This window comes from Pseudothioclava arenosa, from assembly GCF_002358085.1.
GTDB classification, from domain to species: domain Bacteria; phylum Pseudomonadota; class Alphaproteobacteria; order Rhodobacterales; family Rhodobacteraceae; genus Pseudothioclava; species Pseudothioclava arenosa.
On sequence record NZ_NTJD01000003.1, the window covers coordinates 109,370 to 164,511 of the forward strand.

Consider the following 55,142-nt stretch of genomic DNA (forward strand, 5'->3'; position numbering starts at 1 on the left):
GGCACCAAGCTCGTAACCGTCCATCACCCGATCCGCTGAAGGAGCATCCGATGAAGAAACTTGCCCTGTTCGCCGCGTTCCTGCCCTCGGCCGCGCTGGCCCATGCCGACCACAGCCATGAGGCGCTGAGCGCCGAGCACATGATGGCCTCGCCCTTCCACATCGGCCTGACCCTTGCCGCGATTGTCGGCGTTGGCGTCGTGGCGCGGATCCTGTGGCGCGAGGCGCGCGCCGAACGCGAGCGGAGCACCCGCAAATGATCCCGGGCGAGGTGTTTCCCGCCGAGGGGGAGATCGTGCTGAATGCGGGCTCGGAGGCGATCACGCTGATGGTCTCGAACACGGGCGACCGGCCTGTGCAGGTCGGCAGCCACTATCATTTCGCCGAAACCAACCCCGGTCTCAGCTTTGATCGCGAGGCCGCGCGGGGCATGCGCCTCGATATCGCGGCGGGCACGGCGGTGCGCTTCGAGCCCGGCCAGACGCGCGAGGTGCGGCTGGTGCCCTATCTGGGCGCGCGCAGGGTTTTCGTTTTTAATCAAAAGGTTATGGGGGATCTCTGATGCCGGCCACGATTTCTCGGGCGACCTATGCCGACATGTTCGGCCCGACTACGGGCGACAAGCTGCGGCTGGCGGATACCGACCTCATCATTGAGGTTGAACGCGACCTGACCACCTATGGCGAAGAGGTGAAATTCGGCGGCGGCAAGGTGATCCGCGACGGTATGGGCCAGTCGCAACGCTCGCGCGCCGAGGGGGCGGTGGATACGGTCATCACCAATGCGCTGATCGTCGATCACACCGGCATCTACAAGGCCGATGTGGGCTTGCGCGGCGGGCGGATCGCGGCGATCGGTAAGGCGGGTAACCCCGACACCCAGCCGGGCGTCGACATCGTCATCGGGCCGGGCACCGAAGCCATTGCCGGCGAAGGAAAAATCCTGACTGCGGGCGGGATGGACGCGCATATCCATTTCATTTGCCCGCAGCAGATCGAAGATGCGCTGGCCTCCGGCATCACCACGATGCTGGGCGGCGGCACCGGCCCTGCGCATGGCACGCTGGCCACGACCTGCACGCCGGGGCCCTGGCATATCGGGCGGATGCTACAGTCGTTTGAGGCCTTCCCGATGAACCTCGCGCTTTCGGGCAAGGGTAATGCGAGCCTGCCCGGCGCGCTTGAGGAAATGGTCAAGGCGGGCGCCTGCGCGCTGAAGCTGCACGAGGACTGGGGCACCACGCCCGCCGCAATCGACTGCTGCCTGTCGGTGGCCGATGATCTCGACGTGCAGGTGATGATCCACACCGACACGCTGAATGAATCCGGCTTCGTTGAAAACACGCTGGCCGCGATCAAGGGGCGCACGATCCACGCTTTCCACACCGAGGGCGCGGGCGGCGGGCATGCGCCGGACATCCTCAAGGTCGTGGGCGCGCCGAACGTGATCCCGTCCTCGACCAACCCGACGCGGCCCTATACCGCGAACACGGTCGAGGAGCATCTCGACATGCTGATGGTCTGTCACCACCTCGACAACAAGGTGCCCGAGGATGTGGCCTTCGCCGAAAGCCGGATCCGCAAGGAGACCATCGCCGCCGAGGACATCCTGCATGACATCGGTGCGATGTCGATCATCTCGTCCGACAGTCAGGCGATGGGGCGCGTGGGCGAGGTCATCATTCGTTGCTGGCAGACCGCCGACAAGATGCGCAAGGGGCGCGGGCGCCTGCCCGAGGAAGCCGGGGCGAATGACAATTTCCGCGTGCGCCGCTATATCGCGAAATACACGATCAACCCCGCGATCGCGCATGGGATTTCCGAGCATATCGGCTCGGTCGAGGTGGGTAAACGCGCCGATCTCGTGCTGTGGAACCCGGCGTTCTTCGGGGCGAAACCCGAGATGGTGCTGATCGGCGGTTCGATCGTCTCGGCGCAGATGGGCGACCCGAACGGCTCGATCCCGGCGCAGCCCTTCTACACGCGCAACATGTTCGCGGCGTTTGGCAAATCGCTGACGGCTTCGGCGGCGACGTTTGTCTCGGCGGCGGCGCTGTCCGAGGGGGTGGGTGGCAAGCTTGGCCTTGAGAAAGAGCTGATCGCGGTGCGCAACACCCGCGGGATCGGCAAGGCCGATATGGTGCTGAATGCGGCGACGCCCAAGATCGACGTGCATCCCGAGACCTACGAGGTGCGCGCCGATGGCGAGTTGCTGACCTGCGAGCCGGCGAAATCCTTGCCGCTGGCGCAGCGCTATTTCCTGTTCTGAGAGATCAGTGCAGGGCGGGGTTGGTCAGCAGGCGTCTGCGCGGTTTCGGGCGCAGTCCGGCCAAAGGGTCGGGTGCGGGCTCAAGCGGCGGGAAGGCCGCGTTGGCGGCCAGTCGGCTGGGGCGCAACACGCGCATCACCCGCTCGCGCTGATAGGCCGGGTCGTTCCGGATCTCCGGCGGCAGGAGCCGCGGCTCGAAAACGGTGTGGCGCTGGGTGACGAGTTCGATCTTGTGCCAGCGCCCGCGGCGCGGCATGGCGGCGTCGGTCAGATAGGCCATGCGCAGCACGGCCTCGCGGCGCTTCAGGCGGGCGATTTCGGCGCGGATATCGGCCAGCTCGTCGGCGGGGCTGAGGGGATGCAACATCGCGGCGATTCCTTTCTGGATCCGATGCAGGATCGTCGCGCAGTCTTAAGATCGGACTAAGAGGCAAGAGTTATGAGCGATTATCCCAAGGCCGTGTCGGTGGCGCCCAAGGGCGGCTGGATGGCTCCGGTCGACCACGTGGCGCTGGATTACGAGGCGCGTTTCCTGCGGCGCAAGCGGCTGGTGGCGGCCTCGGGGGCAGGGTTTCTGGTGGACCTGCCCGAGGTGACGAACCTTCTGGGGGGCGAGGCTTTCGTGCTCGAAGACGGACGGTTTATCGAAGTGCGCCCGGCGCTTGAGCCGGTGCTGGTCGTCAAGGGCGACCTGGCGCGGCTGGCGTGGCATATCGGCAACCGCCATACGCCTTGTCAGATCGAGGCCGGGCGGCTGGTGATCCGGGCCGATCACGTGCTGGAGGCCATGCTGAAAGGTCTGGGCGCCGAGGTTTCCCCCTCGATCGAGCCGTTCCAGCCCGAAAGCGGCGCCTATGGCATGGGCCGGACGATGGGCCATGACCACGGCCACAGCCATGGGCATGGCCATGATCATACGCATGATCACGGGCACCACCACCATCACGACCATTCCCATGGCTGAGGCGGACGACCTCGCGCTGTTGCGGCTGGTGCAATGGCTCTCGCCCGCGTTTCCGACGGGGGCATTCGCCTATAGCCACGGGCTTGAGCAGGCGATTGCCTCGGGGGATGTGCGCGACGAAGAGGGGTTTGCCGCCTGGCTCGCGGATATTCTTGACTATGGGGCGGGCTGGAATGACGCGGTGCTGCTGGCCTGTGGGTTGCGGGGCGAGCCGCTGGACGCGTTGGCCGATCTGGCACGGGCGCTGGCGGGCTCGGCCGAGCGGCTGCGCGAAACGACCGAGCAAGGCTCGGCCTTTGGTCGGGCTCTGGCGGAGATGACGGGGCGGAAGGCTGCGGCGTCCGAGCCCTTGCCTGTCGCGCTGGCCCGTTCTGGGCGGGAGCTGGGTTTGCCTGTCGAGCGGATAATTGCAGTTTTCCTGCATTCCTTTGCCTCTAATCTTGTCTCTGCCGGGGTCAGATTTATACCTTTGGGACAATCGGCAGGTCAGCGCGTTCTGGCAGAACAGCACCTGCGGATCGCGGGGATCGCTGCGCGCGCCGCTTCGGCCGGGCGCGGGGATCTGGCCTCTTCAGCCTTCCGCGCCGAGATGCAGGCGATGGCGCATGAGACGCTGGACGTGAGGATTTTCAAGACATGAGCCGCGGCGATCAACGGGCCGCATGCGGCGCAGGACGAGTTCGAGGAGAAAGACGATGAGTAACGGACCTTTGCGTGTGGGGATCGGTGGGCCGGTGGGCGTGGGCAAGACTACGCTGACCGAGCAACTGGCGCGGGCGCTGGCCAGCCGCTGCTCGATGGCGGTGGTGACGAATGACATCTACACCCGCGAGGATGCCGAAGCGCTGATGCGCGCGCAGGTGCTGCCGGCCGAGCGGATCCGGGGTGTTGAGACCGGCGGCTGCCCGCATACCGCGATCCGCGAGGATGCCTCGATCAACCTCGCGGCCATCGCGGATCTGAATGCGCAGTTCCCGGATCTGGATCTGGTGCTGATCGAATCCGGCGGCGATAATCTGGCTGCGACCTTCAGCCCCGAACTGGCCGACCTGACGATCTATGTGATCGACACGGCGGCGGGGCAGGATATTCCGCGCAAGAAGGGGCCGGGGGTGACGCGCTCGGACCTGCTGGTGGTCAACAAGACCGACCTCGCGCCCTATGTGGGGGTGGATCGCGATTTGCTGGAATCGGACACCCAGGCGGCGCGGGGCGCGCGCCCCTATGTCATGGCCGAGCTGCGTCACGGGCGCGGAATCAGCGAAATTATCGACTTCCTCGAACGGGACGGCGGCCTTGAGTTGACGCTGCGACAAGAGGGCGCGGCGGTTTTCTGAGCAAATTGCCGCCTCCTTTTGCCGCGATGCTCGCGTTTTAGGCGCAGTTTGTGCAAATTATTTAGGCAGATATCGCCCCCGCCCTTCGCGGCGGGGGCTTTTCGTTGAGTGCCGCGGTGCAGCGCGGTTTCCTCATTTCGGCGCGGGAAGGAGCCGTGCCGGAACCATAACCCGAGGCCGGAGGCGCCCGAAACTCCGACGGCCAAGGCATCCATCAACAGGGAGCCGCCCCGGAACGCCGCTTTTGGCGACCGGCTTCGTGCGGCCCAATGAAACGAGGGACGAAACATGAAATTCACCAAAAGCCTGCTGCTCGGCGCATCGCTTGCCTCGCTGATCGCCTCGGGCGCTCTGGCCGAAGGCGACACGATCAAGGTCGGCGTTCTGCACTCGCTCTCAGGCACGATGGCGATTTCGGAAACCACGCTGAAGGACACCGTTCTGATGCTCATTGACGAGCAGAACAAGAAGGGCGGCGTGATGGGCAAGCAGCTTGAGGCGGTCGTGGTCGACCCGGCCTCGGACTGGCCGCTGTTCGCCGAAAAGGCCCGTGAGCTGATCACCGTGAACGATGTTGACGTGATTTTTGGCTGCTGGACCTCGGTGTCGCGTAAATCGGTTCTGCCGGTGATCGAAGAACTGAACGGCCTGCTGTTCTACCCGGTGCAGTATGAGGGCGAAGAAAGCTCGAAGAACGTGTTCTACACCGGCGCCGCGCCGAACCAGCAGGCGATCCCGGCCGTCGACTATTTCCTCGAAGAGCTCGGCGTCGAGAAATTCGCGCTCTTGGGCACCGACTACGTCTATCCGCGCACTACGAACAACATCCTCGAGGCCTATCTGAAGGGCAAGGGCATCGCTGCCGAGGATATCTTTGTGAACTACACGCCGTTTGGCCATTCGGACTGGTCGAAGATCGTGGCTGACGTCAAGGCGCTGGGCGCTGACGGCAAGAAAGTCGGCGTGATCTCGACGATCAACGGCGACGCCAACATCGGCTTCTACAAAGAACTCGCCGCTGCCGGTATCTCGGCCGACGATATCCCGGTCGTGGCCTTCTCGGTCGGCGAAGAGGAACTCTCGGGTCTCGACACCACCAACCTCGTCGGCCACCTCGCCGCGTGGAACTACTTCCAGTCGGCGGAAAGCCCCGCCAACGAAGAGTTCGTCGCTGCGTGGAAAGCCACGATGGGCGACAACCGCGTGACCAACGACCCGATGGAAGCGACCTATATCGGCTTCAACATGTGGGTGAATGCGGTCGAAGCGGCGGGCAGCACCGAAACCGACGCGGTGGAAGCCGCGATGATCGGCCAGGAATTCCCGAACCTGACCGGCTCGATGGCCACCATGCTGCCGAACCACCACCTGACCAAGCCGGTGCTGATCGGCGAAATTCAGGCCGATGGCCAGTTCGACATCATCTCGCAGACCGACCCGGTGCCGGGCGACGCCTGGACCGACTTCCTGCCGGAATCGGCGGTGCTGGAATCGGATTGGAAAGACCTGAAATGCGGGATGTACAACACCGAGACCAAGACCTGCGTGCAGCTCAAGTCGAACTACTGATTTCCCTCTGAAGCTCGGGGAGGGCGGTGCGCCGCCCTCCCTGCCGAACAAGGAGCCGGTGGCAGGCATGCGACACAGATTTTTGGCGCTGACGGCAGCTTTGTGCCTCGCGCTTCCTGCTTTTGCGCAGGAAACTCCCCCTTCCGCCGAGGTTTCCTCCTCCGAGATTTTCGCCCCCGAAGCTGCTGGCGAAGCCCCCGCCCTGACCGGGCTGGCCGCGGTTCTGGCGACCTATTCGGGCGATATCGCCAAGCCTTCGCGCAAGACGATCGGCCCGGTGATTGCCGAGATCGGCGCTGCGGGCGAAGGCGCCCCCGCCTTTCTGGCTGCCTGGGCCGACAAACGCGTGGGGCAGGCCAAGGATGGCCGCTTTTACCTTATCGAGAAGACCAAGGACGGCTACGCGCTGACCGATCCGGTGACGGGTGCGGCGGCGGGTACGGTGCCGAAATCCGAGCTCTCCGAGCTGAAACCCAACGCGGGCGTGCGCGGGGTGATCGCCTCTGCGCTGGTCGAGTTCCAGCTCTCCGACCCCGATCCCGCCCAGCGGCGTGCGGCGCTTGATGCGCTGGCGCGCAATGGCGCGGCCGAGCATCTGGAGCCGCTGCGCGCCTCGATCGAGACCGAAGCCGACCCGGCGATCCGCGAACAGAAAGAACGGCTTGAACGGTTGCTGACGGTGCGTTTTGGCACGAGTTCCGAAGAGCGCGTCGCCGCGATCGAGCATTTCAACGGGGACCTTGCGCTGGATGTGCGGGGCGCGCTCAATCCGATCGTGGTGATCACGCGCAAGGTGTTTGAAGGTGCGGCCGAGGGCAATGTCGCGCAGGTGCTGCGTGTCGGCAAAGATCTCGGCGAGGAAGAGGCCTATCTCTTGCTGGTCGAGGCCGGGCTTGCCCCCGCGCGCCTGACCGCATCAGAGCGCCGCGCGGTGCTCGAGGCCAATATCGACGCAGGCGCGGTGGCGGGGGTGCCGATTGCGGAACTGGACGATCCGGCCAAGCGCAACGCCGCCTACAAGGCGCTGGTCGCCGAGGGCAAGGCCCGCGCGGCGCTGACCGAACGGGAAATCGGCGCGGCGCTGGCGGGGTTCACCTTTGCCGATGTCTATTCCGAGACCGACGCCACCGTGACCGCGGCCGCCGCGTTGGCGCTGCAGGCGATCGACACCAAGGTCGGGGTGATGCAGGCCGCCGACCTCGGGCTTGATGCGCTCTCGCTCGCGTCGATCTATTTCCTCGCGGCGATCGGGCTTGCGATCACCTTCGGGGTGATGGGCGTGATCAACATGGCGCATGGTGAGTTCATCACCATGGGCGCTTACACCGGTTACGTGGTGCAGCTTTATATCGCGGATTACACGACCTCGATCCTCGTCGCGCTGCCGCTGGCCTTCCTGATTACCGCGGGTGCTGGAGTTGCGATGGAGCGGCTGGTGATCCGCCATCTCTACAAGCGCCCGCTGGAAACGCTTTTGGCGACCTTCGGGATTTCCATCGCGCTGCAGCAGATCTTCAAGAATATCTTTGGCACGCAGGCACGGCCCTTGACCTCGCCGGCCTGGCTCGATGGCGCCTGGATGATCAACGATGTCGTCTCGATCAGCTATATCCGCATCGCGATCTTCGTGCTGGCGCTGATTTTCCTCGCGCTCTTCCTCTGGGTGATGAAGCGCACGCGGCTGGGCCTTGAGGTGCGCGCGGTCACGCAGAACCCCTCGATGGCGGCTTCGATGGGGATCAACCCCGACCGCATCAACATGCTGACCTTCGGGCTTGGCTCGGGGATCGCGGGGATCGCGGGGGTGGCGATTGGGCTGTTTGCCAAGGTCACCTCGGAGCTTGGCTCGGATTACATCGTGCAAAGCTTCATGACGGTCGTCGTGGGTGGTGTCGGCAATATCTGGGGCACGCTCGCCGGCGCGACGCTGATCGGCTTCCTGCAAAAGACCATCGAGTGGTTCAACCCCTCGAACACGCTGGCGGCGCAGACCTATATGATCCTGTTCATCATCGCCTTCATTCAATTCCGGCCGCGGGGCATCATCGCCCTCAAGGGCCGCGCGGCGGGGGATTAAACCATGGCCATCAAACCCGGTTTCCTGTCCAAGAACCCTTCGGTCCTTGTGTTCCTGCTGGTGCTCGCGGCCTTCACGCTGGGCGTCACGCTGATGTCCGAGGCCTACGGCGCAGGGGTGGTTTCTACCTCCTTCGTCAAGACGCTTGGCAAGACGCTGTGCCTGTGCCTGATCGCCATCGCGATGGACCTGATCTGGGGCTACACCGGCATCCTGAGCCTCGGCCATTTCGCCTTCTTCGGGCTGGGCGGCTACATGATCGGCATGTGGCTGATGTATGCCCGCACCCGCGAGATCGTGCTTGGCTCGCAAGGCGCCCTGCCGCCGACACCGCAGGAATTGCAAGACGCGATCGCCACGCAGATCTTTGGCGTGGTGGGCACTTCGGAGCTGCCCGCGATCTGGAGTTTCGCCGGATCGCTGCCCGCGCAGCTCGCGCTGGTGGTGCTGGTGCCGGGGCTGCTGGCGCTGATCTTCGGCTGGCTCGCCTTCCGCTCGCGCGTGACGGGCGTCTATCTCTCGATCCTGACGCAGGCGATGACGCTGGCGCTCTCGCTCTACCTGTTCCAGAACGAAAGCGGGCTGCGTGGCAACAACGGGCTTTCGGGCCTGCAGAACATCCCGGGCGTCGCGGCGGATCAGGATCACCTCTCGATCTGGTTCCTCTGGGCTTCGGCGGGGATGCTTGCGGCGGGCTACATGCTGGCGGCTTTTGTGACCTCGGGCAAGTTCGGCTCGGTAATGCGCGGCATCCGCGACGACGAGGCGCGCGTGCGCTTTCTCGGCTACTCAGTCGAAAGCTACAAGCTCTTCATCTTCACGCTGACGGCGGTGATCGCAGCGATTGCGGGGGCGCTTTATTACCCGCAGGCAGGCATCATCAACCCCGGTGAGATGGCGCCCATCGCCTCGATCTATCTGGCGGTCTGGGTGGCGATCGGCGGGCGCGGGCGGCTTTACGGCGCGGTCGTGGGCGCGGCCTTCGTCAGCCTCGTGTCGACCTGGTTCACCGGCGGGCGCGCGCCCGACCTGAACCTTGGCTTTTACACGGTGAAATGGGTCGACTGGTGGCAGGTGCTCTTGGGCCTCAGCTTCGTGCTGGTCACGCTTCTGGCGCCCAAGGGGCTCGCGGGGCTGGTCGATCTGGTGCAGGGCCTGCGCCATCCGAACCGGGGCGGCGACCCGATGGGGCCGGGCGACGGCTCGCTGCGTGAAGAGGAGGCCGTGGAATGAGCGGAACCGGAACGCTTCTGGAAGTCTCGGGGATCTCGGTCACCTTCGACGGGTTCCGCGCGATCAACAACCTCAGCTTCAGCATCGGCGCCTCCGAGCTGCGCGCGATCATCGGCCCGAATGGCGCCGGCAAGACGACCTTCATGGATATCGTCACAGGCAAGACCTCGCCCGACGAGGGCTCGGTGCTCTGGGGCGAAATGAGCCAGAACCTGTTGCGCATGAACGAGGCACAGATCGCGCGCGTTGGCATCGGCCGCAAGTTCCAGCGCCCGACGGTGTTCGAAGATCAATCCGTCGCCGAAAACCTTCTGATGGCGCTCAAGGCCGCGCGCGCGCCCTGGCGGGTGCTGTTCTGGCGCCCGGGCGCGGGCGATCACGCGCGCGTCGAGGCGCTGGCGGCGCAGGTGGGCCTCGGCGACGCGCTCGAACGCAAGTCGGGCGAGCTTAGCCACGGGCAGAAGCAATGGCTGGAAATCGGCATGCTGCTGGCACAGGAGCCCAAGCTCCTGCTGGTCGACGAGCCCGCCGCCGGCATGACGCTGGCCGAACGTGAACAGACCACGGCCCTCCTGGTCGATCTGTCCAAGACCCGCGCGGTGGTGGTGGTCGAGCATGACATGGAATTCGTGCGCCGCCTGAACTGCAAGGTCACGGTGCTGCACGAAGGCTCGGTCCTCGCCGAAGGTTCGCTCGACCACGTGACGGCGAATCCGAAAGTCATCGAAGTTTATCTGGGGCGCTGACATGCTGAAAACTCAAGGATTGACGCTCCATTACGGCGGCTCGCAGATCCTCTACGGGATCGACATGGAGGCCCGCGCGGGCGAGGTGACCTGCATCATGGGCACCAATGGCGTGGGCAAGACCTCGCTGCTGAAGGCGATCGCGGGCACCAAGATCCGCTCGGGCGGCGAGATCACGCTCGATGGCGCGCCCGTGGGCAAGGTGGCGCCGCAGGAAATGGCGAAACGCGGCCTAGGCTACGTGCCGCAAGGCCGGATGATCTTTCCGCTGCTGACCGTGCAGGAAAACATGGAAACCGCCTTTGCCTGCCTGCCGCGCTCCGAGCATTTCATCCCCGACGAAATCTACGAGCTCTTCCCGATCCTCAAGGAATTCCTGCATCGTCGCGGCGGCGACCTCTCGGGCGGGCAGCAACAACAGCTGGCCATCGCGCGTGCGATGCTGATGAAGCCCAAGGTGCTCCTGCTCGACGAGCCGACCGAGGGCATCCAGCCCAACATCATCCAGCAGATCGGCCGCGTGATCAGCTACCTGCGCGAAAAGGGCGACATGGCGATCATCCTCGTCGAGCAGTATTTCGACTTCGCGCACGACCTCGGCGATCGTTTCTACGTGCTCAAACGCGGGGCGGTCGCGATGGAAGGCACCAAGCAATCTCTGACGCGGGAAAGCCTGCGCGAAGTGGTCAGCGTCTGAGCCTGCGGCCTCTGTGGAATGCGTATTTGGGCCAAGAAGAAACCCTAGGGGCTTTCTCCGGCCCCTTCACTGAGCCGAAAATACTCCGGGGGTGAATTTTCCGTAGGAAAAGAGGGGGCAGCGCCCCCTCAGGGCCTCAGCGCACGCCAAGCCCCGCCTTCATCAGGGTCTTGCGCACCGGCCCCAGCGAATAGAGCGCCCCCAGAACGCCCGCGCGCAGGTCGCGTAGCGGGCGCGCCTCGACCATCGAGGCGCGGTTCAGCAGGTCGATCCCGATCTCGCGGGCCTTCACCTCGGGCCAGCGGCGCCGGTTGTAGGCCGCGAGCATCGCAGGCTCGCCGATATGGGCGGGGTCCTTCTGACACAGCTCGAGCAGGCAGGTCAGGTCGGCCAGCGACATGTTCAGCCCCTGCGCCCCGATCGGCGGGATGACATGGGCGGCCTCGGCGATCAGCGCCACGCGCTGCGCGGTGAAGCGCTCGGCGATCTGGGTCATCATCGGCCAGACCGAGCGGCGCGTGGCCAGCGTGAGCGGCCCCAGGATGCCGGTCGAGCGTGCGTTCATCTCGGCTTCGAATTCGGGGACGGGCAGGGCGGCGAGGCGGTCGGCCTCGGGGCCGCGCTCCATCCAGACGATGGCCGAGCTGTGCAGTCCGTCGCGATCAGGCAGAGGCACCAGCGTGAAGGGGCCGCCCGAGCGGTGGATCTCGGTCGAGACGTTGTGATGCGGCTCGGGATGGGTCACGGCGAAGGCCAGCGCCTTCTGGCCGTAGCGCGTGGTTTTCACGCGCAGGCCCGCAGCCTCGCGGATGAAGGAGTTGCGCCCGTCGGCGGCCACCACGAGGCGCGCATGAACGCGCGTGCCGTCCGAGAGCGTCACCTCGGCGCCCGCCTCGCGGGTGATCAGCCCCGCGGTCGCGACGCCCGCGCGAAAATCGACGAGCGGCAGTTCCGCCAGCCGCGCCACCATTTCGCGGCGCAACAGCCAGTTCTGCAGGTTCCAGCCGAAGGGCAGGTCCGAGAGCTCAGAAGCGTTGAAATCGCGCGTCAGCCGCGCCTCGGGCTTTTCGCCGCCCGCGTCGATGATCCGCATGATCTGCAAGGGCGCCGCATAGGGTTCAAGCCGCGCCCAGAGCCCTGCGGCTTCCAGAACGCCGCGCGAGGGATGCAGGAAGGCCGTGGTGCGCATGTCGGCGCCAGCTTCGGCCTCGGAGGTCACCGGCGGCGCCGGGTCCACGCAGAGCGTGCGGAAGCCAGAAGCACCAAAGACGGCCGCTGCGGTCAGCCCCGCAACGCCGCCTCCGGAAATGAGGATATCGGTGTCGATCACGTCGCTCATGTGGCTCATCTCCGTCTCCGTTCCGGCGCCATATTAACGCCCGGCAAGCAGAAGGCCAGAGCGTCGGATCAGCTGCCGGCGGTCATCACCACGAGCAGGGCCATCATGACCCAGGTCGCGATTACGCCCCACATGATCAGGCCGCCGAGGCCGAAGACCACGGTCGCGCCAGCGGCGGTCGCGATCAGGAAAAGAGCGATGATCCAGGCGGTGCTGGACTTGACGGGGGCGGTGGCGTGATCAGCGGCCATTTAGAATCTCCCTATGGATGATCGTTCCAAGAACTTCGGGCTCTCTTAGCGGTCAGGCGCCTAAAAAGCATGGATTATACGTGAGCCAAATTGTCGCAGTTGCTGCGCTGCGGCGAAAAGGCAACAGCCGACTCAGAGGCGCAGGCGCGCGAGGAATGCCGCAAGGTCATCCGTGTGGTGATGGATATGCGCCGGCGGCTCGGCCAGCGGCTCGGGTGCGACATGGACACAGCGCATTCCCAGCGCATGCGGATGGGCAAGGTTGCGCGGGTCGTCCTCGAACATCGCGGCCTGACCGGGCGTGACCCCCGCGCGGGCAAAGACCGTGTCGAAGGCCTGCGCGTGGGGCTTGGGGTGGAACTCGGCATGTTCGACGCCATAAACCCCGTCGAAAATCCCCGACAGCCCGCGCGCCGCCAGAACCCGCTCGGCATAGGGCGCGCAGCCGTTGGTATAAACGATCTTGCGCCCGGGCAGGGCCTCAATCTCGGCGCGCAGGGCCGGATCGGGGCGCAGATGCGCCAGCGAGATATCATGCACATCGCTCAGATAGGGGCCCGGGTCGACGCCATGCTCATGCATCAGCCCCGCCAGCGTCGTGCCGTAAAGCCGCCAGTAATGGTCGCGCAGGTGGTCGGCCTCGTCGTGCCCGACCTTGAGCGCGCGCATCACGAAATCGGTCATCCGGATCTCGATCTGGTCGAACAGCCGCGCCGAGGGCGGATAGAGCGTGTTGTCGAGGTCGAAAACCCAGTCTCGTACGATCGAAAAATCGAGCGGCGGGCGATGCGTCGGGGCGGCAGAGTGGTCCATCGCGCGAGCCTAGCGCTGCCTCTGCGGCGGGGCAATGGGGCGCAGGGGCGCTTGTCTCTCGGGCGGGCCGGTCCTAATGTGCTCCATCGGACTGGCAAGCGCGACGGAGGAGCGATGCAGAAGGACGCCTATACCCTGATCCTCGAGGCGATCGACAGCGGGATCTACCGCCCCGGCGATCGGCTGGTGGAATCGGAGCTGGCGGAACGCTTCGGCGTCTCGCGAACGCCGGTGCGCGAAGCCCTGCAACGGCTCGAAACACAATCGATGCTGGCCCGCGATGGTCGCTCGCTGATCGTGGCCTCGCTCGATCACAACCAACTCGCCGAGCTGTACGTCGTGCGTGCCGAGCTCGAAGCCCTCGCCGCGCGGCTGGCGGCGAAACACGCCGCCCCCGAAGAGATCGCGGTGCTGCAGGAAATGATCGACGAAGACCACGGCAAGCTTGGCGATCCGGCGGCGCTCAGCCGCGCCAACCGCCGCTTCCACCATCAGATCCATCTCGCCTCGCACAACCGTTATCTCGTGCAACAGCTCGACCTCGTGCACCGCTCGATGGCGCTCCTCGCGACGACCTCGCTCGCGGTCGAGGGCCGGGGCACCGCCGCGCTCGACGAGCATCAGGCCATTGTCGATGCGATCCGCGCGGGCGATGGCGAGGCGGCGGCCGGCGCGCTGCGCGCCCATATCTCGAAAGCCTTCGAAACCCGCCTCAAGCACGACGCAGGCTCCGACGCGAAGCCCGGCTGAGCCCCTTCATTTTGCCAGAAATATCCCGGGGTCCGGGGCAGGGCCCCGGTCGCGGGCTTGGCCTTGACGCTCAGTCGATCTGGGGCGCGACCGGCACGCGCGCGGGCGCAGGCGGCGGCGCGCTGGCCGCAAGAATGTCGCCCACCATCCCCGAGCGCGACCGCGGCTGATGCGGCGCCACCGTGTCGAAGACGCCATGCACGGTCTTGTCCCAGTAGAAGGGCTTGGCAATCACCTCATACAGCGCCTTCCAGCCCGCCAATGCCGCGAGCGGAAAATAGAAATGCAGGCTCGGCACCCAGGGTATCAGGTGGCGATGGCCGCGCCCGCGCACCGCCCAGAGCCCGAGCGCGATATTCACCGCCTCGCTCAGCGCGAAAAAGCTCATGTTCGCATACAGGAAAGGCTTCGACATCAGCGCCTCGACCGGGTGCCAGATGCCCAGCGGGATCAGCCACATCGACCAGAACAGCGGCGCAAAGACGAATTGCGTGAGCGCGCCGAGGATCAGAACCTGCACGCCAAAGAACCGCTTCGGCCCCAGCTCGCGCCAGAGCCGCGCGGGGTTGCGCATATGCACCGCCCAGGTCATCGCATAGCCCTTCAGCCAGCGCGAGCGCTGCTTGATCCAGGGCAGGGTGCGGCAGTTGGCCTCTTCGTGGGTGACGGTGTCGACCAGCTCGGTGCGCAGCCCGTGGCGCGCGAGGCGGATGCCGAGGTCCGCATCTTCGGTGACGTTATGCGCGTCCCATCCCCCCAGCGCCTCCAGCGCCGCGCGGCGAAAGAACAGCGTCGTGCCGCCGAGCGGGATCACGAAGCCCAGCCGCGCGATGCCGGGCAGGAACACCCGGAACCAGGCAGCGTATTCGATGGTGAAGCAGCGCGCGAGCCAGTTGGTGCGCGGGTTGTAGTAATCGAGCCGCCCCTGCAGGCAGGCGACCTCTGGGGCGGCATGGGCGAAGTGGCGCGCGACTTTGTGGAGTTGCTCGGGCTCGGGCGCGTCTTCGGCGTCATAGACCCCGATGATCGTGCCGCGGCAGAAGCTCAGCGCATAGTTCAGCGCGCGCGGCTTGGTCTGGATCGGGCCGGTCGGCACCGTCACCACCCGCATCCAGCGTGGCAGCCGGCTTTGCGCCAGCGCGTTGCGCGTCATCAGGTCGTCTTCTTCGACCACCAGCAGGATATCCAGCAGCTCGCGCGGATAGTCGAGCCGCCCGAGCCGCTCAATCAACCGCCCGGCGATGTCGCGTTCATGGAACAGCGGCACCATCACCGAGATGATCGGCAGGCGGGGCAGGGGCCGCGCAGGCGCTTGCTGCCGGCTCAGGTGGCGGGCGCGAAACTCGGCCAGGAAGGCCGCGGTCTTGAGCCCCTGCGACAGCACCAGCGTCAGCATCAGCCAGCCGAAGAGCAGCGCAAACACCTCGATCGGCGCCAGCATCAGCCCGATCAGCGCGAGGCTCAGCACCGCCAGCGCCAGCCGCGAGGCGCGCGCTTCGTTGCGCGTACGGCAGGACTTCTCTGGATCGACCTTGGTCTCGGCACGGCGGATCAGCGCGGTCTGGCGCCGCGCCAGCAGGCTGTCGTGGATGTCGCGCTCGGGGGCGAGCACCATGCGATAGGGCGCGAACCGTGCGGGCAGGCGGGCGCGCAGCGCGGCGAAGTCTTCGGGGCGCGCGGTGGCGATCAGCGTCGTGCCGCCGATCTGGCGCCACGGAACCATGCTCTCGGTCAGGCAGGTTTCGGGGCCGATCGCGTCGATCAGGCGCGGATCGGGGGCCTCGGCGTAAAGGTCGACTACCGCGGCCTTCCATTGCCGCGCGAGCCCCGCCATCAGCGCGGTTTCCGTCACCCAGCCATGGGCCAGCAGGATGTCGCCCAGCCGCACGTCCTGCCGGTTGCGGATCGCCAGCGCCTTGAGCAGGTCGCCGGGGCTGATCGCCTCCATCTCAAGCAGGATCTGACCCAGCGGCGTGCGCCCGGGCTGGGGGCGGGGCGTCGTGGTCTCGGTGGAGGTCAGGCCGGGGCGGTTGAGAAAGACCGAAAGCGAAATCGGCGCGGCCTCGGCGTTGAGGCTCGGAACGATTCTGTGCTGCGCGTCGGCCATGGCTCGCCCCCGATTAACCTTGGCAGAGTGACGATGCGAAGGTTAATGGCGCGTTAACGAAACCGGGCAAATCCACGACCATCGCGCGGCTTTCGCCGCGGCGACGGAACGTGTCACGAACGTTTGGTTAATGGGGCGCGATCAGCCGGCCTTGCGCGCGCGCATCGCCTGGGCAAAGCGCTCGAACAGGTAGAAGCTGTCTTGCGGGCCGGGGCTCGCTTCGGGGTGGTGCTGCACCGAGAAGACCGGGCGGTCGTTCATCTTGATACCGCAGTTCGAGCCATCGAACAGCGAGACATGGGTCTCGGCCACGCCCTCGGGCAAGGTCTGCGCATCGACCGCGAACCCGTGGTTCATCGAGGTGATCTCGACCTTGCCGGTCTCGGTGTCTTTCACCGGGTGGTTCGCGCCGTGGTGGCCGTGGTTCATCTTGATCGTGGTCGCCCCCAGCGCCAGCGCCAGCATCTGGTGGCCAAGGCAGATGCCGAAGACCGGCAGGTCGGTCTTCAGGACTTCCTGGATCATCGGCACGGCATAGGTGCCGGTCGCCGCGGGGTCGCCCGGGCCGTTCGAGAGGAACACGCCATCGGGATTATGCGCGAGCACCTCTTCGGCGGTCGCGGTCGCGGGCAGCACCGTCACGTCGCAGCCCGCCGAGGCGAGGCAGCGCAGGATATTGCGTTTCGCGCCGTAGTCGATCGCCACGACCTTGAGGTCGGGGTTTTCGACGGGCTGGTAGCCTTCGGGCCAGGCCCAGCGTTTCTCGTTCCAGTGATAGCTTTGCGCGCAGGTCACGTCCTTGGCAAGGTCAAGCCCGACGAGGCCCGACCAGTCGCGTGCTTTCTTGACCAGCGCCTCGATGTCGAAATTGCCGTTCGGATCATGGGCGATGGCCACGTTCGGCGCGCCCTGCTGGCGGATGGCGCGGGTCAGCCGGCGGGTGTCAACGCCGCCAATGCCGATGCGGCCGGTCTTTTCCAGCCATTGCACCAGATCGCTCGTCGCGCGCCAGTTCGAAGGCTCGGTCGGGTCCCATTTCACCACGAGGCCCGCCGCCACCGGATCGCCGGTCTCGTCGTCTTCGGGGTTCACGCCCACGTTGCCGATATGCGGGAAGGTGAAGGTCACCACCTGGCCCGCGTAGGACGGGTCGGTCATGATTTCCTGATAGCCGGTCATCGCGGTATTGAAGACCAGCTCGGCCACCGTCTCGCCGGTGGCGCCGAACCCATGTCCGTAGAACAACTGCCCATCTGCAAGCGCGATCAGCGCTGTGGGTTTCTCGGATGCTTTCTGGCTTGCAGGCATGGCGCGACTCCCCGGGGCAAAATCCGTGGGAAACTAGGCGCCTGGGGCGGACTGGTCAAGGGGGGTCAGGATAATATTGAAATCGTTTAATATCAATAACTTAGAAATATTGTGCCGCGACGCGCTTTTGGCTATTGTGGCCACTCGTGTTCACAAAGGGGCCGAATGCACATGGAAATCAAGGAACGGATCGCGGCGAAGCTGAAAGACGCGATGCGGGCGAAAGAGGCCGACCGGCTCTCGACGCTGCGCCTGATCAACGCCGCCATCAAGGACCGCGAGATCGCGCTGCGTGGCGAGGGCGACGGGGGCGAGCTGTCGGATGCCGATGTGCTGGCGATTCTCGGCAAGATGGTCAAGCAACGTCAGGAATCGGCGCGCGCCTATGAAGAGGGCGGACGGCTGGAACTGGCGGAAAAGGAACTCGCCGAGGTCACCGTGATCGAGGAATTCCTGCCGCGCCAGCTTGATCCCTCGGAAGTCGAGGCCGCGATCAAGGCCGCGATCGAAAAGGTCGGGGCCAGCTCGATCCGCGACATGGGCCGGGTGATGGGCGAGCTCAAGGGCAAATATACCGGTCAGATGGATTTCGGCGCGGTTGGCCCGAAGGTCAAAGACCTGCTGGGCTGAGCGGATCGCAATCGCGACTTTTTTGGGGGGGGCTTCGGCCCCCCTTTTGCGTATTTGGGCCAAGAAGAAACGGATGCTCTTTCACTGAGCCGAAAATACTCCGGGGGTGAATTTGCCGGCAGGCAAAGAGGGGGCAGAGCCCCCTTGTCGCTCAGGGGTTCGGTGTGCGCGCGACCGAGAGGCGCTCTTGCAGTTCGCCATGCAGGCGGCGGCGCTCCTCGGGGGTGAGGAAGGCGCCGATCTCGACGGGGCGGGGGCCGCCGGTTAGGGTCAGGTAATCGGGGACGGGGCCGCCGCTGTGGTGGATCTCGACGCGGACCCAATGCGGATTGCCCTGCCAGTCGCGGCGCGGCCGTTTCGGGTCGTGGCGGCTGAGTGTGACCTGTTCGGAGGTGATCTCAAGGCGTTCGAGCACCTCGCCGCTGCGATAGCTGTGCGAGAGCGCCCACCAGATCCCGGCAACGGTCAGCGCGAGAAACGGCAGCAGCGCCCAGAGCACCACCGAGCCGGTCACCGCCAGCGCGGGCAGGGCGAGGAACAGGGCGGTGGCGCCGATGAACAGCACGAAGCCTTTCTTCGGCAGGGAGCGGAACGGCCAGAGTTCGAGCCGCTGTGTCGCTGGGGCATCGGTCCATTGATAGGGCATGGGTCCGGGTCGGCGAAAATGGGGGGCGCAAATGAAAACCCCGGGCCGAGGCCCGGGGTTTCTTGTGTCAGGCCTCAGTGGGCGTGCGAGTGATCCCACTCTTCCTGCTTCGGCAGCTGCTCGAACGTGTGCTCGGGCGGCGGCGAGGGCAGGGTCCATTCCAGCGTGTCGGCATATTCGTTCCAGTAGTTGTTCTCGGTCACGCGGCGACCGGCGAACAGCGTGTAGAACACGATGCCGATGAAGAACACGAAGGAGGCGAAGGCAAGGAAGGCACCGTAGGACGAGATCTTGTTCCAGTAGGCGAAGGCCTCCGGGTAGTCGATGTAGCGGCGCGGCATGCCCTGACGACCCAGGAAGTGCTGCGGGAAGAAGATCAGGTTCGAGCCGATGAACATCATCCAGAAGTGCAGCTTGCCCGCCCATTCCGGATACTGACGGCCCGACATCTTGCCGATCCAGTAATAGACCCCGGCAAAGATCGCGAACACCGCACCCAGCGACATCACGTAGTGGAAGTGCGCCACGACGTAATAGGTGTCGTGGTAGACCCGGTCGAGCGGCGCCTGCGAGAGCACCACGCCGGTCACGCCGCCGACGGTGAACAGGAACAGGAAGCCGAAGGCCCAGAGCATCGGCGTCTTGAACTCGATTGAGCCGCCCCACATCGTCGCGATCCAGCTGAACACCTTCACGCCGGTGGGCACCGCGATCACCATTGTCGCCAGCATGAAGTAGGACTGCTGAGTCAGCGACATGCCGACGGTGTACATGTGGTGCGCCCAGACGACGAAGCCCAGCACCCCGATCGCCACCATCGCGTAGACCATCGGCAGGTAGCCGAAGACCGGCTTGCGCGCGAAGGTCGCGATCACGTGCGAGATGATGCCGAAGCCCGGCAGGATGATGATGTAGACTTCCGGGTGGCCGAAGAACCACAGGATGTGCTGATACAGGATCGGGTCACCGCCACCGGCCGGATCGAAGAAGGTGGTGCCGAAGTTGCGGTCCATCAGCAGCATGGTGATCGCGCCGGCCAGAACGGGCAGCGACAGCAGGATCAGCCAGGCGGTGACAAAGACCGACCAGGCGAACAGCGGCACCTTGTGCAGGGTCATCCCCGGCGCACGCATGTTCAGGAAGGTGGTGATGATGTTGATCGCGCCGAGAATCGAGCTGGCGCCCGAAACGTGCACGGCGAAGATCGCCAGATCCATCGAATAGCCTTGCTCGTTGGTCGAGAGCGGCGGGTAAAGCACCCAGCCCACGCCGGACCCGAGCTGCCCGTTGCCGCCCGGCGCCAGCAGCGAGGCCACGCCAAGCGCGACACCGGCGACATAGAGCCAGTAGCTGAGGTTGTTCAGCCGCGGGAAGGCCATGTCCGGCGCACCGATGTGCAGCGGCATGAAATAGTTGCCGAAACCGCCGAACAGCGCCGGAATCACCACGAAGAACATCATCAGGACGCCGTGATAGGTGATCATCACGTTCCACAGATGGCCGTTCGGGGTGCATTCGGCATCCGAGGCGATGAAGCGCGCGCCCTCGGCGCACATGTATTGCACGCCCGGGTCCATCAGCTCGAGGCGCATGTAAACGGTGAAGGCCACCGAGATCAGGCCGACAAGGCCTGCAGTGAAGAGATAGAGAATCCCGATGTCTTTGTGGTTGGTGGACATGAACCAGCGGGTGAAGAAACCCCGCTCGTCATGCGCACCGCCGTGAACGGCTGCGTCCGCCATGATGATCTCCCTGTATGCTGCGGGCCCGGGCTCTCCCTTCCCGGGCCTCGCTAAAGGCATTTCTAAGGCGCATTTTTTCACCGGGCAAGGATGACGTGCGAAAAAATGTCACACCTCGGTCGGTCGTGGCCGCTGCGCATGCAAAAAGGGCGCCCGAAGGCGCCCTTTGACCGATCCGAAAGGGATCAGATGGGTTATTGAGCCGCGGCTTCCGGCGCCGGGGCGACCGAGGCCAGGTAGGCTGCGATGTCTTCCTGGTGATCTTTCTGCTTGTGGGTCATGCCCGACTTGGCCTTGGCGTCGCCGGTCTTTTCGATCAGCCAGGCTTTCGGGTCGGCCATGTAAGCGGCCAGTTCGGCCTCGTCCCAGACCATGCCGGTGGCGCCGACGGCCACGATCGAGTCCTTGTATTTGAAGCCTTCGACCGAAGCGACCTGACGGCCGACGACGCCGTAGAGGTTCGGGCCGGTTTTGCCGCCTTTGTAGATCTCGGTGCCATCGGGGGCCACGATCATGTGGCAGGCCTTGCACTTCTTGAAGTTTTCTTCGCCTTCCGCGGCGTCACCGGCAAAAACCGGGGCGGCAAGCGCGAGAGTGGCGAGGGCGGCAATCAGGCTGGTCTTCATCGCTGTATCCTTATTTAGGAACTCGACCCCCTCCCAAGGGGCCATCGATTGCGCAGATAGTCTGCGTCGAATGCTTCTAACACGGGGCAAAAGGTCGCGTCACGGGAGAATCGGGCCAATTTTCCCCGATCAGGCGAAGAACTGCCCGAACTTTAGTCGTAGGGCGGTGTCGAGGTCGTCCATCGTCACCGGCAGACCCAGATCGACCAGCGAGGTTACACCGTGCTCGCGGATGCCGCAGGGCACGATGCCCTGGAAATGGCTCAGGTCCGGTTCGACATTGATCGAGATGCCGTGGAAGCTGACCCATTTGCGCAGCTTCACCCCGATCGCGGCGATCTTGTCTTCGCGCGGGCTGCCGTCAAGGTTCGGCGCCTTGTCGGGGCGGGTGACCCAGACCCCGACGCGACCCTCGCGGATCTCGCCCTTGATGTTGAACTCGGCCAGCGCGGCGATCACCCAGCCCTCGAGCGCGGCGACGAAGGCGCGCACGTCGCGCCCGCGCTTGTTCAGGTCGAGCATGACATAGATGATGCGCTGGCCCGGCCCGTGATAGGTATACTGCCCGCCGCGCCCGGCCTCGTAGACGGGGAAACGGTCGGGATCGACCAGATCGGCGGGCTTCGCCGAGGTGCCGGCGGTGTAAAGCGGCGGATGTTCGAGCAGCCAGATCGCCTCTTCGGCCTCGCCGCGCGCAATCGCGCCCGCGCGTGCCTCCATGAAGGCAAGCGCCTCTTCATAGGGCACCAGCCCGTCGGAATGGATCCATTCGACCATCTGCGCCTCCGCCTGCGAAAACCCGTTCGGGTTAGAACAACAAAGCCCTTGCCTCAAGCGCCTTTTGGGAGAAGACTTTCGGCAATCAATTTGAGGCAGCCCAGTTCACGGGCCAATATTTAAAAACCTGACCTCGGGCAGCCGTGTTATTTCGACGGGAGGTCGTGATGTTGAAGAAATCCGTTGTGGGCGGCGTGGTGTCGCTCGGAGTCATTTTTGGGCCCGTGCAGCCGGTTCTGGCAGGTGGGGGCGATGTCGTCGGCGGCATCATCGGGGGGATCATCGGCGGCGCGATCGTCAATGAAGCCTCCAAGAATCGCGCCAAGCCGCGCACCGTCGCGCGCCCGAGCACCAGCTCCTACCAGCGCGAACAGAACCGGGAGGCGCAGACCGCGCTGAACTATTTCGGCTATCCGGCGGGCACGCCGGACGGGGTGATGGGCGCGAAGTCGCGTGCGGCGGTGTCGCAATACCAGATGCTTTTGGGCTATCCGGCGACCGGCCAGCTGACCGAGGCGGAGCGGATGATCCTCGTCACAGCCTATCAGCGCGCGATGATCGGCGGGCCGCAGGTGCAGCAGGTGATGGCCGGGCCGCAGGGGCCGCGCGGGATGCTTCTGAAGCAGCGCGACGAGATGGCGGGTGGCACGGGCGCGACCTATGCCGGGTCCTACGGTGGCTTGCCGCCCGAGGTCTCGCAGGCGGTCGACGAGATCGCACGCAACTCGAATGTCGAGCCGATGCAGCTGATCCAGCGCGCGGGCTTCATCCAGCTGGCCGACCTGAACATGGACGGGCGCACCGATTATCTTGTCGATACCTCGGTGACGGGCTCGGGCTTCTGGTGCAACGGTCCGGCCTGCACGGTGCGGGTCTTTGCCTCGACGCCGCAGGGCTATCAGCGCAATGACTTCCAGATCGCGGGGGCGACGCCCGCGAGCTTCTCGTGCCAGCATGGCCTGTGCCAGATCGCGGCGCCGGGCGCGGGCGCGCCGGTGACGGCGGCTCCGGCCGTGCCGCCCGCGCCGAGCCTGCCGCCCGCGACGATGGCGACCGCACCGCAACCTGCGATGCCGGGCTTCGGCGCGCAGCTTGCCGCGGCCACGCCCCCCGCCGCGCCGTCGATGCCCTCCTTTGGGGCTGCGATCGCGCCGGTCGAGGTGACGCTGAGCGCGCATTGCGCCGATGTGTCGGCCCGCACCGGGCAGGCCGGTGGGCTGCAGACAGTCGCCGCGATGAGCGATCCGGCGCAGGCGTTGGGCGAGCAATTCTGCCTTGCGCGCGATGCCGCCGTGGCCGAGGGCGAGGGCATCCTCGCGCAGGTCCAGGGCTTCACGCCCGCGCAGATCTCGCAGCAATGCGGTGATTTCGGCGCGCTTCTGGCCGATCAGGTGGCGCTGCTGCCGGGCACCGCGCGCGATGACATGATCGCCTCGGTGCAGGGTTTCGTGGCCGGTTCGGGCATGGACGAGGCGCAGATCGCGGGCACGGCCAAGGTCTGCCTCGGGGTCGGGCTGCGCGACGACCAGATGCCGGTGGCGCTGGGCTCGGCGCTGGTGCTCGCCGGAACGGGCAACATGGTCTATGCGGAGCTGGTTGCCCACCACCTGAGCGCCGGGATCGGCACCGAGAAGAGCGCCGATCTGGCGCTGGAATGGTACGATCTGGCAGCGAATGCGCATGAGGCGGGCCAGATGCCCGAATTCTCCGGCGACGAGGCCGGGCGCATGCAGCTGATCCATCAGGCGGCGATGGCGATGGCTGGCCGGGCCGAGGCGCCGGTGGCCAAGCCGGTGCCGGTCGCGGCGACGGCTTCGGCGCTGATGAACGGGATCTCGGGGATCGGCAAGGCGGCAACTTCGCTGGGGTCGCAATAATCGCGGCCAATGGATGATATGGGGCGGGGGCTTCGGCCCCCGTTTCCTGTTTGAGGGCGCACAAAATTTTTCCCGCCATCCCCAAATACCCCCTTTTCTTCCCCGCGGCCTTTGGCTAATACCCCGCCACCAAGCCAAGGCAGTGCGGTCGTGGCGGAATTGGTAGACGCGCAGCGTTGAGGTCGCTGTGGGGTAACTCCCGTGGAAGTTCGAGTCTTCTCGACCGCACCAATGGCTTAAAGCCGCGAAAGCCCGGGCCCTCGTGCCCGGGCTTCGTCGTTTCCGGGGCGCGCGTCCGGGACGACCGCCTTTTCCGAAAATTGAATCGATTTTTCGCGGCGAAGGCCTCGCCCGCATTAACCCGAATTTTCGGCCTGTCTTGCCATGCTCGCCGTGATCCCGATGGCCGGGCGGAGGCGGCAGGGCGCGATGGCAAGTTTCTTGACCTATGGCTATGCCGGGTCCGATTTCCTGATCGACGGAGGCGGGACGCAGCTTTTGCCTGGCGCGACCTTCCATGTCGACCCGACCTGGGACGCGTCGGTCGACCGGCTGACCTTTACCTTTTCGGATGACGATTCCTGGCTCGGGGGCGATCTGCGGGCGGATGAGCTTGGGGTCGATCAGAACCAATACCTGACGATCACCGATGCCACGGGGGCTACGGTAAACGCCGGGGTGGCCTATTCCGAGGAATACGCGACGCTGACAGCTCCAGACGGCTCGATCGTCTTCATCGACCGGGTCGAGATCAATGGCGAGCTGGTCGGTTATGTCACCAGCGCCGAGCTGCAGCCGGGTGTGACCTATCAGGTCAGCTCGATCTACAATGTCGATAGCGTCAACGAGGCGAGCTATTACGATTTCGACTGGCTCGATTATGACCCCGACACTGCCAGCTATATCCGCGGTGGGAACTTTTCCGACACGCTGCTCGCGGGCGCTGGCGATGACCGGATCGAGGCGGGCGGCGGCGCCGACATCATCGACGGGGGTAGTGGAAACGACACCATCTACTATGGCACGGGCGGGTCGACGCCGGACCAGGGCGATCTGGTCGAGGGGGGCGAGGGCGACGACCTGATCGACGATGTGTCGGGCAGTTTCTATGAGTATGCCGATACGCTTTCGGGTGGCGCGGGCGCCGATACGATCTGGGCGGGGGGCGGTGCGGATCTTGTCGACGGCGGCGCGGATGCTGACGTGCTCTATGGCGAATCCGGGGATGACACAATCACCGGCGGGGCCGGCGATGACCTGATCTGGACGGGCACGGGTGCCGATGTCCTGATCTACACCGATGGCTCCGGCGCCGACACCATCGGCGATTTCAACATTGCCGATAACGGCTCCGGGTTCGCCATCGACCGGCTTGATGTGAGCGATCTGACCGACGCCGATGGCAATCCGGTCAATGTCTGGGATGTCGTTGTTTCGCAGGATCCGGCGGGCAATGCGGTGCTGACCTTCCCGGGCGGCGAGACGATCACGCTCTCGGGCATCGCGCCATCGCAGGTCTCGACGGTGCAGCAGCTCAATGCGATCGGCATTCCGTGTTTTCTGGTTGGCACGCGGATCGCCACGCCGCGGGGCTGGCGCGCGGTCGAGGATCTGTGCCCCGGCGATCTGGTGGTGACACGCGACGGCCCCCCTGCGCCGGTGCTCTGGATCGGGAGGCGGCAGGTCGATGCGGCACAGCTGGCAGAAAATCCGGCCCTGCGACCGATCCGCCTGCGCGCCGGGGCGTTCGGCAATGACTGTGATCTGGTGCTGTCCGGGCAGCACGCGATCTGGGTGCAGGAGGGCGCGGGCGAGGGGGCGCTGGTGCGCGTCTGTCATCTTGCCCGCACGGGCTGGGGCGGAGCGCGGGTCATGGCCGGGATACGCCAGGCCGCCTACCTGCACCTGCTTTTGCCGCGCCACGCGCTGATTCTGGCCGAAGGCGCCTGGGTCGAGACCTTCTGGCCGGGCCGGTTTGCGCTGGAATCGCTCGACCTGCGCCAGCGCTGTGCCCTGGTTCGCTCCATGCCGCGACTCGCACGCGTGGTTTTCGAAGGCCAGCCGGTCGAGGCGAGTTATGGCCCAAGGGTCCGCGCGCTTCTGCCGGGAAAGGCGGTGACCCGAAGCGCATGTGTGAAATGGTCGCGGAGTGTGCAGGATGTGCCGCGAACGGACGGTTTTTGGGACGTCTTGCTCTCAGGCTATGGCTGAAAAGGGGTGTCCGAAAAAACGGGTTGAACTCAGGGAGCCCAGTTGCTCTAGTCACCCCTACGGGAATAACCAACGATAAATGACAGGGAGCCCGAAGTGACAACTGCAACAAACGGCGAAGGATTCGTCGTATTTGACCACGTGCAGAAAAGCTACGATGGCGAAACGCTGGTCGTGAAGGATCTTAATCTTTCGATCGGCAAAGGTGAATTTCTGACCATGCTCGGCCCGTCTGGCTCCGGCAAGACGACCTGCCTGATGATGCTGGCGGGGTTCGAGACCGCGACGAATGGCAAGATCTTGCTGGATGGCAACAACATCAACGACATGCCGCCGCACAAGCGCGGGATCGGGATGGTGTTCCAGAACTACGCGCTGTTCCCGCATATGACGGTGGGCGAGAACCTCGCCTTCCCGCTCGAAGTGCGCGGCATGGGCAAGTCGGAGCGCGAAGAAAAGGTCAAGCGCGCGCTGGACATGGTGCAGATGGGGGCTTTCGCCAACCGTCGCCCGGCGCAGCTTTCGGGCGGCCAGCAGCAGCGGATCGCCCTGGCGCGCGCGCTGGTCTTCGACCCGAAGCTGGTCCTGATGGACGAGCCTCTGGGCGCGCTCGACAAGCAGCTGCGCGAGCATATGCAGTTCGAGATCAAGGCGCTGCACGAAAGCCTCGGCATCACCGTGGTCTATGTGACCCACGATCAGGGCGAGGCGCTTACGATGTCGGACCGCGTGGCGGTGTTCAACGACGGGCGCATCCAGCAGCTGGCACCGCCGGACGAGCTTTATGAACGGCCGAAGAACTCCTTCGTGGCGCAGTTCATCGGCGAGAACAACAAGCTGCCGGGCAAGGTCGAGACGCTGGATGGCGAGACCTGCACGGTGCGGCTGCAAACCGGCGAGCTGATCGACGCGACCCCGGTCAACGTGCGCGAGGTCGGACAGGAGACGCTGGTCTCGATCCGCCCCGAGCGCGTGGAGTTCAAGCCCGAGATGATGCCTCCGGGCGCGCATATGATCGACGCCGAGGTGCTGGAGGTCGTCTATATGGGCGACATTTTCCGGACCCGGATGCGGGTCGCGGGCACCGAGGATTTCGTGATGAAATCGCGCAACACGCTGGGGCAGACCAAGCTCCACCCCGGCGAAAAGATCCGGATCGGCTGGCATCCGCAGGATGCCCGCGCCCTCGACCCGATGTGAGAAAGCTGGCCGGCGGGTTCGCCGGTCGCCTGCCGCGAAACGCGGCCAACCGGCGACAGCCGGATATGACAAAGTCGAAAACGACGAACTTACCAACTGGGAGTTAATGATGAAGAAAACCATGATCCTGACCACGGCTCTCGTGGCCACCGGCTTCGCTGCCTCGGCCAATGAGATCAACGTGGTGTCCTGGGGCGGGGCCTATACCGTCAGCCAGGTTGAGGCTTACCACAAGCCCTTCGAACAACTGACGGGCATCAAGGTCGTCTCGATCGATGCCGACAACCCCGCGACCCCGCTGAAGGCGCAGGTCGAAGCCGGCAACGTCTCGATCGACCTCGCCGACGTCGAACTGTCGGACGCGATCCGTCTGTGCGACGAGGGCCTGCTGGAGCCGATCGACCCGGCGATCCTGCCGCCCGCGCCCGATGGCACGCCCGCGACCGAGGACTTCGTCGATGGCGCGCTGCAGGATTGCGCTGTGGCGAACATCGTCTGGGGCACCGTGATTGCCTATGACACCACCAAGTTCCCGGAAAACCCGCCCTCGACCCTGGCCGATTTCTTCGACCTCGAGAAATACCCGGGCAAGCGCGGCCTGCTGAAAGCGGCCAAGCGTTCGATGGAGATGGCGCTGGTCGCCGATGGCGTGGCACCGGGCGAAGTCTATGACGTGCTCGGCACCCCCGAGGGCGTCGACCGTGCGCTTGCCAAGCTCGACACGATCAAGGACTCGGTCGTGTGGTGGGATGCCGGCGCACAGCCGCCGCAGCTCCTGGCGGATGGCGAAGTCGTGATGACCAACGGCTATAACGGCCGCTTCTTCAACGCGATGATCGCCGAGGGCAAGCCCTTCGACATCATCTGGGACGGCCAGTATCTCGACTATGACCTCTGGGTCATTCCGAAGGGCGCCCCGAACCTCGAAGGTGCGATGGAGTTCCTGAAGTTCTCGACCGACACCCAGCGTCTGGCCGATCAGGCGAAATACATCTCCTACGGCCCGGCCCGCAAATCCTCGGCCCCGCTGGTTGGCATGTATCAGGATGGCAAGACCGAGATGGGCCCGCACATGCCCACCAACCCGGAAAACATGAAGAACGTGATCGCCACCGATCCGATCTTCTGGGCTGACCACGATGTTGAGCTCTCCGAGCGCTTCAACGCCTGGCTGGCCAGCTAAGACCGAGCCTTTGAGGGCGCCTTCGGGCGCCCTCATCTCCGCACCCGCACGCCTGATCGCGTGCGCCGGGTGCCGCTCATGACCGTTCCGAAGACCCGGGGTGACACGCATGACTGACGCGACTGCACAATTGACCACGGCCGATGGGCGCCCTTTGAAGGCGGCGCTTGCGGCTTCGATGGCGGTTCGCCGCCGCCGCGCCTTCCTGCTGGTTGCGCCGCTTTTCCTGTTCATCCTGATCTCGTTCATCATTCCGATCGGCCAGATGCTGCTGCAATCGGTGCATAACGACACGTTTTCCTCGGCGGTTCCGGCGCTGAGCGCCTGGTTCGACGAGAACCCGCAGGGCTCCGAGATCGACGAGGCGGCCTATGCGGCGCTCGCCGCCGACCTCAAGCTGATGAAAGCCGAGAAGACGGCGGGTTCGGCCGGCACGCGGATCAACTACGATGTGGCGGGCACGCGCTCGCTGTTCACCTCGACGGCGCGCAAGGCCGACAAGCTGGAGGCGCCCTTCAAGGAGGCGATCCTCGCGGCCGAGCCGAAGTGGGACGACCCGAACCTGTGGCGCGCGATGCGCTCGGCGTCGAACCCCTACACGATTGATTTCTACCTCGCGGCGCTCGACATGACGCGCGACGAGACCGGCGCGATCGTCGCGGTCGAGGAAGGCCAGGCGATCTACAAGAAGCTGTTCTGGCGCACGCTGAGCCTGTCGCTCGAGATCACCGCGCTCTGCCTGCTGCTGGGCTTCCCGATCGCGCATCTGCTGGCGACGCTGCCGATGCGCAAGGCGATGCTCCTGATGATCCTGGTGCTCCTGCCGTTCTGGACCTCGCTTCTGGTGCGCACGACCTCGTGGATGGTGCTGTTGCAAAGCCAGGGGGTTCTCAATGACCTCTTGGTCGGCATCGGGCTGATCGACGACGAGGGGCGCATCCAGATGATGTATAACCAGACCGGCACGATCATCGCGATGACGCATATCCTGCTGCCCTTCACGATCCTGCCGCTGTATTCGGTGATGAAGACGATCCCGCCGAGCTATGTGCGCGCCGCGCGCAGCCTGGGCGCGACCAGCTGGACGGCGTTTCGCCGCGTCTACCTGCCGCAGACCCTGCCGGGGATCGGCGCGGGCGGGCTCTTGGTGTTCATCCTCGCGATGGGCTACTACATCACCCCGGCCCTTGTCGGCGGCGCCGACGGGCAGATGATTTCGAACATGATCGCCTTCCACATGCAGAAGTCGCTGAACTGGTCGCTGGCGGCCGCGCTCGCGGCGATGCTGCTGGCGATCGTCCTGATCTTCTTCTGGATCTACGACCGGCTCGTCGGCATCGACAAGATGAAGCTCGGCTGAGGAGAGAGACAATGGCGCTTCCCACCTACGCAAGCCCGCTCGAGAAGACCTGGCATTACACCTATCTGGTGATCTGCGGTCTGATCTTTTTGTTCCTGATCTCGCCGATCCTGATCGTGATCCCGCTCAGCTTCAACGCCGAGCCCTATTTCACCTTCACCTCCAAGATGCTCGCGCTCGACCCCGAAGGCTATAGCCTGCGCTGGTACGACAAGCTCGTCACCTTCGGCATGCAGGCCCCCGAGGGCGAACGCGGCGCCGCCTTCTGGTCGGACTTCTGGCAGAACGCGCAATGGATGCAGGTGACCAAGAACTCGATCATCATCGGCTTCTTCTCGACCATCCTCGCCACCGCGCTCGGCACCATCGCGGCGCTTGGCCTGACCCGCCCCGAGATGCCCTATCGCAAGCAGATCATGGCGGTGCTGATCTCGCCGATGATCGTGCCGATCATCATCTCGGCGACGGGGATGTTCTTCTTCTACTCGTGGATGAAGTTCCCGATCCCGAGCTTCGAGGGCGGCTTCCATTTCGAATGGGTGCGGCTTGCGGGCTCCTATTTCGGGATCATCCTGGCCCATGCCGCGCTCGGCATTCCCTTCGTGATCATCACCGTGACCGCGACGCTCTTCGGCTTCGACCAGTCGCTGGTCCGCGCGTCGGCGAGCCTCGGGGCGAACCCGCGCACGACCTTCTTCAAGGTGCAGATGCCGCTGATCATGCCGGGCGTGATCTCGGGCGGGCTGTTCGCCTTCGTCACCTCCTTCGACGAGGTGGTCGCGGTGCTGTTCATCGCCGATCACGACCAGCAGACGATCCCGCGCCAGATGTGGAACGGTATCCGCGAACAGATCAGCCCCGCGATCCTCGCCGTGGCGACGATCCTCGTGGTGATCTCGATCGCGCTGCTGACCACGGTCGAACTCTTGCGCCGCCGCTCGGAACGCCTGCGCGGGATGAGCCCCCAATAACGGCCGCAATAAAGGGGGCGCCGCCCCCGCGGGCCCAGCGGGCCCGCTCCCCCGGGATACTTGCCGCAAAATGAAGAAGGGCGCCCCCAGACAACCGGGGCGCCCTTTCCCATTCATCGAGCCAAAAATACTCCGGGGATGAATGCGGCCAAAGCCCCCACCACACAGCTCAGGGCAAAAGCGCGAGCCAGAGCCAGATTGTCAGGATCGAGAGGGCCGTGGCGATCAGCACTGCCGAGGCCGCGACGCGGCGCCCTACGCCGTAGAGATTGGCGAAGAGATAGGCGTTGACGCCGGGCGCCATCGAGGCGGTCAGCGTGGCCGAGCGCAGCGCGTCGGTGGGAAGCGCAAAGCCGAAGCGTCCCAGCGCGTAGGTGATGGCCGGGTGCAGGATCAGCGAGAGCATGGTGACCATGGTGATCGCGCGCCCGTCGCCTTCGGGGCGGTAGCGATAGAGTACGCCGCCAAGGCCGAAGAGGGCTGCAGGCAGGGCGGCGCGTGCGATCATGTCGATGGCCGCCCAGAGCGAGGTGGGCAGGTCATGGCCGGTGAGCGCGGTAAACGCCTGGATCACGAAGCCCGCAAGGATGCCCAGCACCAGCGGCGTGCGGAACACACCGATCAGTGCGTTCATCCCGACCCGGCCAAGCCCGGCGCCGGTGCCGTGGCTGCGTACGGCCTCCATCGCGAGGATGCCGATCGTGTAGAGCAGGGGAGAATGGATCGAGATGATCGCGAAGTTCCCGGCCAGCGCGTCCGCGCCATAGGCGCGCTCAGTGATCGGCACGCCGAGCAGCAGCGAGTTCGAGAACAGGCAGGCAAAGCCGATGGCCACCGCGTCGGGGCCGTTGCGCCCCAGTGCCCGCGCGCCTGCGATGCCAATCGCGAAAGAGATCAATGCGCCGGCGTAGAAGCTGACCATCAGCCCGATGTCATAGCTCGCGCCAATGTCCAGCCGTCCGATCGAGCGCGCCAGAAGCACCGGCACCGCGAAATTCTGCGCAAAGCGCATCAGCCCGTCGACCGCGCTTTCCGAGAACAGCTTGCGCCAGGCCACCACGTATCCGAAACCGATCACGAGGAAGACCGGCAGGATGACGTCGATCAGCGCGCTCATTTACAGCGACAGTTCGAGGGCCAGACCGTCGAAGGCCGGGCGGACATGCGCGGGCGTTTCACGCGCGACATCGTCGAAATCGAGGTCGATATGCATGTTAGTGATGACCGCCTCGCGCGGGGCGGCGCGCGCGATCCATTCGAGCGCCAGCGCCAGATGCGCGTGCGTCGGGTGCGGCGTGCGGCGCAGCGCGTCGATCACGAAGATATCGAGATCGGCCAGATGCGGCCACGAAGCCTCGGGGATTTCGTTCACATCGGGGATATAGGCCAGCGCACCGATCCGGAAGCCGAGCGCGTCGATATTGCCGTGCTGCACCTCGATCGGCTGGAACGGGATCGGCCCGCCTGCGCCCTCGATGGCGAAGGGGCCGCGGATCGAGTTCAGGTCGCAGATCGGGGGGTAATTGCTGTCCGGCGGCTGCACGAAGGCATAGCCGAAGCGGTTGAGCAGCGCCTCTTGCGTGTCGCTGTCGGCAAAGACCGGCAGGCGGCGGCGCATGGTGAAGACGATCTGGCGCAGGTCATCGAGCCCGTGCACGTGATCGGCGTGGGAATGGGTGTAGACGACGGCATCCAGTTCGCCGACCTCGGCGCGCAGCAGCTGTTCGCGCAGGTCGGGCGAGGTGTCGATCAGCACGCGGGTCGTGCCCTCGGTGCCGATCCGCTCGACCAGCATCGAGCAGCGCGTGCGGCGGTTCTTCGGGTTGTCCGGGTTGCATTCGCCCCAATGGCCACCGATCCGGGGCACACCGCCCGACGAGCCGCAGCCAAGGATCGTGTAGCGGATCAGGTCGCTCATGCGGCAGCCTCCCAGCGGGTCGTTTTGGCGAACAGGCGGTCGAAATTGGCGGTGGTGGCGCGGGCGAACTCTTCGTAGCTCACGCCGAAGACCTCGGCGCCGATGCGTGCGGTCAGCGCGGTATAGGCGGGCTCGTTGCGCCGGCCGCGATGGGGCGGGGGCGCCAGATAGGGCGCGTCGGTCTCGACGAGGATGCGATCAAGCGGGGCGGCGGCAAAGATGTCGCGCACATCCTGGCTGCGCGGGAAGGTCGCGATGCCCGACATCGACAGGTAGAACCCCAGCTCCAGCGCCACACGCGCCAGTTCCGGCCCCGAGGAATAGCAATGCATGACGCAGCCGAAGGGGCGCGCCTTCATGCCTTCGGTCAGGATCGCGGCCATGTCCTCGTCGGCGGCGCGCGAATGGATGATCAGCGGCAGGCCGGTTTCTTGCGCAGCCTCGATATGGAGGCGCAGCGAGCGGCGCTGCACCTCGGCGCTGTCGGCGGTGTAGTGATAGTCGAGCCCGGTTTCGCCGATGCCGACGAATTTCGGATGCGCGGCCAGCGCGACCAGTTCTTCGACCGTAGCCATCGGCTCTTCGGCGACGGACATCGGGTGGGTGCCCGCGGCATAGAACACCTCGGGGTAGGCATCGGCGATGGCGCGCACGGTGGGTTCGTTGCGCAGCCGCGTGCAGATCGTGACCATGCGGGTGACGCCAGCGGCGCGGGCGCGGGCGATGACATCGGGCAGTTCCCCCTCGAAATCGGGGAAATCGAGGTGGCAGTGGCTGTCCACGATCCGGGGCTGATCGGTCATCGGATCTCCTTTAGGCGGCTCAGGGGGAGGCGGCCGCCGTGATCTCCAGAACCATATCCATGACCAGCGCGGCGGGGTCAAGGTTGACCGCCCGCGCATGGCGCGCGCGCGCGCCCAAGGTCTGGTGCAGCCCTGCCCATTTCATCGCCGCGAACTCGTCGGGGGCGAGGCGCGCGAACAGCTGGCTCTCGCCGGGTGCAGCCTCGGCGGGGGGCGGGCCTGCGACGCCCGCGCGCGCCAGCCGCGCGAGGAACAGCTCGATCAGGTGCAGCTGCAGGTCGAGCCGCGCCTCGTTGCCCTTGCCGGTGGCGCTTTCGGCCAGCGCGATTGCGGCCAGCCGGTCCAGCCGGGGCAGGGTGGAAAACAGCGCGACAAGCCGCGTGTAGCTGTCGAGCCCGCCAAGGTTGATCAGCCGGATCGCCTCGCCCACGGAGCCGCCCGAAAGCGCGGCAAGCGCGGCGGGATCGGCCTCGGGGGGCGCGCCTTCGGCAGCCGCGAGGGCTTCGGCCATCTCTTCGGGCGCCAGCGTGCCCAGCCGCAATTCGCGGCAGCGCGAGCGGATCGTCGGCAAGAGCCGCGCGGGTTGATGCGTGACCAAAAGGAAGGTCACGTTCGCGGGGGGTTCCTCGAGCAGTTTCAGCAGCGCGTTCGCCGCTTGCACGTTCATCTCGTCGGCGGCATCCACGATCACCACGCGCCGTCCGCCTTCGGCTGCCGAGAGGTGCAGGAAGTTCGAGAGCTTGCGCACTTCGCCCACGCGGATGTCTTGCGTCACCGCGTTCTGGCGGTCGTTCAGCCCGCGCTTGAGCACGAAGACCGAGGCCTCGGAGCCCGCGCGCATACGCCGGCAGACGGGGTGCTCGGGGTCGGTGTCGAGGCTTGTCGGGGGGGGCGGTGCGCCGAACAGGCTGTCGCCCTCGTCCTCGCGCGGGCGGGTCAGCAGAAACCGCGCGATGCGCCAGGCGAGCGTCGCCTTGCCGACGCCCTGCGGCCCGGCAAGCATCCAGGCGTGATGCATCCGCCCCGAGGTGAAGGCGTCCAGAAAATCGGCCTCGGCGCGGGCTTGCCCGATCAGATGCGCGGTGTCGCGCGGGTGCGGCGCGCCTTCGACCTGTGTGGGATCGGGGAAATCGGCCGGATCGCTCATGCCAGCGCGGCCCGTGTCTGGGCGAGGATCTCGGCCGCGATTGCCTCGGGTGGGCGGGCGCCGTCAATCACGCGAAAGCGCGGGGCGAATTCGCGGGCCAGCGCGAGGAACCCCGCGCGCATCTTTTGCTGCAGCGCGAGACCGAAATCCTCGAACCGTTCCTCGGGGCCCTGCCGCCCCTTGGCGCGCGCGAGGCCGGTTTCGGCGTCGATATCCACGAGGAAGGTCAGGTCGGGTTCGCGCCCGATCATCATTTTGTGGAGCGCATCCACCTGCGGGCGCAGGTTGCCCCGCGAGAGGCCCTGATACATCCGCGTGGAATCGGCAAAGCGGTCGCAGATCACGATCTTGCCGGCGGCCAGAGCGGGCTCGATCAGGCGCTCGCAATGGTCGCGGCGCGCGGCGGTGAACAGCAAAAGCTCGGTTTCCGCCGACCAGCGGTCGGGGTCGCCTTCGAGGACGAGGCGGCGGATTTCCTCGGCGCCGGGCGAACCGCCGGGTTCGCGTGTCAGCACCACATCGCGCCCCTCGGCGCGCAGCGCTTCGGCCAGCACGCGGGCCTGCGTGGATTTGCCGGACCCGTCTATGCCCTCGAAGCTGATGAACATGCGATCAGGCGCCCGCGGCGTTCAGGGCCTGCTGCAACAGGCGTTGGGCGGCGGTGGTGACGCGGGTCACGAAGCCGCCAGCGGCCACGTCGGTTTCGGCGACGAGCGGAAAGCGGCGCGGCGCATCGAGGCCCGGCACGGTCAGCACCAGCTCGGCGATTTCGCTGCCTGCCGTGATCGGCGCCTGGATGGGCCCTTTGAAGATCACCTCGGCCTTCATCCCGTCCTGCGCGCCCGCGGGCAGGAGTTGGCGGATGTCTTCGGCAGGCACGAGGCCCACGGTTTTCGCATCGCCAAGCCAGACCGGCGCTTCGGCCAGCCGGGTGCCCTTGGCGACGAGGTCCTTGATCACGAACTGACGAAACGCCCAGTTCGCGATGGCCTCGGCCTCTTGCGCGCGCTCGGCCTCGGAGCCCAGCCCCGAGATCACGAAGACGATGCGGCGCTCGCCCATCACCGCCGAGCCGACCAGCCCGTAGCCCGCCTCTTCGGTATGTCCGGTCTTGAGCCCGTCCGCATGCCAGTCGGCCGCCGCGATCTTGAGCAGCGGGTTGCGGTTATTGGCATTCGCCGGGGCGCGGTCTTTGTAATTGTAATGGGTGGTGGCAAAGAGCGGGTAGTAGGTCGGGAATTTCTCGATCAGCCGTGCGGCGAGGATGCCGAGGTCATGCATCGACATCCGCTGACCCGGATGCGGCCAGCCCGAGGCATTGGCGAACATCGAGTTGTTCATGCCAAGCGCGCGGGCGCGTTCGGTCATCATCCGGGCAAACGCATCTTCCGAGCCGGCAAGCCCCTCGGCCACCACCACGCAGGCGTCATTGCCCGAGTTCACGATGATGCCGTGCAGCAGTTCGTCCACGGTCGGCCGGTCGGTGGTGTTGAGGAACATCGTCGAGCCCCCCATCGCCTGCGCCTTGGGCGTGACGGCAAAGGTGGTGTCGGGCGTGACCCGGCCTTCGGCGAGGGCTTCGAACAGCAGGTTCACCGTCATCAGCTTCGACATCGAGGCGGGCGGCAGCGGAATATCGGCGTTCTTCTCCAGCAGCACGGTCTGCGTGGTCAGGTCATAGACCCAGGCCGCCGAGGCGCGCGTGTCGAAGGCACGGGCGGGCAGGGCGGCCAGCAGGGCAAGGGCGAAGGCGGCGATCAGGCGCGTCAGGAACGGCATCGGTCCGGGGTGTCTCTCTTATTTCGATACGGCGTAAGCGTCGGTATAGCCGAGCGACTGAACTTTTTTCAGCAGCGCGGCGCGGTCGGGGCTCGAGGCGGCGGGGCCGGCAAGGACACGCCAGAAGGTCTTGCCCTTGCTTTCCTCTTTCTTGATCGTGGCGATGATGCCTTCCTTGGACATCTGTGCGACCACGCCCTTGGCATTGGCCTCGACAGAGAAAATCCCGAGTTGGACATACATCTTGTCGGAGGTCACCTTGGGCGCGCTCGGCTTGGTGGTCGTCGCGGCGGCAGGAGCGGCCTCGACGGGCGCAGGCTTGGGGGCCTCGGCGGTTTTGCCGGGCTTCGGCAGCGGCCGGGTTTCGATCTCGCTCAGCGCTTTGTCTGCGGCGGCGGTCACGGCGTCGATATTACCGCTTTCGATCGGCTCGGGCTCGGCCAGTACCATGCCCTCGACCAGCGGTTCGGGTTCGGGCGGGGCGATCTCGACGGTCTCGCGGCGCAGCGCTACCACTTCAAGCGTGCTCGGCGCGCCGGCCAGAACGCCAAGCGCCTCGGCGGCATCCGACGAGATCTGCAGTTTCGGGCCGGGGTTGTCGCGTTCGCGCCGGAACAGCGCGCCGATCACCGACTGGCCGTTGGCGGGGTTGCGGATCATCACGCGCTCGGGGTCTTTCACGCTCGGATGCGCGACCCAGACCCCGCCCAGCGAGGGACGCCCGTCCCACAGGCCGTCTTCGTTGACCGAGAACACCTCGGGGGCCTCGACATCGCGTTCGATGACTTCACCGGCGCGTTCGGCGGCGGCACTTTCCTCACCCGCGGGCTTGCCCTTGAGCAGCGAAAACCCTTCGCCGTCCTGACAGGCCGAGAGCGCGGTGACGCTCGTCAGGGCCAGCAAAAGCCCACCTGTGCGGATCAACGACTTGCCGAAACGTTCTGCCATGTTGCCCCTTCCCTGCGCGGGTGCGCCCCGCGTCTGACCTGCCCGGGCGGCCCGCGGCCACCTTTGCGACAAATTATTACCGCGTGACGCCGCGCAAGGAAAGCGCCCGCTGCCCGCGTGGCGGAAATCAGCGCGCCCGAGGCTTTCAGAATCGCGTGAACTGGTCTAGCCCTGCCCGCGTCGGAGGAGTGGCAGAGTGGTTTAATGCACCGGTCTTGAAAACTTGTGCAGGAGTATTGTGGAAGGGTGGCAGAGTGGTCGATTGCAGCGGTCTTGAAAACCGCCGATGCGCAAGCATCCGTGGGTTCGAATCCCACCCCTTCCGCCAATAAAAACAGCCACTTAACAATAGTTCACGCCTCTCGCCGCTACTCCGCTACAAGCTTGCTACATGCTGGCGGTTCAGGGTGGCGGGATTCGGTCAGTGCGGTTAGCATGTAGCGGATTTGTAGCTGGTGCCGGCGGCATCCATTGACGGTCGGGAGTCGATTCATTGAACTTGGAACAAATTAAGGCGTGCCTACAGGCTGCTGGACTCGAGATTATTCAGGAGTCCGACCTAGCCAATGGGACCGGAACCCAACTCAGGTTGCAAAGTGGAGCTATCGTCAACAGCTATCACACCGGCAAGTTCAACGTTCAGGGCAAGAACCAAGATCCAGTCAAGGAATGTTTGGGTGTGCCTGCACCGCAAGCTGTTGCAGTGAATGGCGGTGCCGCAGTGGCGAAACCGGTCTTGAGCAAGGTGTTCGTCGTCTACGGGCATGACAATGCTGCCCGAACTGAGCTGGAAGCCATGCTCCGCCGGTGGAAGCTGGAACCGCTGATTTTGGACCAGCTTCCGTCCGAAGGACAGACCATCATCGAGAAGCTTGAAACAACCATCGCAGGAGTGAATTTTGCTGTGGTGTTGGCTACACCAGACGATGAAGGTCATCGGGCAGGGCACGAGGATGAGAAGGCTTATCGCGCTCGGCAAAACGTTGTCATGGAACTTGGCATGATGCTCACCCTGCTCGGACGAAAAAGGGTGGCGATCTTGATGAAGCAGCAGGACAATATGGAACGCCCCTCCGACATTCAGGGGCTGATCTACATCCCCTATAAGGACAACCTCCAAAAGGAAGCTGGGCTTCTGCTCGCTAAGGAGATGCAGGCGCAGGGCTACCCAATTTCACTCGCCAACGTCTAGTCTGACGGGGAAGCGCCCTGCACCGTCTTCGGCACAGGGCGCCTGCCGGTTCGCACAGCAAGGAGAAGCCGTGTTCGACTGGTTCCGTTTGTTTTACGTCCGACGGTTTCCTATGGGACGCGCGGTTGGCGAGACCGCGTGCCGCTGCTTGTGCCATCTCCTGACGCAGCGGCTAAGGGTTTCGACGTGACCCCTCGGGTGGGGTCTTGCACCCGTTGCACATCCTCACCCTGACCACATCGTCAGAGAAGAATGGCGTCGAGCACTTCATGCACACGCGCCAGCCGACCATGCGGACGATGCGGGGCGGGTTGTGGTCATGGTCGCGCACGGCTTCGCGCCGCACCCCTCCATCCCACTTCCATTGCTGAGGTTCCTCCATACCGAGGTAATTGAGCTTCGGGGCACAGGGGTCGCGTGTGGGTGCTGCCTTGCGCTTGGGGGTGCTATCCCCTTGGCACACCCCGGCCAGCCGCTGTGCGCTCGGCTGTGCCGCGGCTTGGGACGGTGCACGCCCCTCGCGCCATGCCACCAGCCATGTGGGTTCGTCAGTCAGCACAAGCCTTCCTCTTCCCACCGACGCAGGCACCGCAGCACGCCGCCGTCACCGCTCTCACCGAGCATGTCGATCCGGTCCAGCGAACCGGCTTCCGCTTCGGCGCGGATTCCCGATGCGCGGCGTCGCGGCGCTGGATCGGCAAGGCAATGCGTTCCATCTTCATGGCTCACACCTCCCCGTGGCGGCTGTCGAGCCATTGCCGCAGGTCGCGCTCGCGCCAGCCAACGGCGCGCTTGCCAAGCCGCAGGGGCTTCGGGAACGACCCTTCGGCCATCATCGCGTAAAGCGTCGAGCGCGAGAGCCCCACCATCTGTTCCACATCGGGGCGACGGAAAATGCGTTCATTCATCGGGCAAACCTTTCCTGTTCCCGCGCCAAGCCCATTTGAGCGCGGGGTGTTTCTGGCAGTACTGAGAAGGGGAAGGGCCACGCCTGAAGTCCCGCCGCCCGGGGTGCTCACACCCCGTCCGACACGCGCCGCCTACCGCCGATAAGCACCGCGCAAGGCCCACAAAGCACAGGTGATTCCGATGTGTCAAAGGGCCGGGCGGGGAGGCATAAACCGTAGCTTTATCAGAGTATTGGTGGCGGCTGTGTGGGGTCTAGGCTAGGAAAATCAAGAAAATCGAGGGGGGCTTTGAAATCTAAGGGCTGGCGAGGTTGAGAGTATGCCGGATTGCTGTTTAGTATATTGATATTAATAAGGAAAATAAAATTCAGCGTTGGTGTCCTGCGGGAGAATTTTTTGCCAGCTAATTAAGTGAGGCGGTTCGGTGACGCTTAGCCAAGCGATGATCGCGAGAGCAGGAAGGGGGCCTAGCTGAAGCTTGGGTTCGTAGTGCCTATTGCCGAGAGAGCGGAAGTCCGGCTTCGGCCCGAAGCCGACGTTCATGGGCAATGCGGCAAGAGCTGGTGGGCTATGCGAACGCAACATTCCAGACGTAGCGCGGCCCCTGTCGCCTCTGCCGTAAAGCAAACATTTGTCACGCATGACAGAGTGCGCAGATTGCTCGGCTCGCCCCGGCCCGGGGGGCCTGTGAAAAGCGAAACGGCAGGGAATTCCCCCTGCCGCTCCACCTCCCGGTGCGTGGTTCGACGAACACAGATCGGCCCGACGTGGAGCCCTATCGCGCTCAGTCGCCGCACCGGGAATACCCACCGCCGAGGCGGTGAAAGCCACTACTCCTGAATCCCCTGCGGCAGCGCGCGCCGCCGGTCCGGGGATATCTCGGTCACGAGGCTCTGGAAGAATTCGTCCCAGCCGAGGCCCGGATTTTCCTCCCGAGGGGGCGCCTTGTGCGCCCCGTGGGTCTTGCCCGAAGGCATCTTGTCGGCAGGCATGCTTGGCCCTCCGTAACATCCCGGAGAGAACCCCCGGGAATATCGTCTGATGGCAAGTCGCACCGCTCAGCCGCGCGTTTTCGCCTTTGCGGGTGGCGCGGCGGATACCGCTCCAGTCCCTTCGTGCGCGATGCGGGCCGCGCGCAGTTGCGCAGTCAGATCTGCGCGGGTCTCGGCCTCGGTCTCGCGGATCAGCTTGACGGCGGCATCGGTGCGCTCCTGCGCCGTGCACGGCGCCTGAGCAAGTTCGCGGAAGAAACCGCTGGTCTTGTCCTTGCGGGGCATGACGCCTCCTTGATCAAGTGATCCGGCCATTGCGGCCGGATCCCGGATCGATCCGATCAGGCGACTTTCAGATCGCAAGCGGATTCACGGCCGTCGCGGCCGGATTCGACTTCGTAGGTGACGGGTTGGCCGTCATTGAGCTGCGCGATACCCGCGCGCTCGAGGGCCGAGATATGGACAAAAATGTCCCGCCCGCCGTTTTTCGGTTCGATGAAGCCGAAGCCTTTGGTGGTGTTGAACCATTTCACGGTGCCATTGGCCATCGTGAGATCTCCTCAAATAAATACCGCCCGCAAGATGCGGCGGCTTGGCCCAGTCAATTCAAAAAGGCAGACTGAAGCCGAAGAAGGAGACAGATGCAGTTGGGAACAACGTAGCTCGCCCTCCCTATACGGTTTATCGGCCTTTGGCAAAGGAAAAGGCCCGTCACTGGATTTTCGCACCGATGACCGGCCTCGCCCGAGCCTTTTACGCGGCTCAGTCGATCTGATCGGTCCAGACCTCGAAGCCGCTCAGTGTGTTCATACCGAAGGAATGGATCAGCGGCACATCGGCCGCATCGCGCCCCCGGGCGACCAGTACGCGGCCGATGCGCGGCACGTTATTGCGCGGGTCGAATACCCACCAGCGGCCACCTAGCCAGACCTCCATCCAGGCCGCGAAATCGCCCGGCGGATAAGGCGGCGGCATGCCGATGTCGCCCAGATACCCGGTGCAATACCGCGCGGGAATGTTCATGCAGCGGCAAAAGGCGATCGCTAGGTGCGCGTAATCGCGGCACACGCCCTGAGCCTCGGCATAGGCCTGCGCGGCACTGCGTGTCGACCGCGCGGCGAGGTAGTCGAAGCGGATGTGCCCATGCACGAAATCGCAGATCGCCTGCACCCGGTCGTGACCAGGCGGGGTATGCTCGAACAGACGCCACGCGGCGTCGGAAAGCACGTCCGTCTCGCAGTAGCGGCTGCCCAGAAGGAAAGCGAGCGTCTCGTCGGGTAAGGTCTCGACCGGGCTCTGCCCGCCTTTTGGGGGTTGCGCGTCCGGCAGGCCGCTGTCGCCGATCACCCCCTCGGTACCGATGCTGAAGTCACCCGCCGGCGCGACCAGGCGCGTACACCAGTTGCCGAACCCGTCGCGATAGGCGTTCATTGGTACTGGCGGCCAGGTTCGCACATGGTCGGGAAATTCCAGATCGCCCACGCGCGAGAAATGCACGTTCAGCAGGGCGATCATCGGGGTCGGCTGCGGCAGGCTCAGATTGAACCGGCAACCAAGCTTGATCCGGATGTTATTGACCGTCATAGAAGACCTCGCCAATCAGGCAGGCGAAGAAGGCACAGTCGGGGCTGATCGCGGCCAGCCTCATTGCTTCTTGCGATCGAAACGGGACCATGCCTTGCGCAGCTCGGCCCCCTCGGGCGCGTAAGAGGGGTCGAAGATCGACTTGCGCACCGGCGGGTGCGGGGATTCGGGCTTCTGCGAGGTTACGGTGGTGGAACGCGCAGCCTCTGCGGGCGCGCGGTCTTCAGTTTCTGGCGATGTCATCTTGCTGCTTCCTTTTCTGGCAACACGTCCACTCAGGGTCTGATGACGCGTCGCACGGACGGAGGGCGCCGTCGCGATCAGGCCTTCGGCCTGCAGGTCCGCGGGATCGGATGGGCCGGGTGAACTGCCCGGCTCTCAGATCGGCGCCACGGCGCCCGCGGAGGTCGGCTTCCGCCCCGGGATGAACACTGCAGTTCCTCACTATATGGGCAAACCCCGCTCGATTGCGAGCCCTCGCTCCGCAAAGCTGGCGCGCGACGGCGCGAATGGTCCTTCCGCACGTTCCATGCGACTGGATTTTCAGAATAATCTCCTTTGGCAGTAAAGGGTTGCCGGAACCGCGCGGCAGGAACGCTTTATTTTCTCGCAGTTCGAGTAGTGAGCCCTTATTTCAGTCGTGCATGTTTTCTTCTCGGACCCTGTTCCTTCCGGCTCAGCGAGCGCCAAGCCGCACCTCCATCAGGCCGCTCTCCGCCCTTCGTGCCGGCTAGCCAGTCTGAGAACTGGTTCTTGGGACGAAGGTCCGCTTATCGAATTGTGCAACGGTAGCTGTGCAATCGCGGCGAACTTCCGGAATCCGCCCTCTCCCCCTCAGGCCCCCAGGAAAGTCGCCCAGTTTGCCATCATGTCGCGCCGTCGCTCGACCAGGTCGGAACGTCGGTAGGCGCGCTCGACGGTGCTGCCGACGTGGTGGGCGAGGGCGAGTTCGGCGATGATGTGGTCGTAGCCTTGCTCGGCGGCCCAATCCCGAAAGGTCGAGCGCAGCCCGTGCGGCACGGCGGGGCGCCCGGATTGCGGATCAAGAAACCGGGGCGCGCCTGCCTTCAGCGCGGCCTCGTCCATCCGGCGCATCACCGACGACAGGGCCATGTCCGAAAGCGGCCCGCCCTTGGGCGAGAAGAAGACCAGATCATTCTTAAGGAGCCGTGGCAGGGTTTCGAGCAGCCCAAGCGCCGGATCGCTCAGGGTCACGCGATGTTCGCGCCCGGCCTTCATCCGCTCGGCGGGAATGATCCAGAGGCGCTTATCAAGGTCGAGCTCGTCCCAACGCATCCCGCGCACCTCGCCCGAGCGCGCGGCGGTGAGGCACAGGAAGCGCAGCGCCAGCGCGCTCATGCCGTCCATCCCGCACAGGCGCTGCCAGAAGGCCGGGGCGTCCGAGAGGTTGACCGCCGCCTGGTGGTGTTTGGTGGCGACCTTGCTCGGCTTCGGCAGCACCTCGGAGAGGTTGCCCTTCCAGCGCGCCGGGTTCGCCTCGATCCGATAGCCCGCCACCGCCGCCCAGGACAGAACGGCCTCGATGCGCTGGCGCAGGCGGCTTGCGGTTTCGGTCTTGGTGGTCCAGATCGGCTGCAGCACCGCCAGCATGTCGTTCAGCGTCAGGGTCTCGACATCGCGCGCGCCGATGATCGGCGTCGCGTAGCTGTCGAGCGTCGCCCGCCATTGTTTGCGGTGTTTCTCGTTCCTGAATTCGGCCAGCTTGTGGGCGAGGTAACGCTCGATCGCCTCGGCAAAGGTCAGCCCGGGCTTGCGGTTGCGCCGCTCCTCGATCGGGTCCTTGCCCTCGTAGGCCATGCGCTTGTTGAGCAGCGCCTGCTCGCGGGCCATCGCCAGCGTCACGACCGGGGGCGCGCCCAGCCCCGCCTCGCGCAGCTTGCCGTTGATGGTAAATCGCTGGATCCAGTTCTTCCGGCCATCGGGTTTTACCCGTAGCCTGAGCCCGGTCCCGGTCTTGTCGGAATAGCTGCCGGGTTGCTTGATGTTCTTGACGAATGTCGCCGTCAGCTTGCCGTTCAAAAAACTCTCCGCCCAACTCGGGTGTTCCCTCAATTGTTCCCCCATTGAGTGCAGGATTTAGCCGGATCGCGCAAGAATCATTCGGAACGAAGATTTAGATAAGTGGCTTATTTACTTGGGAAAACAGGAAGCTGTCGGAGGCCCTCGGAGGGAAGTTTGTTTTTCTTCGTCTCCGCCAGACCGACCCTCTTGCTCTCCCCCATTCAGCCTTTGAGGCGCGTAGCCGATCGTCGATCCGCTCGGCGCGGTCGCGAAGCGGCTCTCATGCAGCCCGGAGTGGAGGTGGCGAGAGTCTGGCGAATGGCACGCTCGCGCGCTTCCGGGAGGGCGGCTTCGGCAGGGCGCCGGCGATCCTCAGGCGATGCGCAAGGATCAAGCGAAAGGCCATCGCATATTGGCGCTTGCAGTAACGTAAGCTCGCCGCCTAACATCACGCCCAAGACGAAGCCTGCACTCCGCTAATCTGCGCCGCGAGCTGAGCCGAATGTCCTGGCGACGGGCAGCGCGGTCTTTGAGTGGCTAAGGAACAGTGTCATTGTCCTAGCGGAAACGTGTCAGAATTGGTCTGCCAGCATTCCGCGAAGGCTTGCGTCTTTCGCGTGATCTGTATACTAATGCATACCGAAACGGCCACACCCCAGCCGCCATGTCAATCAGCTATTGGGAGCGCAAATGAGTCTCTATGCCCGTTACCTCGAAGAGATCGAAACCCGCAAGGCGCAGGGCCTTAGCCCCAAGCCGATCGACGACGGCGCCCTGACGGCCGAGATCGTCGCGCAGATCCGCGATGCCGCGCATCCGCACCGCGCCGATTCGCTGCAGTATTTCATCTACAACACCCTGCCTGGCACCACGGCCGCCGCGGATGTGAAGGCGGAGTTCCTGAAAGAGATCGTGCTTGGTCAGGTGGTGGTTCCGGAAATCACCCCCGCTTTCGCGCTGGAACTGCTGTCGCACATGAAGGGCGGGCCCTCGGTGCGCGTGCTGCTCGATGTGGCGCTTGGCGACGACAAGGCGATCGCCGAACAGGCCGCCGAGGTCCTCAAGACCCAGGTCTTCCTCTATGATGCCGACACCGACCGTCTGAAGGCCGCGCATGCCGCGGGCAACGCGATCGCGACCGACATCCTGCAAAGCTATGCGAACGCCGAGTTCTTCACCAGCCTGCCCGACGTCGAGGACGAGATCGAAATCGTCACCTTCATCGCGGCCGAGGGCGATATCTCGACCGACCTGCTGTCGCCCGGCAACCAGGCGCACTCGCGCGCCGACCGCGAACTGCACGGTCTGTGCATGTGCGACGAGGCCGCGCAGCAGACGATCCGCGATCTGAAGATCCAGCATCCCGGCAAGCGCATCATGATGATCGCCGAAAAGGGCACCATGGGCGTGGGTTCGAGCCGGATGTCGGGCGTGAACAACGTCGCGCTCTGGACCGGCAAGCAAGCCAGCCCCTATGTGCCCTTCGTCAACATCGCCCCGGTGGTCGCCGGCACCAACGGCATCTCGCCGATCTTCGCGACCACGGTTGACGTGACCGGCGGGATCGGGGTCAACCTCAAGAACTGGGTCAAGAAGACCGATGCGGATGGCAAGGCGATCCTGAACAACGACGGCAACCCGATCCTCGAGCAGAAATTCTCGGTGACCACCGGTACCGTGCTCAAGATCGACACCAAGAAGAAGAAGCTTCTCAGCGAGGACGGCGAAGAACTGGCCGATCTGTCCAGCTCCTTCACGCCGCAGAAGGTCGAGTTCATGAAGGCCGGTGGCTCCTATGCCATCGTCTTCGGCAAGAAGCTGCAGACCGTCGCGGCCGAGATCCTCGGTGTCGAGGCGCCCGTGGTGTTCGCCCCCTCGAAAGAGATCTCGATCCCTGGTCAGGGCCTGACCGCGGTTGAAAAGATCTTTAACGCCAATGCCCGCGGCGTCGCGCCCGGCAAGGTGCTGCATGCCGGTTCGGACGTGCGTGTGCGCGTCAATATCGTCGGCTCGCAGGACACCACCGGTCCGATGACCGCGCAGGAACTCGAGGCGATGGCCGCCACCGTGATCTCGCCGCTGGTTGATGGCGCCTATCAGTCGGGTTGCCACACCGCCTCGGTCTGGGACAAGAAGGCGCAGGACAACATTCCGAAGCTGATGTCCTTCATGAACAGCTTCGGCCTTGTCACCGCGCGCGACCCCAAGGGCGAGTATCACGCGATGACCGACGTGATCCACAAGGTTCTCAACGACATCACCGTGGATGACTGGGCGATCATCATCGGCGGCGACAGCCATACGCGCATGTCCAAGGGCGTGGCCTTTGGTGCGGACTCGGGCACCGTGGCGCTGGCGCTTGCGACCGCCGAGGCCGAGATGCCGATCCCGGAATCGGTCAAGGTCACCTTCAAGGGCAAGATGGCCGATCACATGGACTTCCGCGACGTGGTCCACGCGACCCAGGCGCAGATGCTCAAGCAATGCGGCGATAACGTCTTCCAGGGGCGCGTGATCGAGGTCCATATCGGCACGCTGATGGCCGACCAGGCCTTCACCTTCACCGACTGGAGCGCCGAGATGAAGGCGAAGGCGGCGATCTGCATCTCGGAAGACGAGACGCTGATCAAGTCGCTGGAACTGGCGAAATCGCGCATCCAGATCATGATCGACAAGGGCATGGAGCAGCGCAGCGGCATGCTCGCCAAGCTGATCGCACTTGCGGACAAGCGCATCGCGCAGATCCGCTCGGGCGAGAAACCGGCTCTGGCACCCGATGCCAACGCGAAATATTTCGCCGAGGTGGTGGTCGATCTCGACATCATCGACGAGCCGATGATCGCCGACCCCGACGTGAACAACGCCGATGTCTCGAAGCGCTACACCCACGACACGATCCGCCCGATCTCGTATTACGCGGCGGAGAAGAAAGTGGATCTGGGCTTCGTGGGCTCGTGCATGGTGCACAAGGGCGACATCAAGATCGTCGCGCAGATGCTCAAGAACCTCGAGGAGCAGACCGGGCATGTCGAGTTCAAGGCGCCGCTCGTGGTGGCTGCGCCGACCTACAACATCATCGACGAGCTGAAGGAAGAAGGCGACTGGGAGATCCTCGAGAAATACTCGGGCTTCGAGTTCGACGACATGTTCCCGAAAGCCAAGGCGCGCACCGAGTACGAGAATATCCTCTATCTCGAGCGTCCCGGCTGCAACCTGTGCATGGGTAACCAGGAAAAGGCCGAAAAGGGCGATACGGTGCTGGCCACCTCGACCCGCCTGTTCCAGGGCCGCGTCGTGGCCGACAGCGAGACCAAGAAGGGCGAGTCGCTCCTGGCCTCGACGCCGGTTGTCGTGCTCTCGGCGATCCTCGGGCGCACGCCCACGCTGAGCGAGTACAAGGACGCAGTGAAGGGCATCGACCTGACCAAATTCGCGCCGCCGATGCAGGTGCCGCTCGACAGCAAATCGGTCCACTTCTAAGGCTTCGCGCCGAACAAAAGGAACGGCCCGCGCAATGCGCGGGCCGTTTTGTTTCCTGGCGGCCTGACATGCTTTCGGGAAGGCGCTCGGTCGCGCACCAGAAAAGCCTTGAGGTCGCCCGGATTCCGCGACAGGAAGAGGGCGATTTTCGGCGTTCGGAATTTCGGGAGGGGCGTATGTCCGGGCAAGACCAGGCGAAGCAGGGCAGCCCAGCGGTGGGGTTTAGCATGACCCCGGCGCAGGAATGGCGCGACCGGCTGGCGCGGCCGCTGGCGCAAACCGTTCTGCCGTTCTTTCGCCGCTATCCCTATCGCGGCCCTTGCAGTCTGTTTCACCTGAACCTGCGCGGGGCGTTCTCGCCCACCGATCGGTTTTTCTACAACCGTATCCCGAAGGCCGCGAACACCACGATTTCGAAGCTGCTGGCCAAGCATTCCGACTATCAGCGGCCCTGGGGCAGCCGGGGCGACAAGGGGCGCATGTTGCGCCCGGCGCATATGTCGCGCGCGCAGGTGGAGGCGCTGGCCTCGGGCGAGGTGTTCCGTTTCCTGATCGTGCGCGACCCTTACGCGCGGGTGCTCTCGGCCTATCAGGACAAGTTCCTGCGCAAGAGGCGGCAGGTCGATCGCTATGGCGCGATGATGGAGAGTGCGCCGGGCGAGGTGCCCAGTTTCGCCGCGTTCTGCCGCTTTCTCGATCGCGGCGGCGTCTGGCGTGATGCGCATTGGGCGCCGCAAAGCGCGCTGATGCTGTTGCCGCTGGATGCGTATGACCTGATCGGTCGGGTCGAAACTCTCGATCAGGACATGGCGACGCTGGTGCAGAGGATCTGGGGGATCGCCCCCGAACCGGTCGAGTTTGCCGGCACGCGCACCGGCGCCTCGAAGGCGGTCGAGCAGGCCTATGACGACGAAAGCCGCGCCATCGTGGCGCGGCTTTACCGGGATGATTTCGAGCTCTTCAGCTATCAGGCCTGAGCGGGCTCAGCCCTTCTTGCCCTTGTAGGGCTTGCCGGCTTTAGCCGGGCCTTTCGGGGCGTATTTCGCCTTGGGTTTGGCGCCGTCGCGAGGCTCCCAGCCGCCTTTGCGGGCGGGCTTGGCGAATTTGTCACCAGAAGGCTTGTCGGCGCGGTCGCCCTTGTAGGCGGGTTTCGTGGGGCGTTCCGAAAAATCACCCTCGGGGCGCGGCTTGCGCGGGCCCTTGGGGGCGGGTTTGTCGCCATGGGGCTTGTCGCCGTAGGATTTCTCGCCAAAGGACTTGCCACCGAAGGACTTGCCCGGCTTACCGCCGAATTTCGGCTTGAAGCCCGGTTTGCGCCCGGCGCCGGGGCGGCCGGTTCCGGCATTGCGCACCTCTTCGGGCACGCCTTCCAGCAGCGTCAGCCTCAGGCCCGGCGCGATTTCGCCCGTGGGCCCGAGGGCTTCGAGGAAATGGTCGAGCACATTGGCCGAAACCTCGACAAAGCTCTCGTCGTCGAAGATGCGGATCGCTCCGATCTCGTTGCGGGTGATGCCGCCGGCCTCGCAGACTTTGGGCATCAGCCATTTCGGGCTGGCCTTCGAGATGCGCCCGATCGGGATCGAGAACCAGCGGCTGGGGCCGAAGCCCGCGCCGGGGGCGACGCGCGGTGCGATGGATTCAAGCTCTTCGGGGGCCGAGCGTTGGCCACGCCAGAGCCGCATCATCGCGAGTGCGAGCTGTTCGGGGCTGCGTTGTGCCAAGAGCGCGGCGAGCGTCGCGGTTTCGGTCTCGGCGGCAGGCTCGGCCCAGACCGGATCGGCCAGAAGGCGGGCCTCGTCGCGCGCCAGAACCGCCTCGGCCGAGGGGCCGGGTTCCCATTCAGCGGTGACCTTGGCAGCGCGCAGCATGCGCTCTGCGCGGTTGCGCGCGCGCGGCGGCACGATCAGCGCCGAGATCCCCTTGCGGCCCGCGCGACCGGTGCGGCCCGAGCGGTGCAGGAGTGCTTCTTCGCTTTGCGGCAGTTCCGCGTGGATCACGAGGTCGAGGTTGGGCAGGTCGATGCCGCGCGCGGCGACATCGGTGGCCACGCAGATCCGGGCGCGCCCGTCGCGCATCGCCTGCAGCGCGTGGCTGCGCTCGGATTGCGTCAGTTCACCCGAGAGCGAAACCACCGCAAAGCCGCGGTTGGTCAGGCGGGTGACAAGGCGAGCCACGGCGGCGCGGGTATTGGCGAAGACGATCGCGTTCGGCGGTTCATGGAAGCGCAGAAGGTTGGTGATCGCGTTTTCTTCGTCATGGTCGGCGACCATCACCGCGCGATAGTCGATATCGGTGTGCTGGCTCGTGCCCGATTGCGTCGAGATGCGCTGCGCGTCACGCTGGTAGCGTTTGGCGAGGCGGGCGATCTCGGGCGAAACGGTGGCCGAGAACAGGAGCGTCTGGCGGCTTTCGGGCGAGGCTTCGAGGATGGTTTCGAGGTCGTCGCGGAAGCCGAGGTCGAGCATCTCGTCGGCCTCGTCCAGCACGACGGCGCGCAGTTGCGACAGGTCGATCGCGCCACGACGCAGGTGGTCGCAGAGCCGCCCCGGCGTCGCGACGACGATATGCGCGCCGCGTTCCAGCGCGCGACGCTCGGCGCGGGCATCCATACCGCCCACGCAAGAGGCCAGCACCGCGCCCGTCTCTTTATAGAGCCAGGTCAGTTCGTGGCGGACCTGCAGCGCCAGTTCGCGCGTCGGCGCGATCACCAGTGCCAGCGGTGCGCCGGCGTAGCCGAAGGACTCTGCCTCGCCCAGCAGGGTCGGCGCGATCGCGAGGCCGAAGCTCACCGTCTTGCCCGAGCCGGTCTGGGCCGAGACCAGAAGGTCCGCGCCTTCGAGGCCGGGTTCTGTCACGGCCTCCTGCACGGCGGTCAGGTTGGTATAGCCACGAGCAGAGAGCGCGGCGGAGAGGGTCTGTTTCACGAAAGAAATCCGATCGAGGGGGCGCGGGGGAGGCGCAAGGTTGAGGCGGAAGATCTGGAGCGCGCCGGGATTGGCGCGTGCTCCGCCTCGCCAAGAAAGCCCGCCTCCTATACCTTGCGGGCCTTCAGGTAAAGTAAAGAATGCAAGGCCCGCGCCGCGTCACCACGCGAAACGGCGGCGCGCGAAGAGAGCGGCGGCAAGGGTGACGGTGGCGATGGCGAGCCCATACCAGAACACGAAGAAGGCCGGGTTGTCTTGCGTGCAAAACAGCGAATAGCCCGTCGCCGCGCCCGAGGCCGAGGCCAGCCCGGCCAGCGCCGCCGAAACACCGGGCGCGGGCGAGGCGCCGCGAGCGAAGATCCGCGTGGCCACCAGCGCGGGCGCGATCGACAGAACCAGAATTGAGCCAGCGCATTCGACGATGAAAAACGGCGTGTATTCGGCGATCCAGCCTGCGGGCGGCAGGGTGACGCCCGCCAACACCAGAAGCCCCAGTGCCGCCAGAGCGGGCAGGGCCAGCAGGCGCAGGGGCGCGCGCGCCTCGGCCTCGGGGCGGGTCAGGCGCATCAGGGCGGCCAGCGACAGCCCGAAGGCCAGCGCTGGCAGGAGCGTTTTCAGCGCGACAACAGGGTTTTCCAGCGCCGCCATCAGCCCCGGGCGCGTTCCCGCCAGCAACAGGAACAGCGCCACCGGCACCAGCACGGCGGCCAGGAACTGCGCCGCCATCCGACCGCGGTTCAGCGGCGCGGGGGCAGGGGCGCCCGCCATCCGGGCAATCAGCTCCTCGGTGTTCATCGCAGCTCTCTCCTTCCGAGCCCTTCCAGTTTCTTCATCGCCCGGTGCAGCCGCACCCGCAGCGTGCCCTCGCTGATCGAGAGCTGTTCGGCGACGCCCGCCGGGCTTTCCTCGCGCAGCTTCAGCGCGCGCACGATTTCGGCCGCCTCCGGGTCGAGCTGGCCAAGCATCGCCTCGACCTCTTCGGCGGCCTCACGCGCGGCCAGCGCCGCCTCGTGGCCCGCATCGACGACCATCTCGGCCTCGTCGCCCAGCGTCTGCGCCGCCTCGTGGCCAATCCGGCGGAAGGCGTCGATCACCTTGTGGCGGGTGATCGCGAAGAGCCAGGGCCGGATCGGGCGATCCTCGGACCATGTGTGGCGCTTGGCGTGGATCGCCAGTAGGACCTCTTGCACGATGTCCTCGCGCGCTGCCTCCGAGAGGGCGGCGCCGCGCGCCCGGACAATCCCGCGCAGGACGGGCGTGACGGCATGGAGGAACCGGGCATAGGCCTGCCCGTCCCCGCCGTTCGCCGCCTGCATCCAGCCGGCCCAAAGGCTTTCCGTGTCGCTCATCTTTCCCTGCAATACGTGAATGCGAGGGCATTGTTACACGGGTTCCGCGAAATTTTCTTGAAAACCCGCATGCGCCGCGCGCGTGAGGGCTGCGATCACGTTGCGATCACCGATGCGTGAACGCTGTAACGGCGCGGGGGGCGGGCGCGAATTGGCTTGCGAGGACCCGCTGAGGTCACTCGTAACACCAAACCGACAGAGGAGAATTTCATGTCGATCCTGACCAAGACCCTGCCGCTCACCGCTTCGCTTGCCGCCGCCCTGACGCTTGCCGCTGCCCAGACCGCCCATGCCGATGAGGCGATGGAAAAGTGCTATGGCGTGGCGATGGCCGGCCAGAACGATTGCGCGGCCGGTCCGGGCACCACCTGCGCGGGCACCTCGACCAAGGACTACCAGGGCAATGCCTGGAAATTCGTGCCCGCTGGCACCTGCGAAGGCATCGAGACGCCGATGGGCATGGGCTCGCTCGAGCCGATCAAGATGTGATGCCGGCCGGGGCGCGGGTTGATCTCGCGCCCCGGTTTTTCGCCGTTTGCCGAACAGGAGCCGTCCGATGACCCGCCTTCCCGCCGATGCAGGCCTTGGGTTCAAGCCCGAGCATTTCGCCGATATCCGCGCCAGCCGCCCCGATCTGGGGTTCTTTGAGGTCCATGCCGAGAATTACATGGGCGCGGGGGGCGCGCCGCATGCGATGCTGGCGGCCTTGCGGGCCGATTACGCGCTGTCGCTGCATGGGGTGGGGCTGTCGATCGGGGGCGCGCGCGGGCTTGATCCGGCGCATCTGGCGCGGCTGCGCGCGCTGATCGAGCGCTACCAGCCCGAGAGTTTCTCCGAACATCTGGCCTGGTCGAGTCATGGCGCCGACTACCTGAACGACCTGCTGCCCTTGCCCTACACGCCCGAGACGCTGGCGCTGGTCTGTGACCACGTCGATCAGGTGCAAGAGGCTCTGGGCGTGCGGATGTTGCTCGAGAACCCCTCGACCTATGTGCTCTTTGAGCAAAGCACGATCCCCGAGACCGAGTTTCTGGACGAAGTGGCGCGGCGCACGGGCTGCGGGCTGTTGCTGGATGTGAACAATGTCTTTGTGTCCTGCGTCAATCACCGCACCGACCCGCGCGCCTATCTGGCGGCGTTCCCGCTTGCGCATGTGGCCGAGATCCATCTGGGTGGCCATGCCGAAGAAGAGCTGCCCTCGGGGCCCCTGCTGATCGACAGTCATGGCGCCGAGGTGGCCGATCCGGTCTGGGCGCTTTACGCCGAGGTAATCGCGCGGACCGGGCCTCTGCCGAGCCTGATAGAATGGGATAATGACGTGCCCGCCTTCCCGGTTCTGCTGGCGGAAGCCCGGCGCGCGCAGGCGATCTTGCGGGCGGTGGGGGAAGGGGAGCGGACCAATGCCGTCGCATGAGACCTTCCTGTCCGCGTTTCGCAGCGGCATTTTCGGCGCGGGCCTGCCTGTAGGCGTGACCGCGCGCAATCCCGACGAGGCCGAGCGCCGCTTTGCGGTCTATCGCAACAACGTGCTCCATTCGCTGACCGAGGCGCTGGCGGCACGGTTTCCGGTGGTTGCGCGGCTGGTCGGCGCTGAGTTTTTCGCCGCCATGGCGCGGGTCTTTGCCGAGGCGCACCCGCCGGAAAGCCCGATGCTCTTTGACTGGGGCGGGGCGTTCCCGGGGTTTCTGGAGGAATTTCCGCCGGTTGCGGGGCTGCCTTACCTGCCCGATGTGGCACGGCTCGAACGCGCGCGCGGGCGGGCCTATCACGCGGCGGATGCCGAACCCCTGCCGCCCGCAGCACTGGCCGAAGCGGCCGGGCGCGCCGACCGCATCGCGCTGGGCCTGCACCCGTCGGTCGCCTTGATTACGTCCGGCCATGCGATCCATGCGATCTGGGCGGGCAACCAGCCCGGCGTGACGCCGGGGCCGATCTCTGATCGCCCCGAGACGGTTCTGGTGCTGCGCGACCGAACGCTGGAGGTGCCGGTCTGGCGCCTTGGCCCGGGCGAGGCGGCGTTCTGCGCGGCGCTTCTGGCGCGTCGGCCGCTTTTGGCTGCGGCCGAGGCGGCGCTGACCACCGATCCGCAATTTGCCCCGCAAGAGCTGCTGGCACGGCTTCAGCGCGCGGGCGCCCTGATTTCGATAGAGGAGGACGCGCAATGATGACCCTGATCCGAAAGCTGGATGCGATGCTGGGGCGGCTGCCCTGGGATTTGGCGGCGCTGGCGCTGCGCGTCTTTCCGGCCTGGGTGTTCCACGCCTCGGGGCGCACCAAGATCGAGGGGGGCTCGATCAAGGACAGCACCTATTTCCTGTTCCGCCACGAATATAACCTGCCGGTCATTCCACCCGAGCTGGCGGCGGTGATGGCGACAGCGGCCGAGCTGACGCTGCCGATCTTTCTGGTCGTGGGGCTGTTCACGCGGTTTGCGGCGCTGGCGCTTCTGGCGATGACGACGGTCATTCAGGTTTTCGTCTATCCCGATGCCTGGCCGACGCATGGGCTCTGGGCGGCCTGTTTCCTCGCGCTGATTGCGGCCGGGCCGGGGCAGATTTCGCTGGATTGGCGGCTGGGGCTGGGTCGCTAAAGCTGTCGTGCGTGCGAGTGTCGGCGTGTCCCGCAGCGTTCGGGGCGCGCCTTTTTCATGGCAATCGGCTTGCTCCTGCGGGCGGAAGCCGCCATCAAGGGGCAAGAGACGTCAGACCAAGAGGCCGCCATGAAGAGCTTTCCGATGTTCATCCGCACCACCGGGCGGCGCGTGGTGATTGCGGGCGGCGGCGAGCAGGCGGCGCAGAAATCGCGGCTGATCGCGCGCACCGATGCCCAGATCGTGCTGGCCGCGCCCGCGCTTGACGACGAGCTGGAGGCTTTGGTGGCGGCGGGGCGCGCGCGCCCCCACACCGGCCCGATCACGCCCGCGCTGTTCGAAGGCGCCGCGATGGCCTTTATCGCCAGCGGCTGCCCGGGCGTCGATTCCTGCCTGCAGGTGCTGGCGGCGGCGGCGCGCTGCCCGGTCAATGTGGTCGACCGCCCCGATCTGTGCGACATTACCACGCCTTCGCTGGTCGATCGTGACCCAGTGGTGGTGGCCATCGGCACCGAGGGCGCGGCGCCGGTGCTGGCGCGCCAGATCAAGACCGGGCTGGAAACGGTTCTGGCGCCGGATCTGGGCGGGTTGGCGGCGCTGGCGCGCGATCTGCGCGGGGCGGTGGCGGCGCGGGTCGAAAAAGACGCGCGCCGCGCCTTTTGGGCCTGGGTTTTCGCCGAGGCGCCGCGCAAGGCCTGGGAGCGGGGCGATCAGGCCGGGGGGCGCGCGCTGATCGAGGCGGCGATTGCGGCGGGCGGTGCGCCCGACCGGGCGCAGGCCGGCGCGATCGCCTTTGTCGGCGCGGGGCCGGGGCCGCGCGATCT

Annotated in this window: 56 protein-coding genes and 2 tRNA genes (2 of these 58 running past the window's edge); 30 read left to right on the top strand and 28 right to left on the bottom strand. The window is 65.4% G+C overall.

The annotated features are described in order from the left end of the window. The 4 genes in view from CLN94_RS04775 to ureC are tightly spaced (at most 11 nt apart) and all read left to right on the top strand, a layout consistent with a single transcriptional unit that may run on beyond the window. A protein-coding gene (locus tag CLN94_RS04775; RefSeq protein WP_096431710.1) for an urease subunit gamma crosses the window boundary here: on the top strand, positions 1-39 show its 3' end. 264 nt of this gene lie to the left of the window's left edge; the window shows 39 of its 303 coding nt (coding positions 265-303); its start codon lies off the left edge, out of view; its stop codon occupies positions 37-39. Between the two features lie 11 nt (positions 40-50). Continuing rightward, positions 51-260 (top strand): hypothetical protein, encoded by a 210-nt coding sequence (locus CLN94_RS04780; RefSeq protein ID WP_096431712.1) that lies wholly within the window; start codon positions 51-53, stop codon positions 258-260. Further along, positions 257-562, top strand: coding sequence for an urease subunit beta (locus CLN94_RS04785; protein ID WP_096431714.1), 306 nt, complete (start codon positions 257-259; stop codon positions 560-562). The genes CLN94_RS04780 and CLN94_RS04785 overlap by 4 nt, the downstream gene beginning before the upstream one ends. Beyond that, positions 562-2,268 carry an urease subunit alpha gene (ureC, locus tag CLN94_RS04790; protein WP_096431716.1) on the top strand — a complete coding sequence of 569 codons (1,707 nt, stop codon included), beginning with the start codon at positions 562-564 and terminating at the stop codon, positions 2,266-2,268. The genes CLN94_RS04785 and ureC overlap by 1 nt, the downstream gene beginning before the upstream one ends. A gap of 4 nt (positions 2,269-2,272) precedes the next feature. Here ureC and CLN94_RS04795 read toward each other — a convergent pair whose 3' ends face one another. Beyond that, the gene (locus tag CLN94_RS04795; protein ID WP_096431718.1) at positions 2,273-2,635 is read right to left on the bottom strand and encodes a hypothetical protein; all 363 of its coding nucleotides are present in this window, start codon (positions 2,633-2,635) and stop codon (positions 2,273-2,275) included. 72 nt (positions 2,636-2,707) lie between these two features. On the opposite strand from CLN94_RS04795, the gene CLN94_RS04800 reads away from it, so the two are divergent. The 8 genes from CLN94_RS04800 to urtE all read left to right on the top strand — a co-directional run bounded on the left by CLN94_RS04800 (position 2,708) and on the right by urtE (position 10,891). Further along, a complete protein-coding gene (locus CLN94_RS04800; RefSeq protein WP_096431720.1) occupies positions 2,708-3,232 on the top strand; it encodes an urease accessory protein UreE in 525 nt (174 codons plus the stop codon). Further along, positions 3,225-3,872 (top strand): urease accessory protein UreF, encoded by a 648-nt coding sequence (locus tag CLN94_RS04805; RefSeq protein ID WP_096431722.1) that lies wholly within the window; start codon positions 3,225-3,227, stop codon positions 3,870-3,872. The genes CLN94_RS04800 and CLN94_RS04805 overlap by 8 nt, the downstream gene beginning before the upstream one ends. A 55-nt stretch (positions 3,873-3,927) precedes the next feature. Beyond that, positions 3,928-4,569: an urease accessory protein UreG gene (ureG, locus tag CLN94_RS04810; RefSeq protein ID WP_096431724.1), complete on the top strand. Its 642-nt coding sequence runs from the start codon at positions 3,928-3,930 to the stop codon at positions 4,567-4,569. Positions 4,570-4,857: 288 nt separating this feature from the next. Continuing rightward, positions 4,858-6,138 (top strand): urea ABC transporter substrate-binding protein, encoded by a 1,281-nt coding sequence (gene urtA, locus CLN94_RS04815; protein ID WP_096431726.1) that lies wholly within the window; start codon positions 4,858-4,860, stop codon positions 6,136-6,138. 67 nt (positions 6,139-6,205) lie between these two features. After that, complete coding sequence (gene urtB / locus CLN94_RS04820) at positions 6,206-8,215, top strand: urea ABC transporter permease subunit UrtB (RefSeq protein ID WP_096431728.1); 2,010 nt, start codon at positions 6,206-6,208, stop codon at positions 8,213-8,215. Positions 8,216-8,218: 3 nt separating this feature from the next. After that, positions 8,219-9,448 (top strand): urea ABC transporter permease subunit UrtC, encoded by a 1,230-nt coding sequence (gene urtC / locus CLN94_RS04825; RefSeq protein WP_425439440.1) that lies wholly within the window; start codon positions 8,219-8,221, stop codon positions 9,446-9,448. Continuing rightward, entirely contained in the window at positions 9,445-10,194 is a 750-nt protein-coding gene (gene urtD / locus CLN94_RS04830; protein WP_096431730.1) for an urea ABC transporter ATP-binding protein UrtD, read from the top strand. Before urtC ends, urtD begins: the two co-directional genes overlap by 4 nt. 1 nt (position 10,195) lies before the next feature. Continuing rightward, a complete protein-coding gene (urtE, locus tag CLN94_RS04835) occupies positions 10,196-10,891 on the top strand; it encodes an urea ABC transporter ATP-binding subunit UrtE (protein ID WP_096431732.1) in 696 nt (231 codons plus the stop codon). Positions 10,892-11,027: 136 nt separating this feature from the next. Here urtE and CLN94_RS04840 read toward each other — a convergent pair whose 3' ends face one another. From CLN94_RS04840 to CLN94_RS04850, 3 genes are all read right to left on the bottom strand, one after another. Beyond that, positions 11,028-12,239: a UbiH/UbiF family hydroxylase gene (locus CLN94_RS04840; protein ID WP_425439441.1), complete on the bottom strand. Its 1,212-nt coding sequence runs from the start codon at positions 12,237-12,239 to the stop codon at positions 11,028-11,030. Positions 12,240-12,298: 59 nt separating this feature from the next. Next, a complete protein-coding gene (locus CLN94_RS04845) occupies positions 12,299-12,481 on the bottom strand; it encodes a hypothetical protein (protein WP_096431736.1) in 183 nt (60 codons plus the stop codon). A 132-nt stretch (positions 12,482-12,613) separates the two neighbouring features. Beyond that, positions 12,614-13,294: a pyrimidine 5'-nucleotidase gene (locus tag CLN94_RS04850; RefSeq protein ID WP_096431738.1), complete on the bottom strand. Its 681-nt coding sequence runs from the start codon at positions 13,292-13,294 to the stop codon at positions 12,614-12,616. Between the two features lie 114 nt (positions 13,295-13,408). On the opposite strand from CLN94_RS04850, the gene CLN94_RS04855 reads away from it, so the two are divergent. Further along, positions 13,409-14,044 (top strand): GntR family transcriptional regulator, encoded by a 636-nt coding sequence (locus CLN94_RS04855; protein WP_096431740.1) that lies wholly within the window; start codon positions 13,409-13,411, stop codon positions 14,042-14,044. A gap of 70 nt (positions 14,045-14,114) precedes the next feature. Here CLN94_RS04855 and CLN94_RS04860 read toward each other — a convergent pair whose 3' ends face one another. Together CLN94_RS04860 and carA are read right to left on the bottom strand one after the other, a co-directional pair. Beyond that, positions 14,115-16,151, bottom strand: a complete 2,037-nt coding sequence (locus CLN94_RS04860; protein ID WP_096431742.1) for a glycosyltransferase family 2 protein — start codon at positions 16,149-16,151, stop codon at positions 14,115-14,117. Positions 16,152-16,292: 141 nt separating this feature from the next. Then, positions 16,293-17,459 carry a glutamine-hydrolyzing carbamoyl-phosphate synthase small subunit gene (carA, locus tag CLN94_RS04865; protein WP_096431744.1) on the bottom strand — a complete coding sequence of 389 codons (1,167 nt, stop codon included), beginning with the start codon at positions 17,457-17,459 and terminating at the stop codon, positions 16,293-16,295. Positions 17,460-17,630: 171 nt separating this feature from the next. On the opposite strand from carA, the gene CLN94_RS04870 reads away from it, so the two are divergent. Further along, on the top strand, positions 17,631-18,089 hold the full coding sequence (locus tag CLN94_RS04870) for a GatB/YqeY domain-containing protein (RefSeq protein ID WP_096431746.1): 459 nt from the start codon (positions 17,631-17,633) through the stop codon (positions 18,087-18,089). A 151-nt stretch (positions 18,090-18,240) separates the two neighbouring features. On the opposite strand, the gene CLN94_RS04875 is transcribed toward CLN94_RS04870, so the two are convergent. The 4 genes from CLN94_RS04875 to lipB form a co-directional block, all read right to left on the bottom strand. Next, positions 18,241-18,735: a DUF2244 domain-containing protein gene (locus CLN94_RS04875; RefSeq protein ID WP_096431748.1), complete on the bottom strand. Its 495-nt coding sequence runs from the start codon at positions 18,733-18,735 to the stop codon at positions 18,241-18,243. A 74-nt stretch (positions 18,736-18,809) separates the two neighbouring features. After that, positions 18,810-20,477 (bottom strand): cytochrome c oxidase subunit I, encoded by a 1,668-nt coding sequence (gene ctaD / locus CLN94_RS04880; protein ID WP_096431750.1) that lies wholly within the window; start codon positions 20,475-20,477, stop codon positions 18,810-18,812. A 194-nt stretch (positions 20,478-20,671) separates the two neighbouring features. Further along, on the bottom strand, positions 20,672-21,103 hold the full coding sequence (locus tag CLN94_RS04885) for a c-type cytochrome (RefSeq protein ID WP_096431752.1): 432 nt from the start codon (positions 21,101-21,103) through the stop codon (positions 20,672-20,674). A gap of 129 nt (positions 21,104-21,232) precedes the next feature. After that, positions 21,233-21,937 (bottom strand): lipoyl(octanoyl) transferase LipB, encoded by a 705-nt coding sequence (gene lipB / locus CLN94_RS04890; RefSeq protein WP_281253523.1) that lies wholly within the window; start codon positions 21,935-21,937, stop codon positions 21,233-21,235. A gap of 110 nt (positions 21,938-22,047) precedes the next feature. Between lipB and CLN94_RS04895 the strand changes: the two genes are divergently transcribed. From CLN94_RS04895 to CLN94_RS04925, 7 genes are all read left to right on the top strand, one after another. Continuing rightward, on the top strand, positions 22,048-23,757 hold the full coding sequence (locus tag CLN94_RS04895; protein ID WP_096431756.1) for a peptidoglycan-binding domain-containing protein: 1,710 nt from the start codon (positions 22,048-22,050) through the stop codon (positions 23,755-23,757). Positions 23,758-23,901: 144 nt separating this feature from the next. Further along, positions 23,902-23,988 (top strand) — tRNA-Leu (locus tag CLN94_RS04900). Between the two features lie 198 nt (positions 23,989-24,186). Further along, positions 24,187-25,968 (top strand): Hint domain-containing protein, encoded by a 1,782-nt coding sequence (locus tag CLN94_RS04905; RefSeq protein WP_179300232.1) that lies wholly within the window; start codon positions 24,187-24,189, stop codon positions 25,966-25,968. A 96-nt stretch (positions 25,969-26,064) separates the two neighbouring features. After that, entirely contained in the window at positions 26,065-27,168 is a 1,104-nt protein-coding gene (locus CLN94_RS04910) for an ABC transporter ATP-binding protein (RefSeq protein ID WP_096431760.1), read from the top strand. A gap of 109 nt (positions 27,169-27,277) precedes the next feature. Further along, positions 27,278-28,351, top strand: coding sequence for an ABC transporter substrate-binding protein (locus CLN94_RS04915; RefSeq protein WP_096432205.1), 1,074 nt, complete (start codon positions 27,278-27,280; stop codon positions 28,349-28,351). A gap of 109 nt (positions 28,352-28,460) precedes the next feature. After that, positions 28,461-29,711, top strand: coding sequence for an ABC transporter permease (locus CLN94_RS04920; protein ID WP_096431762.1), 1,251 nt, complete (start codon positions 28,461-28,463; stop codon positions 29,709-29,711). An 11-nt stretch (positions 29,712-29,722) separates the two neighbouring features. Beyond that, positions 29,723-30,682: an ABC transporter permease gene (locus CLN94_RS04925; protein WP_096431764.1), complete on the top strand. Its 960-nt coding sequence runs from the start codon at positions 29,723-29,725 to the stop codon at positions 30,680-30,682. Between the two features lie 169 nt (positions 30,683-30,851). Here CLN94_RS04925 and CLN94_RS04930 read toward each other — a convergent pair whose 3' ends face one another. From CLN94_RS04930 to CLN94_RS04960, 7 genes are read right to left on the bottom strand one after another with little or no spacing between them, the layout of a single operon-like run. Further along, positions 30,852-31,799 carry an AEC family transporter gene (locus tag CLN94_RS04930; RefSeq protein ID WP_096431766.1) on the bottom strand — a complete coding sequence of 316 codons (948 nt, stop codon included), beginning with the start codon at positions 31,797-31,799 and terminating at the stop codon, positions 30,852-30,854. After that, positions 31,800-32,600, bottom strand: a complete 801-nt coding sequence (locus CLN94_RS04935) for an MBL fold metallo-hydrolase (protein WP_096431768.1) — start codon at positions 32,598-32,600, stop codon at positions 31,800-31,802. After that, complete coding sequence (locus CLN94_RS04940) at positions 32,597-33,403, bottom strand: TatD family hydrolase (RefSeq protein WP_096431770.1); 807 nt, start codon at positions 33,401-33,403, stop codon at positions 32,597-32,599. Before CLN94_RS04940 ends, CLN94_RS04935 begins: the two co-directional genes overlap by 4 nt. A gap of 19 nt (positions 33,404-33,422) precedes the next feature. Next, complete coding sequence (locus tag CLN94_RS04945) at positions 33,423-34,550, bottom strand: DNA polymerase III subunit delta' (protein ID WP_096431772.1); 1,128 nt, start codon at positions 34,548-34,550, stop codon at positions 33,423-33,425. Further along, positions 34,547-35,158 carry a dTMP kinase gene (gene tmk, locus CLN94_RS04950; protein WP_096431774.1) on the bottom strand — a complete coding sequence of 204 codons (612 nt, stop codon included), beginning with the start codon at positions 35,156-35,158 and terminating at the stop codon, positions 34,547-34,549. Before tmk ends, CLN94_RS04945 begins: the two co-directional genes overlap by 4 nt. Before the next feature lie 4 nt (positions 35,159-35,162). After that, complete coding sequence (locus CLN94_RS04955) at positions 35,163-36,329, bottom strand: D-alanyl-D-alanine carboxypeptidase family protein (protein WP_096431776.1); 1,167 nt, start codon at positions 36,327-36,329, stop codon at positions 35,163-35,165. Between the two features lie 18 nt (positions 36,330-36,347). Next, complete coding sequence (locus CLN94_RS04960; RefSeq protein ID WP_096431778.1) at positions 36,348-37,277, bottom strand: SPOR domain-containing protein; 930 nt, start codon at positions 37,275-37,277, stop codon at positions 36,348-36,350. 240 nt (positions 37,278-37,517) lie between these two features. Between CLN94_RS04960 and CLN94_RS04965 the strand changes: the two genes are divergently transcribed. Continuing rightward, positions 37,518-37,605: transfer RNA gene (locus CLN94_RS04965), tRNA-Ser, on the top strand. Between the two features lie 165 nt (positions 37,606-37,770). After that, positions 37,771-38,469, top strand: coding sequence for a TIR domain-containing protein (locus CLN94_RS13930; protein WP_179300233.1), 699 nt, complete (start codon positions 37,771-37,773; stop codon positions 38,467-38,469). A 552-nt stretch (positions 38,470-39,021) separates the two neighbouring features. Here the strand turns inward: CLN94_RS13930 and CLN94_RS13935 are convergent. The 8 genes from CLN94_RS13935 to CLN94_RS05005 form a co-directional block, all read right to left on the bottom strand. Continuing rightward, complete coding sequence (locus CLN94_RS13935) at positions 39,022-39,198, bottom strand: hypothetical protein (RefSeq protein ID WP_179300234.1); 177 nt, start codon at positions 39,196-39,198, stop codon at positions 39,022-39,024. After that, positions 39,195-39,377, bottom strand: coding sequence for a helix-turn-helix transcriptional regulator (locus tag CLN94_RS04975; protein WP_096431780.1), 183 nt, complete (start codon positions 39,375-39,377; stop codon positions 39,195-39,197). The genes CLN94_RS13935 and CLN94_RS04975 overlap by 4 nt, the downstream gene beginning before the upstream one ends. Positions 39,378-40,207: 830 nt before the next feature. Next, positions 40,208-40,369, bottom strand: coding sequence for a hypothetical protein (locus CLN94_RS13940; protein ID WP_179300235.1), 162 nt, complete (start codon positions 40,367-40,369; stop codon positions 40,208-40,210). A gap of 66 nt (positions 40,370-40,435) precedes the next feature. Next, the gene (locus CLN94_RS04985; RefSeq protein ID WP_096431784.1) at positions 40,436-40,654 is read right to left on the bottom strand and encodes a hypothetical protein; all 219 of its coding nucleotides are present in this window, start codon (positions 40,652-40,654) and stop codon (positions 40,436-40,438) included. Between the two features lie 56 nt (positions 40,655-40,710). Next, entirely contained in the window at positions 40,711-40,917 is a 207-nt protein-coding gene (locus CLN94_RS04990; protein WP_096431786.1) for a cold-shock protein, read from the bottom strand. A 214-nt stretch (positions 40,918-41,131) separates the two neighbouring features. Further along, on the bottom strand, positions 41,132-41,938 hold the full coding sequence (locus CLN94_RS04995; protein ID WP_425439443.1) for a transglutaminase-like domain-containing protein: 807 nt from the start codon (positions 41,936-41,938) through the stop codon (positions 41,132-41,134). Between the two features lie 75 nt (positions 41,939-42,013). After that, positions 42,014-42,196: a hypothetical protein gene (locus tag CLN94_RS05000; protein WP_096431788.1), complete on the bottom strand. Its 183-nt coding sequence runs from the start codon at positions 42,194-42,196 to the stop codon at positions 42,014-42,016. Between the two features lie 591 nt (positions 42,197-42,787). Beyond that, on the bottom strand, positions 42,788-43,993 hold the full coding sequence (locus tag CLN94_RS05005; protein ID WP_245845101.1) for a tyrosine-type recombinase/integrase: 1,206 nt from the start codon (positions 43,991-43,993) through the stop codon (positions 42,788-42,790). A 672-nt stretch (positions 43,994-44,665) separates the two neighbouring features. Between CLN94_RS05005 and CLN94_RS05010 the strand changes: the two genes are divergently transcribed. Then, entirely contained in the window at positions 44,666-47,455 is a 2,790-nt protein-coding gene (locus tag CLN94_RS05010; protein ID WP_096431792.1) for a bifunctional aconitate hydratase 2/2-methylisocitrate dehydratase, read from the top strand. A gap of 176 nt (positions 47,456-47,631) precedes the next feature. Then, a complete protein-coding gene (locus CLN94_RS05015; RefSeq protein WP_179300236.1) occupies positions 47,632-48,432 on the top strand; it encodes a sulfotransferase family protein in 801 nt (266 codons plus the stop codon). 6 nt (positions 48,433-48,438) lie between these two features. On the opposite strand, the gene CLN94_RS05020 is transcribed toward CLN94_RS05015, so the two are convergent. From CLN94_RS05020 to CLN94_RS05030, 3 genes are all read right to left on the bottom strand, one after another. After that, entirely contained in the window at positions 48,439-50,379 is a 1,941-nt protein-coding gene (locus CLN94_RS05020) for a DEAD/DEAH box helicase (RefSeq protein ID WP_096431796.1), read from the bottom strand. 159 nt (positions 50,380-50,538) lie between these two features. Then, positions 50,539-51,174, bottom strand: coding sequence for an NrsF family protein (locus CLN94_RS05025; protein WP_096431798.1), 636 nt, complete (start codon positions 51,172-51,174; stop codon positions 50,539-50,541). Further along, positions 51,171-51,728, bottom strand: a complete 558-nt coding sequence (locus CLN94_RS05030; protein ID WP_096431800.1) for a sigma-70 family RNA polymerase sigma factor — start codon at positions 51,726-51,728, stop codon at positions 51,171-51,173. The genes CLN94_RS05025 and CLN94_RS05030 overlap by 4 nt, the downstream gene beginning before the upstream one ends. A gap of 210 nt (positions 51,729-51,938) precedes the next feature. Between CLN94_RS05030 and CLN94_RS05035 the strand changes: the two genes are divergently transcribed. The 5 genes from CLN94_RS05035 to CLN94_RS05055 all read left to right on the top strand — a co-directional run. After that, positions 51,939-52,217, top strand: coding sequence for a BufA1 family periplasmic bufferin-type metallophore (locus CLN94_RS05035; protein WP_096431802.1), 279 nt, complete (start codon positions 51,939-51,941; stop codon positions 52,215-52,217). A 67-nt stretch (positions 52,218-52,284) separates the two neighbouring features. Continuing rightward, positions 52,285-53,142 (top strand): MNIO family bufferin maturase, encoded by an 858-nt coding sequence (gene bufB / locus CLN94_RS05040; protein WP_096431804.1) that lies wholly within the window; start codon positions 52,285-52,287, stop codon positions 53,140-53,142. After that, the gene (locus CLN94_RS05045) at positions 53,129-53,893 is read left to right on the top strand and encodes an HvfC/BufC N-terminal domain-containing protein (protein WP_179300237.1); all 765 of its coding nucleotides are present in this window, start codon (positions 53,129-53,131) and stop codon (positions 53,891-53,893) included. The genes bufB and CLN94_RS05045 overlap by 14 nt, the downstream gene beginning before the upstream one ends. Continuing rightward, positions 53,890-54,318 carry a DoxX family protein gene (locus tag CLN94_RS05050; protein ID WP_096431810.1) on the top strand — a complete coding sequence of 143 codons (429 nt, stop codon included), beginning with the start codon at positions 53,890-53,892 and terminating at the stop codon, positions 54,316-54,318. The genes CLN94_RS05045 and CLN94_RS05050 overlap by 4 nt, the downstream gene beginning before the upstream one ends. 129 nt (positions 54,319-54,447) lie before the next feature. Continuing rightward, on the top strand, positions 54,448-55,142 hold the 5' portion of the coding sequence (locus CLN94_RS05055) for an NAD(P)-dependent oxidoreductase (RefSeq protein WP_096432209.1). 271 nt of this gene lie beyond the right edge of the window; the window shows 695 of its 966 coding nt (coding positions 1-695); it begins with the start codon at positions 54,448-54,450; its stop codon lies off the right edge, out of view.

Bases quoted from the DNA above. Each gene is read 5' to 3' on its own strand.
- CLN94_RS04845 (WP_096431736.1), bottom strand. From the start codon at position 12,481: ATGGCCGCTGATCACGCCACCGCCCCCGTCAAGTCCAGCACCGCCTGG.
- CLN94_RS04940 (WP_096431770.1), bottom strand. From the start codon at position 33,403: ATGACCGATCAGCCCCGGATCGTGGACAGCCACTGCCACCTCGATTTC.
- CLN94_RS05000 (WP_096431788.1), bottom strand. From the start codon at position 42,196: ATGACATCGCCAGAAACTGAAGACCGCGCGCCCGCAGAGGCTGCGCGT.
- CLN94_RS04800 (WP_096431720.1), top strand. From the start codon at position 2,708: ATGAGCGATTATCCCAAGGCCGTGTCGGTGGCGCCCAAGGGCGGCTGG.
- CLN94_RS04860 (WP_096431742.1), bottom strand. From the start codon at position 16,151: ATGGCCGACGCGCAGCACAGAATCGTTCCGAGCCTCAACGCCGAGGCC.
- CLN94_RS04915 (WP_096432205.1), top strand. From the start codon at position 27,278: ATGAAGAAAACCATGATCCTGACCACGGCTCTCGTGGCCACCGGCTTC.
- CLN94_RS04920 (WP_096431762.1), top strand. From the start codon at position 28,461: ATGACTGACGCGACTGCACAATTGACCACGGCCGATGGGCGCCCTTTG.
- CLN94_RS05015 (WP_179300236.1), top strand. From the start codon at position 47,632: ATGTCCGGGCAAGACCAGGCGAAGCAGGGCAGCCCAGCGGTGGGGTTT.
- CLN94_RS05010 (WP_096431792.1), top strand. From the start codon at position 44,666: ATGAGTCTCTATGCCCGTTACCTCGAAGAGATCGAAACCCGCAAGGCG.
- ureC (WP_096431716.1), top strand. From the start codon at position 562: ATGCCGGCCACGATTTCTCGGGCGACCTATGCCGACATGTTCGGCCCG.
- ctaD (WP_096431750.1), bottom strand. From the start codon at position 20,477: ATGGCGGACGCAGCCGTTCACGGCGGTGCGCATGACGAGCGGGGTTTC.
- CLN94_RS04785 (WP_096431714.1), top strand. From the start codon at position 257: ATGATCCCGGGCGAGGTGTTTCCCGCCGAGGGGGAGATCGTGCTGAAT.
- CLN94_RS13940 (WP_179300235.1), bottom strand. From the start codon at position 40,369: ATGCCTGCCGACAAGATGCCTTCGGGCAAGACCCACGGGGCGCACAAG.
- CLN94_RS05035 (WP_096431802.1), top strand. From the start codon at position 51,939: ATGTCGATCCTGACCAAGACCCTGCCGCTCACCGCTTCGCTTGCCGCC.
- CLN94_RS04960 (WP_096431778.1), bottom strand. From the start codon at position 37,277: ATGGCAGAACGTTTCGGCAAGTCGTTGATCCGCACAGGTGGGCTTTTG.
- CLN94_RS04895 (WP_096431756.1), top strand. From the start codon at position 22,048: ATGTTGAAGAAATCCGTTGTGGGCGGCGTGGTGTCGCTCGGAGTCATT.
- CLN94_RS04990 (WP_096431786.1), bottom strand. From the start codon at position 40,917: ATGGCCAATGGCACCGTGAAATGGTTCAACACCACCAAAGGCTTCGGC.
- CLN94_RS04885 (WP_096431752.1), bottom strand. From the start codon at position 21,103: ATGAAGACCAGCCTGATTGCCGCCCTCGCCACTCTCGCGCTTGCCGCC.
- CLN94_RS04905 (WP_179300232.1), top strand. From the start codon at position 24,187: ATGGCAAGTTTCTTGACCTATGGCTATGCCGGGTCCGATTTCCTGATC.
- CLN94_RS05045 (WP_179300237.1), top strand. From the start codon at position 53,129: ATGCCGTCGCATGAGACCTTCCTGTCCGCGTTTCGCAGCGGCATTTTC.
- urtA (WP_096431726.1), top strand. From the start codon at position 4,858: ATGAAATTCACCAAAAGCCTGCTGCTCGGCGCATCGCTTGCCTCGCTG.
- CLN94_RS04780 (WP_096431712.1), top strand. From the start codon at position 51: ATGAAGAAACTTGCCCTGTTCGCCGCGTTCCTGCCCTCGGCCGCGCTG.
- tmk (WP_096431774.1), bottom strand. From the start codon at position 35,158: ATGTTCATCAGCTTCGAGGGCATAGACGGGTCCGGCAAATCCACGCAG.
- CLN94_RS04875 (WP_096431748.1), bottom strand. From the start codon at position 18,735: ATGCCCTATCAATGGACCGATGCCCCAGCGACACAGCGGCTCGAACTC.
- CLN94_RS04840 (WP_425439441.1), bottom strand. From the start codon at position 12,239: ATGAGCCACATGAGCGACGTGATCGACACCGATATCCTCATTTCCGGA.
- carA (WP_096431744.1), bottom strand. From the start codon at position 17,459: ATGCCTGCAAGCCAGAAAGCATCCGAGAAACCCACAGCGCTGATCGCG.
- urtD (WP_096431730.1), top strand. From the start codon at position 9,445: ATGAGCGGAACCGGAACGCTTCTGGAAGTCTCGGGGATCTCGGTCACC.
- CLN94_RS04850 (WP_096431738.1), bottom strand. From the start codon at position 13,294: ATGGACCACTCTGCCGCCCCGACGCATCGCCCGCCGCTCGATTTTTCG.
- ureG (WP_096431724.1), top strand. From the start codon at position 3,928: ATGAGTAACGGACCTTTGCGTGTGGGGATCGGTGGGCCGGTGGGCGTG.
- CLN94_RS04855 (WP_096431740.1), top strand. From the start codon at position 13,409: ATGCAGAAGGACGCCTATACCCTGATCCTCGAGGCGATCGACAGCGGG.
- CLN94_RS04795 (WP_096431718.1), bottom strand. From the start codon at position 2,635: ATGTTGCATCCCCTCAGCCCCGCCGACGAGCTGGCCGATATCCGCGCC.
- CLN94_RS04985 (WP_096431784.1), bottom strand. From the start codon at position 40,654: ATGCCCCGCAAGGACAAGACCAGCGGTTTCTTCCGCGAACTTGCTCAG.
- CLN94_RS04925 (WP_096431764.1), top strand. From the start codon at position 29,723: ATGGCGCTTCCCACCTACGCAAGCCCGCTCGAGAAGACCTGGCATTAC.
- CLN94_RS04805 (WP_096431722.1), top strand. From the start codon at position 3,225: ATGGCTGAGGCGGACGACCTCGCGCTGTTGCGGCTGGTGCAATGGCTC.
- CLN94_RS05030 (WP_096431800.1), bottom strand. From the start codon at position 51,728: ATGAGCGACACGGAAAGCCTTTGGGCCGGCTGGATGCAGGCGGCGAAC.
- urtE (WP_096431732.1), top strand. From the start codon at position 10,196: ATGCTGAAAACTCAAGGATTGACGCTCCATTACGGCGGCTCGCAGATC.
- CLN94_RS05025 (WP_096431798.1), bottom strand. From the start codon at position 51,174: ATGAACACCGAGGAGCTGATTGCCCGGATGGCGGGCGCCCCTGCCCCC.
- CLN94_RS04945 (WP_096431772.1), bottom strand. From the start codon at position 34,550: ATGAGCGATCCGGCCGATTTCCCCGATCCCACACAGGTCGAAGGCGCG.
- CLN94_RS04935 (WP_096431768.1), bottom strand. From the start codon at position 32,600: ATGAGCGACCTGATCCGCTACACGATCCTTGGCTGCGGCTCGTCGGGC.
- urtB (WP_096431728.1), top strand. From the start codon at position 6,206: ATGCGACACAGATTTTTGGCGCTGACGGCAGCTTTGTGCCTCGCGCTT.
- CLN94_RS04955 (WP_096431776.1), bottom strand. From the start codon at position 36,329: ATGCCGTTCCTGACGCGCCTGATCGCCGCCTTCGCCCTTGCCCTGCTG.
- CLN94_RS05050 (WP_096431810.1), top strand. From the start codon at position 53,890: ATGATGACCCTGATCCGAAAGCTGGATGCGATGCTGGGGCGGCTGCCC.
- CLN94_RS04975 (WP_096431780.1), bottom strand. From the start codon at position 39,377: ATGAATGAACGCATTTTCCGTCGCCCCGATGTGGAACAGATGGTGGGG.
- urtC (WP_425439440.1), top strand. From the start codon at position 8,219: ATGGCCATCAAACCCGGTTTCCTGTCCAAGAACCCTTCGGTCCTTGTG.
- CLN94_RS04870 (WP_096431746.1), top strand. From the start codon at position 17,631: ATGGAAATCAAGGAACGGATCGCGGCGAAGCTGAAAGACGCGATGCGG.
- CLN94_RS04930 (WP_096431766.1), bottom strand. From the start codon at position 31,799: ATGAGCGCGCTGATCGACGTCATCCTGCCGGTCTTCCTCGTGATCGGT.
- bufB (WP_096431804.1), top strand. From the start codon at position 52,285: ATGACCCGCCTTCCCGCCGATGCAGGCCTTGGGTTCAAGCCCGAGCAT.